Raw genomic sequence first — 57,671 nt, 5'->3', positions numbered from 1 at the left:
AGCAACGCGATGCTGGTGAGGGCAGCCCGCGTTCGCTGCAGTATTGGGGAGAAGCGATGCGTGGCGCGCCTGTGGAGTCGTCGTTTCCGCCGGACCGGCCTCGGCCGGTGCTGCTCGGCGCCGATGGAGATCGGATTGAGTTCGACCTCGACGCCGGCGTGCGAACCGGGATCTACACAGCAGCTCGCAGCACACGAAGCACGCCATTCGTAGTCCTGGCCGCGGCGGTGGCGGCACTGATCCACCGTTTGGCCGATCAGCAGGACATCGTCATCGGCACGCCGGTGTCTCGTCGTGACGACGAGTCGCTGGATCCGCTGATCGCCTGCCTTTCCGACGTCAAGCCGCTACGCACCCGGGTGAACGAGGACATGACGTTCCGAGCGCTCGTCACCGCCATGCGGGAAAGGGTGTGGGGCGCAGTGGACCATCGCGACATGCCATTCTCCCGGATGGTGCGCGATCGGCGGGTACCACGGTCCGCGAGCCGTTTTCCGCTCTTCCAGGTCGTCATCGGGCTCGACGACGCCCCGGCGCCGATGCTCGACCTCCCATCCCTGACCGCTGAGCGGCTTTATCCGCACTCCGGAACCACCAAGTACGACATCTTCCTCAACTTCGTTCCCACCCGGGATGGTTTCCGAGGGTTCCTGGAGTACTCGACGGACCTGTTCGAACGGGTGACCGCCCAGCGCCTCGCTGACCGATTCCAGACCCTGCTCACCGATGCTGTCCTCGACCTCGATCGCGAGGTGGGAAACCTTGCCATCATCTCTCCATCGGAACGTCGACTGCTCCTTGGCTCCTGGTCGCAACCGGCCGTCGCAGCGGCGCGCCCGTCGCTGGCACACGAAGCCTTCACCACCTGGTCTTCGCTGACCCCGCAAAGCCCAGCGGTAATTCACGGCAGCGCAGAGCTCACCTACGAACAACTAGCCAGCAAATCGGACGCCCTGGCCGCGCGGCTGGTCGCCGTGGGGGTGTCGGGCACGCCCGTTGGTGTCCTCGTTCAACGTGGCCTGAACCTGGCGGTAGCCGTGCTCGCGGTCCTCAAATCCGGCAGCGCCTGCCTTCCCCTCGACCCTGCCTACCCCGCCGATCGCATCCGTTCCATGGCCGCCGACAGCCGGGCCGAGGTCGTCGTTACCGATCCCGACCTTGTCGGATTGCTCCCGACCGGCCTCGCCGTGCTCGGTCCCGAGGCTTCTGACGATAGGGGTGTCCGTGCCCCGCTTCCCCAGGTGAAGCCCGCTGACCTCGCCTATCTGATCTATACCTCTGGCTCCACCGGGCGGCCCAAGGGCGTGGCCATGTCACACCGCGGCCTCGCGAACCTCCTGAGCTGGCAGTCGGTGAGCTCGATTGCCGGCCCCACCGTACGCACCCTCCAATTCGCTGCGCTCGGCTTCGATGTGGCGTTCCAAGAATTTTTCAGTACGTGGGCCACCGGCGGGACACTGGTCATGGTCGACGACGATGTCCGCCGCGACCCGGAGCGCCTGCTCGATCTGCTGTCCGCCCAACGGGTTGAACGCCTCTTCATCCCTTTCGTTGCCCTGCAACAGATAGCCGAATATGCGTGCGCCGCCGACCGCCGCGCCGGCAGCTTGCGCGAGGTGATCACCGCAGGCGAGCAACTACACGCCACCCCAGCCGTGCGTAAGTTCTTCGCACACCACGCGCCGGAGGCATCACTGGAGAATCAGTACGGACCATCGGAGACTCACGTCGTCACCCGGGAACGTCTGGGCGCCGATCCGGATCGCTGGCCTCGCCTTCCACCCATCGGCCGGCCGGTGCCGGGGGCCCGCGTGCACGTATTAGATCGCCGGAACCGGATCTGCCCGGCAGGCGTAACCGGTCAGATCCACATTGGCGGCCAAGCGCTGGCCGACGGCTACCTCGGGCAGCCAGAACTGACTGCCGAGCGATTCATCGAAGATCCATACAACCCCGGCGAACTGCTGTACCGCACCGGCGATGTCGGCAAGTACTTACCGGACGGAAGAATCCAATGGATCGGGCGAACCGACGACCAGGTGAAAATACGCGGACATCGGGTTGAGCCAGGAGAGGTCACCGCCGCAGTGCGAGCGGTAAAGGGCGTATCGCAGGCGGTCACGCTGACCGAGAAAATCGACGGCATCGGCACGCGTCTCGTCGTCTACTACACATGCCCCGGCGAGGACCAAATCCGCCCAGCAGCACTGCGGAAGCTCCTTTCCCGGCGGCTACCCGATTATCTGATCCCCGCTCTGTGCCTGCTCGTGCCGACCTTCCCCTTTACCCCGAGCGGCAAGCTGGACACAGCCGCCCTCGCCGGCCATCGAGGCCAGGCCGAGGCGGTCACCGTGCCGCCAGCCGAGCAGCTCACGCCGACCGAGCGAGTGATCGCGGGGCACTGGCAGCACATGCTGGGAGTCGCCTCCGTCGGTAACCAGGACGACTTCTTCGCGCTCGGCGGAAACTCACTGCTGGCCACCAGACTGGTCTTGCGCCTGCGAGAAGAGCTTCAGCGAGAAATCCCGCTGTCTGCGCTCAACGCCGACCCGACCGTCGCCGGGCTGGCCGCAACCATCGACAGCAGTCGGTCATCCGTCGGCCGGCAGACCGGCTTGCCGAACGACCTACCGGCAGAGACCACTTTGCCCAGAGACGTGACTGCAGCGGACTCCGTGGTTCACGTGGCCGTCTCCCCGGAGTCGGTCCTGCTTACCGGAGCCACGGGATTCCTGGGCGCGTTCATGCTTCGCGCACTTTTGAACCAGACCCCGGCAACGGTGTTCTGCCTGGTCCGTGGACCCAGCGCGGACCAGGCAGCCACCAGGCTGAGAGAAACTCTGACTCGCTACGGCTTGTGGAACGACGCAGCAGACAAGCGGGTCGAAGTTGTGGTCGGTGACCTTGCGTCGCCGCGTCTTGGCCTGCACGCCGACATATTCGATCACCTGGCACGGACCGTTGATGCGGTGTACCACGTGGGTGCGGCGGTGCACCTCGTTGCGTCCTACGAGACGCTCAAACCGGCCACGGTATCCGGCACTTCGGAGATTCTGCGCCTGGCTGCAAGGCATCGCAGCGTGCCTGTTCACCACATCTCCACGATCGGCGTCTACGCCGGCCCTGCCGACGGGCCTATCGGCCCGGACCGGCCGATAGGCCCGCTACAGCTGCTCGAACATGGCTACACTCGCAGCAAATGGGTCGCCGAAAAGCTTGTCGATTCGGCCCGCCACCGATCGCTGCCGGTCAATGTTTACCGGCCGTCGCGAATCGTCGGCCACACCGATACCGGTGCTTGCCAGACCGGCGACTATATGTGGCTGCTCATCAAAGGCTGCATCCAGGTGCAGGCTGCACCGGCTGTCAGTCAACTTTCCTTCGACTTGGTGCCCGTGGACTACGTCAGCAACGCCATCGTCGCCCTGTCGCAAATGGCTCGGGCGGCAGGCCGAACCTTCCACCTGGCCGCCGGAACGTTGCTGCGTTTAGAAACGGTACTCGACTGGGTGCGCTCTTGGGGATATACCGCGCCGACAGTGCCTGTGCCGCAATGGCTGGCCATGATCGAAGCGGACGGGGACAACGCTGCCTATCCCTTGTTGACGGTGTTTGCGGCCGAACTGTCCGATGAGGGCTCGGAGGGACGCCATCTGATCGACATCAGCGCCACCGAGGAGCTTTTGTCCTCGCAGGTACCGCTCGTCGCGGTCGACGAGGCTACGTTCGGCACCTACCTGCAGTACTTCGTCGACACCGGCTGGTTGCCTCCGCCCCTGGGCCAATAGATGGGCGAAGCGGTATCGCTGGACCGGGCAGAGCGTGGCGCGGCGGTCGATCGTGGCTGCCGGGCGTGAACGGGAACGCGTCGACGACTGCAACGTCTGCGTCGCCCATCCAGCCGGGAATGCGCCCAGCCCGCTCGGCACGTAGCGTTGCCGACTCGGCAGTCCGATTCGTCTAACGGTCTGTGGTCGGACGCCAGGATATGTGTCTGGTCATGCGGCGGAAGTGTGAGCAATGGCCCTCGGGCGACCTTGCCGGCCGTCACAATCATGGGTTCGGGCAGGAACTCTCGGATCGCCTCGGCCTCGACGTGGGTCGGATCGACCGGATCAGGGACTCTGGAGCACGGTCGACCAACGTGCGACAGATCTGACTGTCGTACAGGTGATAAGCACTACGAAACGCGTCACGACGGGGCAACTGACGCCGCTGCGCATTTGCTGACCGAGACCGATGCGACGTCGCCGGCAACCCGAAGAGACAGGGGGACTCGAGTAGCACGCGGTCCCAGGCCGTACGTGCTCGCTCAGCCAGATCAAGCTCCTAGCGGTCGTTACCGGAAGCCATGTGAGGTCCTTCTCGAACGAGGGTCCCGCTCAGGTTGCCGTCAACGACGACTCCTGGACGGACGTCGAGCACTCGGCGCTCGACGTGAACGGACTGCTTGGGGGAGGCGGCTGAGATCTGCGTTCCGGGGCGGGTACACGCGCCTCAGGCCATTGACGAACGGAAGTGCGGTGGTCTACGTGCGCTGGAGGAAATGTATAGGCAGGCCCAGCTCGGGGCCAACTATTGAGCCAATTATTCCCCGTTTTTGCATGCTTCCAGGAATCGTCCTTCCAGTGGCGAACGATAACTATCGACATTGATGGCTATACTATATGCCGCCTGGCCGTATCGTCAAACCTGATACGCAGAGTGACGATGCCGGGGTTCGATGGGCGGCTGACGGTCGGATTGATCAGGGATTCGGTTAACCACAGGAAAAACCAAGGTGCAGTCTGCGTCACTTTCAGTTCACAAAGAGGTATGGGTCGTCATCCTAAATCAGGTTTTTCCGACATTTCGCTCCGGCGAACGCTCCGCTTGTGACGCTTTCAACATATCGATCATCATGCTTGACTTGACACCACGTAAGGTCCTTAGGCTGTCTTCCCGACCTGATCGCAGCGCGGATTCTTCAACCTTGACTTTGTCGGCGGCGTTGGTGGCAAGCGAGTCAAAGGACTTCGTCGCCACCGGAAAGATGCTTCGAGCTGCGCACCTCTGGCAGTTCTCACCGAATGACAAATAGCGCCACGGGGGCCAATAACAGTGTCAAAATCGAACGCTCCATCGACCCCATCTGTCCACGGTCTTGCCATCCCGGATGCACTGCTCACGGACTCGGCCGTTGCCCTGTTACACACTGGCGCCGGGGACAACGACTGGCTCGGGCTAGGCCGTGTTGACCTGCTGGCTGTGCACGCGGTCAAGCCGATCTCAGACGGAACGCTCCGCCACTATGCCGACGGAGTCGTCTGGACATGCGAGCACCGTTCGACTGACGAGATCGAGGTGGCCGCTGAAGCGCTCACGTCCGCCGGTGACAGCGCTCAAGGACAGCTGAGTCTTCTCCGGCGGATTATTGACGCCAAGCCGCTGTCGGGGGAGAGCTGGCATCGGCGACTCGGCGAACATCTGCGGGGCTCGGCCTACCGGGATCTTGTGCGGGAGCACCATGTCCGGCGCGCCCGTACAGCCATCGAGAACACCAACATACTGCTCACTCGCGGCGATCCTCTCGGCGCAGCCATGAGTAGTCGCGCTGCGCTCAATGCCACCGTGGACGCGCTGCTCACCGGCGCTGGCTACGGTGTCCCGGCGGACCCTCGCCGCCGGGACACCGTTGCTCTTCTCGCGGAGTCCGGCCATCCGCTCGGCCGCCTGCTGTCCCCGCAGCGGTATCAGGACGTTCAGACGATGCGGGGTTTGTACGTCGACGACGCCGAGACGTGGGTCGGGTTTGTGCTGACGATCTGTCTGACGATCCTGCTCGCACTAGAAGCTCAGGATGCCCTACCCGACCTTGTAGAACATCTGGAGAGCATCTCTTGACCAGAACCACGCCGAACTCGGCGGCTCCCTACTTCAGTCCGGAGAGTGCACGGCTTGCCGATCGCACCGTGAGCCCTTCATACGGGGCAGTCGGCCCGCTCATCACGCCGGACAGCCGGGTGCTGCTCCAGTTACGTGACGACAAGCCCGAGATCCGCACCTGTAGCGCGCTCGACGAATTGTTATTCGGCGCGGGTCAGGCCATGCGTTTCACGGCCGTCGAGGAGGCGTTGCGGCTTGACCTGGTGCCGTTCGCGAGGCGTTTGATCGAAGCCCTACCGGATGCCGTACGAGCGTGATCAGCAGTCACTGTGGAAAGGCCTTCCCGGAGTTGTTTCCGGAGGGGCTGGTAGGCCTCGTGCCGGGCCGGCCGGATGGTTGCCCGCATCGCACATCGTGGCCCGAACGGCACCCGAGTCCGTGCCGCGCACGGTGGCGCTGCCGCATTCGGCATGAACACGCTCACCAGTCTGGCCGGGGATGATCGCCGGTTTACCCGCCACATGAGATCCCGGACCTGCCTCATTCGCCGCCCCGGCGCGGCCGCCCGCGACGCCGTCATTCATGCCCGAACAGCCAACCCTGGCCACCACACCTGCCACGGTGTCCACCCCACGCCACCTGTGATGCACACAGCTGGCAATCCGCGGAGGAGGCGATATGACTGCACCGAAGGGGAGGTTGCTCCCACTTAATACGGCACAGGCAAGGAATCTGCGTAACTTCACTGCGGAGGAACTGCCCCTCTGGCGGCTCACAATTCTCACCGAAGTTACCAGCCGTCTCACACCCGACCGGGCCAGGGCGGTGCTTGTTACCATCGTTGCCCGGCACGAGGCCTTACGCAGCCGTCTGGCCGTCGGTCCATCAGGGTGCCCGATGCAGGAAGTTCTCCCAGCCCGTGCGGCGGAATCTGTGATGCGTTGGCATCTGGTAGTTGAGAATGCTTTCGACAGCGCCGACAAGCGATTCTGGGAAGAAGCGGAGATCGATCCGTGGTTGCACGCGTTTCATGCGACCGCCTATGTAGTCGACAATGCTGTGGCTGCGGTCAAAGTGACGGTATCTCACGTGTTTGCCGACAGGATCGGTATTCAGGTCATCGAAAACGAGCTCTACGCCGTCTTCGCCAGGAGGGCACCATCGGCGCCCGATCCTCGGCAAGCAAGCTCCTATGCGCTGACCGGGACGGATCCTAAGGTCGCCCAAAATACCGCCTTTTGGCGAGAAGTGCTTTCTGAGGCGCCTCGGTCGTGCACCTATGCCCCGGTCCGTCGGGATGAGATGGAGACGGTACACGGTGTGGAAATCCAGCTGCCCGACGATCTCTTGAGACAGGTAGAAAAGGCTGCGAGCAGTTTGCGCACGACGCCCAGTTGCATATGGACCGCCGCCGTCAGCATCCTTGCCGAGGGGCTGTCCGGGCAGCACCGGCAAGTGTTCAAGACGTGGACAGCCAACCGAACAACCCCTCAGGATTTCACCGCGGTAGTGCATCTGGCGCAAGTAGTTTTCATGCCGCTACTGGGGAATCCTGACGATACCCTGCGCGCGAGAGTGGACTTGGCGACCGAAGTATCGTTCGAAATGTTCGAACGTGGGACCTACGACGCAAGCGCCATTCTTGACCATTTCAACACCGGCTCCGGGTTCGGCGGAATGTTTTTCCATCCAGCGTTCGAATGGCACTACATACCGACTATGCATCATGTGAGATGCACGCCGGGCGCCGCGCCGCGTATCTTCGAGGAGCAGGCTCGACCAAGACTTTCGAGCGCCATGTCGGACCTTCAGGTCTCGCTGTCGTATGAGCCGGGTCCTATTTTGCAGGTTCGGGCACGTCGTCCGATCAGCGAGGAGCGGTCGCCGGAATCGCTCTTGGTGGACCTGATCCGGACAGTCGAATTAATCTGCCGCTCGCCGGATGTGCCGACGCAGCGTGCCGGAATTTCTGCACTTCCTTCACGTGCTGACTTGGTGCCGGGTCATCACAGCGGTGCAGAAATAAGCCTGAGCTTTATCAAAGCGCTTGTTCTGGCAGTTCCGGGCATTGTCGAATGCTACGTGAAAATCGACGACACCGACGGGCAACTCCTCGCGGAACTGGAGCTGGCCGCCGGCTACGATCCCACAACTGTCAAGGCTGAGATCCGGTCTGTGCTGGTGCAAGCCCATGGCACCGCCGTACCTGACGCGTACCTTTTCAGCTTCGCTTGATTTCCCCTTCTTGGGGGCAGCTAATTCTTGGAGCAAGTACATGCGCATAATATCGACGGGACATGCGGGGTTGCTGGTGGAGACGCGCGAAGGCAGCGTGCTGTGCGATCCATGGTTCAATCCCGCCTACTATGGTTCCTGGTTTCCATTTCCTGATAACTCGGGACTGGATCCATCGGTTCTCGGCAAGGCGGATTATCTCTATATATCACATCTGCACCGGGACCATTTCGACCCCGAGTGGCTGCGCCGTCATATGTCGAAGCGCGCTACGGTACTGCTTCCTGACTACCCCGTGCCTGACCTTCGCGATGCCTTGGAAGAAATCGGCTTCCGGTCGTTCATCGTGACGCGGGACAACGAAATAACCGAACTCGACGGTGACTTGCGCGTCATGATCACCACAGTTGCGAGTCCTGCCGATGGCGAGATCGGCGACTCGGCCATAGCATTGGACGACGGCCAGGTTCGTATCTTCAACCAGAATGACGCGCGACCCATTGCGAGCCGGCCGATCGAGGCGTTCGGTCCGCTGAGCGGACATTTCCTGCAGTACTCTGGCGCGATCTGGTTTCCCATGGTTTACGAGTTCCCCGATCGGATGAAATCCACTCTCGGTCGGCGCAAGCGTAAAAATGGGATGAGTCGCGCGCTTCAGTACATCAACCAGTATGGCGCCGCGCAGGTTTTCCCCTTTGCTGGTCCGCCGTGTTTCCTGGACGATGACTTGTTCCACTTGAACGACTTCGCCAACAGCGACGACAACACCTTTCCCGATCAGATGGCGTTTCTGGACTTCTTGACGGAGCAGGGCGTTCAGAATGCTCATCTTTTCCTGCCCGGCACCGTGGTCGAGCTCGGACGGGACGGGAGTTTCGCCATTGAACAGGTGCCGCAGGACGTCATCGACGACATTTATCAGGACCGCACCCGGTACATGCGGGCATATCAGGCGCGGTCACGCCCCAAGCTGGACGCTGAGCGCGCCTCGTGGCCCAGCGACACCAGCGATCTTCTGGCCCAGCTCAAGGAGTGGATAGAGCCGTTGCTGGCCCACGCCGACCATATCTGCGCCGGGGTCAACGGCCGCGTCCTGTTCGATGTTCGTCCTGATGGTGCCGAACAGCAGCCTGAGCACATCGTCTTCGACTTCCTCGACCGGCGAGTGAAGCACTGGGCGGGTGAGGATTGCCGATACGCCTTCCGGGTGGCCCGTCCCCTCGTGGAGGATCTGGTCCGCACCCGCGAACAAGACTGGGTGAACCACCTTTTCTTGTCCTGCCGGTTCGCTGCGCAGCGCAAGGGCGCTTACAACGAGTACGTCTTCAGCTTCCTCCAGGCGATGTCCCCTCGTCGGCTGGAGTACGTGGAACGGTACTACGCGGAGCAGAACGAGGAGGCCGAGTTCGCAAGGGCTGGGGAATTCATAGTGCAGCGGCACTGCCCGCACCTCGGTGCCGACTTGGAGCGCTTCGGAGTGGTCAGCCGGGGTGTCCTCACCTGCCAGCTTCACGGCTGGCAGTTCGATCTGGCTACCGGGAACTGCCTGACGAGCGACGATCGCAAGCTTGTCGCCCGGTTCGAGCCGGCCTCAGGGAGGTGCGACCTGCCCTCGATCTCCGTACTCGACCAGCCGGCCACCGCCGGTCGCGGCGACGCGTGAGAGGCGAGCCGAGGCCGGAACCGGTCAAAGCCGGATTGACGACCGGCTTGAAGTTTCTGTACTTCCCCCAGCTGCCTCCGGATGGTGGGTGCCGGTAGCCCTACGGCGGCGGCCGCCTCGGCGATGTCCGAGGCGCAGAGCAGCCAGGGCGTGAGATGTCATCTTGCGCAGGACATTGAAAGCGAAACACCGGTCCGAGGGAGGAATACCCGGGTGCCCTGCCCATCGAAGCACTCCGAGGATGCACGTCGCAACGCGGTCGGGCTCGCGCCGCCTTCAGGCCGCACGCCGCGCAGCGAGCTGACCGAGCTCGAACACGGCGAGTTGCGCCGGCTCTTGAGCAAGCACGGCTGTCCCGCGGTGACGAAGGAGATCCTTCGGGACGGGGGTGGAACTTCACCTCGTTGTGGGCCCGGGGACTCCGCCACAGGTGCGTCCATCGACGCCGAGGACCGGCTCATGGCTGATTCATTGCCGGCGGATCTCGTCCTCGACGGGAAGGACTGACGCCGTCATGACCGATCTCGACATCGTCGACAGCATCGCCGATCTGGACCCGGTCACATTCGACGCCCTCGACCGGTCAGCCGGCGCCGCGGGCAGCTACCAGCGGATGCTGCAGATCGAAGAAGATCGTCGATGGCGTGTCCGATTCGCGCGGGCATGGCGTACAGGGCAACTGAACGCTGTGATACCGCTGTTCACCTGCCGGGGCCGAGCCTGGGTCGATCCGGTGTACGACCCTGGTACCTGGGGCATCCCGGGCGGCCCCTTTGACAGTTCGCCCGACCGCGTCATGCTCGTCGCGGGTTGTGCCGACCTTCGCACCGGGCTTCGCGTCGGCCCTGGTTCGGCGCCTGAGCAAGTCAAACAGTTGCTGGTGCGTATCGCCGCCCTTGCCGTGACCGAAGAGCGGTTTCTGGCTTTCCCCTATTTCTACGCGGATGCCCGTGCGGCGATCTCCGACGCGACCGCAGGCATGACCTCGTGGACGTACCTCGGGAAAGAGGCAAGGTTCAACGACACGCACCTATCAGATCGTGAGGGCCGGCTCCGCAGCCGGGTACGAGGAGTCCTTCGGCGAGATCGGCGGAACATCGCCAAATACGGCTTCCGGACCGGCGTCGAGCGCTGGGCGGAGTCGAGTGGTGAGGTACTCGACCTGATCGCGACGCACAACGTGACCAAGGGACAGAAGGACCACCCCGAGTTCGTTCGCATGCGACACGACCAGTGGAATCACTGCGACGGAGTGGAAGTCGTCACGTTCACTCTGGAATCCGCGACGACCCGCGGTGTATTGACCGCCCTCGTATGGTCGGGCGAGTTGGAGCTGTACGAAGTGGGTCTCTCCGGCCACGACGGACCCGAGCGCATGGCCGCGTACGCGAGCCTGCTGTTCCACCAGCCGCTCGCCTTCGCCGCCGAGCATGGGCTGCGCTGCGTGCGCGCTGGACTTGCTGCCGAGACTCCTAAGTCGTCACGCGGCGCCAGTTTCAGCGAACTCTCCGGTGGTGTACTCCTCCCCGACAAGACGAGGAGGCAGGCGGATGCCGTCCTTACCTAGGGTGGTGGTGCCAATCGCCGCAGATGGATCCCTGGCCCCCGTAGACATCGCAAAGTCCTCCGACGGCCTGCTGGAGCTCGTCTTCTTGATCAATTCGGAGGAGCCTGAAAGCGCCTCCCTCGCACCGATCGCTTCGGCGTTGGCACGTACGGAGTCAGCGCCGTTCAGTGACCTCGAAGCGTGCCGGCGCGCGATGGAGCGGTGCGGAGCCGGTTCCGCCCAGACGTTTGTCGACCGGTACTGCCGGCTGACCGCCTTGCTCAACGCGGTCGGCTCCGAGCGCGAAACGACGTGGGGCCGCAAGGATGTGCAGCGGCAGCTTTACCGGATGGCCGGCGTCTCACACACCCGTTCGCGGCGTCTGCACAGCGCGGAGTGTCTTCTTGGGTTCATCGCCGCCGAAGGGCTCCCGGTCGTGGTCAAGCCCGTCGACGGTGTTGCCAGCCGTGAACTGTGGATCCTGCGGAACGAGAACGATGTCCGGGAGATTCTTCAGTCTCGGAGCAGACCGGAGAATTTCGCGGGGATGTTCGCTGAGACCTTCATCATGGGGCAGCCGCCGCACGCACCCTACCTCGGGGATTATTACTCCGCCGAAGTGTTTCGCGACCGGTCCGGAAATCCTTTCATCTCCGTCCTGTCGGACCGTATCGCTCCAAGGGAACCGGCGAACAGGGAGGCCGGGGTAATCTTCCCCACCCATCTCGACAACACCGAAGCAGCCGTGCTTCTGCGTACAGCCGATGCCGCTGTCGATGCCCTTGGTGAACACCATGGGGCATTTCACGTGGAGGTGAAGCAGGGTGTGCCGCAGCCGGACGTGATCGAAGTCAACGGCCGGCTCGGGGGATTTGTACACCGGCTTGTGCTGGCCGGCACGGGCGTCGACATGGGCAGGATGGCGCTGCTTGCCGGCCTGGGACGGGCAGCGGATGTGCGTCTGGACTGGCGCCGCTGCGTGGCACTACTCATGTTCCAACCACCCGTCGACGCGTTGCGCATCGAAGCGGGACCGAACCGGCGCGAGTTGATGGATCTGCCGGGCGTCTTCTCGGTTGACCGGCTCGTCAGCCACGGTGCTGTCGTGGACGGGCGGGGCGAGAACGGCGGGGCTCTCGCGCGCGTGTGGCTGACGGCAGATGACCACGACATGCTGCACCGCCGCGTCGGGCGAGTCGTGGAGACGCTCGACGAGCGCTTTGTCCTCGTCGACCGGAACGGTCGACGAGTCTGCGACACCAGGTGGACCCAACAGATTTCACGACACCAGTACAAGGAGTGCGAATGACCGTCGAGAACGTGGCCGCCCTGATGGCCGAGCTTGTCAAGATGGACTACGTGGCGCCGGACGAGAGTTTCTTCGACGTAGGTGGAACCTCGTTTCTGTCGCTGACGCTGATCAGCAGGATCGAGTCGGACTTCGGCGTGAAGCTGTCCATGCTTGATGTCGTCCGTGCGGGCACTCCCGTGAACGTTGCCGAACTCATCGATGCGGGCCGCTAGGTGATGTCAGCCGTCGGCACGGTCTGGGAGCGCGTTCTCGAGCATGTAGACGCTGCGCCTGAGCACACCGCCCTGGAATCCGCGGCCGGGAAACTCTCTTACACCGAGTTCTCGGAGCAGGCGCGAGAGCTGGCCAAGGTTTTGGACGAGCGATCCACTGCCGGCTCGCTCGTGGCGTTCCAGATCCCAGATCTCGCGCGGGCATGTGTCGCGGTGGTAGCTGCCGCTTCGGCCCGTCGTGCCTTCATGCCGCTGGCGAGCGACAGCCCGCAGGCACATCGGGCAAAGGTCCTCCGGGACGCCGGACCGGAGCTCGTGATCAGCATTGAGAAGGACGGAACGTTCCGCTGTGAAGCCGTCGAAGAGACGCAGGTCGACAGCTACTCGTCGGGTATGGCGGACATAGCTTATGTCATGTATACGTCAGGCTCGACCGGGCAACCTAAGGGCGTGGTCGTGTCGCACCAGGCCCTTCTGGAGCGGCTGGCCGGGCTAGCGGCGATTCCGGGCCTGCGTCCTGGCGAATCCATGCTGGCGATGACCGCGCTCTCGTTCGACATATCCATGGCCGAGCTGCTTCTGCCCCTCTATGTTGGCGGCACCGTGGTGGCCGCACCCGAAGAGGCGCGACTGGATCCGTCGGTCTTCATGGACTGCGTGGCCCTGCACCGGCCGGACGTCCTACAGGCGACCCCGAGCTTCTGGCGTCTGGCTCTCGCCGTTGGTTGGCAGGGATCGCCCACCAGCCGGATCTGGTGCGGTGGTGAGGCGATGACGTCGACGCTCGCGCAGGTGCTGCTCAATCGGTGTGCCGCACTGTGGAACGTCTACGGCCCGACCGAGGCCACCATCTGGGCGACGGCCGATCTGGTGCACGATGCGGGTCGGATCTCCCTGGGCCAGCCGCTGCCAGGGAGCGGTCTGTTCATCGTGGACAGCGACGGCTCCGTGGTGTCCAAAGCCGGACGACCAGGTGAGCTCACTCTCCACGGCGCCGGCCTCGCGGACGGATATCTCAACCGGGGCGAACTGACTTCAGAGCGGTTCATCAGCCTGATCACCCCACAGGGCGAACGGACCTGTTACCGCACCGGTGACCGTGTCCAGTATCGCGACGATGCAACGATCGAGTTCCTCGGTCGAATGGATGACCAAGTCAAACTCCGAGGCCACCGCGTCGAACTGGGCGAGATCGAGTCCGTTCTCGAATCACATCCCGAAGTGTCGCAGTCGGTTGTCTTGCTACGCGACACCGACGCGCCCGAGCGGGCCAGTCTCGTGGCCTTCGTGGTCATCCCCCTCGGTGGGATCACCACTTCGGATTTGCGTCGGTGGCTGGCCAGTCGACTGCCACCGATCATGCGGCCGGCGCGATTCTTGCAGGTGGATGAGCTGCCGCGGACTATAGCTGGGAAGATCGACCGGGTCAGGCTCAAGCGGGAGATGTCGGGCATATGAAGCTTCCTGCCGGACTGGAGCTGCTTCGGGCGCCGGGGTTCCGTGCGTATCTGCTGGGAATGATCTGCGTCGAACTAGCCGTCACGACCGTGCAGGTCGCCCTCCCCTTCGCGATCTTCTCGCTGGGTGGTGGGCCGGGTGACGTCGGTGTCGCACTCGGCGTGGGCGTTATCCCCAGGATCGGTCTCGTGCTGTTCGGCGGTGTGGCCGGGGATCGTTTTTCGCGGCGCACAGTGCTCCTGGTGACCACACTTTTCTTGACCTGTTGCCAAGCTGTAGGCGGGGGGATCCTGCTCGGGGGCGGAGCAGGTGTCTGGACCCTGATCGTCCTGCAGACGGCCTACGGTGCCGCCCTTGCCTTCGTGCTGCCTACGCTCACGGGCATTGTGCTCGATGTCGCCCCGAAAGACTCGTTGCTACAGGCGAACTCGCTGGTGCGACTGGCGCGGAACTCCAGCGCGATTGCAGGTCCCTCGCTGGCCGGAATCGTAGTGGCGGTGGCGAATCCGGGGTGGGCATATGTCGTGAGTGGAATCGCATTCGCTTGCGCCCTCATCGTTCTGCGCCTGATGCCCAAGGTGACGCGACCTCAGCAGGCCGGCGGCGAATCCATGCGGCGTGAGCTCCTCGAAGGCTGGAGCGCCTTCTCAGGAACCCCCTGGATCTGGCTCATGGTCGCGAGTTTTGCCCTCTACCAAGCGACGATGATGCCAGCCATTATGGTGGGCGGTCCCACCGTGGCCGAGAGCACGGTGGGTGTGTCGGGCTGGGCGACAGTACTGACGGCGCGCAGCCTCGGCGCGATCATCGTCGGCTTCCTGCTGCTGCGCTGGAGGCCGGCCCGGCCGCTACTTCTGGCCACCTTGATCCTGCTACTGGACATCCCCTTCGTTCTGGCGCTTGTGTACAACGCGAGCCTCATCGTTTTGCTCGCAGCAGCAATACTCTCCGCGGCCGCGCTGAACGTCGGTGACACCTTATGGGAGACCACGCTGCAGGAGCGCGTTGACTCGCACATGCTGTCGCGCGTCAGTTCCTACGACTGGCTGGGGTCGCTTGCCTTCGCCCCCCTGGGGTTTCTGGTGCTCGGTCTGTGGATCCAACACGCAGGTATGCATAATGCGCTGCTTGCCGTCGCGGCCCTTCACGCGGCAGTCCACATAGGTATTGCGCTGCTGCCTCAGATCAGGCGAGCGCTCCTCCCAGGACCTGTTACGGAGGCTGTCTCGGACTCGACGGAACCGGGCTACGAGCCTCTCGAAAGTGAAAAACGAAATTCCTCAGGACCACTCCTGTCCGGCCCGCCTTAGGAACGAGCTGATCCGCATGCAGCAAACGACATGTCCGACGAACGTCAAAGGGATGCTATGAGCCACTCGCAGCGACTGAAGGCTGCCATTGCCGAGACCTCAACCACTCCGCTGATCGGGGTGTTCGACATGCTCTCCGCTTCACTGGCGGCTCTCCACTACGACGGCATGTTCGTATCCGGATTCGGCTTCGCCGCCTCGCACTATGGCCTGCCCGACATCGGATTCATCGCATGGCCGGACATCGTCGCGTTCGTGCAGCGGCTGCGCGTGGCCTTCCCGGACCAGCATCTTCTGGTCGACATCGATGACGGCTACGTGGATCCTGAGACGGCCTGCCATGTGGTTCGCCAGCTGGAGCTGTGCGGTGCCTCCGGGGTAGTTCTCGAGGATCAGAAGCGGCCCCGACGGTGCGGCCATGTCGAAGGCAAGCAGGTGCTGCCGCTCGCCGAGTACCTGGACAAGCTGCAGATGGTGCTTGATACGCGCTCGGACCTGGTGGTGGTGGCGCGCACCGACGCCACTGACGAGGCGGAGATCCTCCGGCGTGCCGAGGCGTTCGCTGCTACGGATGCCGACGTTATCCTCGTCGACGGAGTACGCAGCGTCGATTGGATCCGCAAGGTCAAAGGCGTAATAGGCGACAAGCCGCTGCTTTTCAACCAGATTGCCGGCGGAAAGTCTCCCCGGCTGTCGCTTTCGGAGCTTGATGAGCTGGGCGTCGACCTGGCCATCTATAGCACGCCTTGTTTGTTCGCCGCGCACGGAGCCATCGATGGCGCGCTCCGAGAGCTCAAGGCGGCTGACGGCAGGCTCCCCGAACTCGGCCCGGACAGTATCGGCGTCACGGAGTCCCTCAGACTGTTCGAGCGCAACATCAGCCGGCACCATCCTGTGCCCAAGTCTGCCTGAGCCGGTAGCCGAGGCTCGGTGCATAACGCGCTCGGTAGGGGAGACGCACTGCCGGACGGACTTCGTCGTGGGTTGGAATTCAGCAAGAGCCATCACCACGACGAGGTCTGCCGCCACTGGACGCCCTGTGTACCGCTATGCCCTGTGGTGAACCAAGCGATGATCCGAAGCGGCTCCTGGAGCAGATCTTCGACGTGCGGACGTGTCTGCTGCGACCGGCCCGCAATCGACCACGAATCGCTACGGAATACGACTGTGATTCGCTGGTGAGCCGCGCGGCGAACTCGATATATGACATGGAGGGCGGTGAATCGGTGGAGCGCAGCGTGGCTTAGCATCGCGGCCATGAGATTCGGACTGTTCGGTACCGGTCCCTGGGCGCAGCGGACGCAAGCCCCCGCCCTCCAGTCACATCCGGATGCGGAGTTCACCGGCGTGTGGGGCCGCCGTCCGGAGGCGGCCAAGGAGATTGCCGAGCGCTTCGGCACAAGGGCGTACGACGATGTCGACGCGTTGCTTGCCGATTGTGACGTCGTCGTGGTCGGGCTGCCGCCCGACATTCAAGCGCCGCTAGCGGTTCGGGCTGCGCAGGCGGGCCGCCACCTGCTGCTCGACAAGCCCGTCGCCACGACGGTCGAGGGGGCACGGGCGATGACCGAGGCGGTTGACCGGGCGGGCGTAGCATCGGTCGTTTTCTTCACGATGCACTTCTCCCAAGTTTCGGCCGACTGGCTGGCAGCACGGAGAGCTGAGGGCGGCTGGTTACTCGGCCGAGCCGATTGGCTCTTGTCGGTGTTTGCCGACTCCGACTCGCCGTTCGCGGCCTCGCCTTGGCGGCAGGAGAAGGGCGCGCTGTGGGACGTCGGCCCGCATGCGTTGTCGATGCTTCTGCCGATCCTCGGCGACGTGTCGGATGTCGGCGCCGTTCGCGGTCCAGGCGACACGGTTCACCTGACGCTGCGCCACACCTCCGGCGCAATGTCCACCTGCTCGCTCAGCCACACTGTCCCACCGCAGGCGTCCGAGCGCAGCGTTCAGCTGAATGGCCACGCCGGGAAGGTCGTGTCGCCGGACTGCTCTGATATCGCCATGGTGCCCGCATACCGGCGCGCTATAGACGAGTTGCTAGCGGCCGCCCACACGGGCGAGCGCCATGCAAGCGACGTGCACTTCGGCCGGCGAGTCACAGAAGTCCTCAGCATGGCGGAGTCCCGTCTCAGCGAGTGAGCTGAGCCTCTGGAGACGTTGCATCGTCGAGGCAGGTCGCCCCGGGCTCGGGCCCGTGCCCGGGAGGCGAGATCTCGCCTGCAGCGGCTCCACAGCGAACCGACGGCGCCGCAACCGACTCGGCATCCGTCCCGAGGCGCTACGAAGTTAGGCGAAGCAAGCGGAGAGACGCCGGCATTGCGGTTGCCGGGACGTCCGGTCGCGAACGGGCATCCCCGGGCGACTTCAGTTCCAGCCGTGGATCGTCGGATGAATGTTGAGTGGGACTGCGAGCGTGCGATACATCACAGCCGATGGGCAGAGCTGGTTTTCGCTCGGCAAGAGAGCCGTCTGCTAGGGCGTAACGGACGGATCATCGTGCTGGGTCGTTGTAGTGATGTGGCGCGCCGCTGACCGCTGCCGGCAACGCAGTCAGGTCGAACGCGGCTTCAGCCGGCGTACGCATTGGCGTGGCCGGCAACCCGATAGGACAAGCGAATCGACTCCTACCAGGAGCGTCGCCCCGGGACGCGATCGTCGCGCCCAACTCGCCCCGTCGACGGGCGCGACCGGGGACTGCTACGACAGCGGCATGATGAAGCCATTCCGGGTCTGTATGCAACCTAGCTGTTGAACCGTAAGAAGCGGAAGAACCGCATTGGGCCTGCCAACACGATCCTGAGCCATCCTGGACAACTCGTTCACGAGCGGGTAGAGCCTTTCCCGGCAGGTTCGCCTGCGACAGATACGCCGCTGCCCGCCGCAGGACCTCGTTCTCCTGCTCAAGGAGCGTGATCCGCTTGCGGGCCGCGCGCGGCTCGGAGACTCGCTGCGGCTCACGCCGGGGTCGGCGCCGAGGTCGATGTCGGCACGGCAACATCCTTCCAGCCCGCTGCTCCGCAAAGCCAGGGAGTCTCACACGTGGGCCTTGACACCCACCCCCAAGTGACCGCCGGACATCCAGCCAGGTGAATGGCACTTCAGTCCAGGGCCGACCGAAGTGGACTGTTGCGCGAGATTGCTTGATCGCATACGTTACGAGCAGATCCGGCAACAAACCATCGGGAAGCATGATCGCCAAAGCCTCATGGCTAGTGGCGCCATCCCCGAAGGTTGATCTACCTGTTGACGGCACCTGCGGACTGCCTGGCCGCCATGAGCGAAAGTATTCCCAAGGCATAACGATCCGTCATATCTCCGCTTCCTCAGGTACGAACGTACATTGGCAGCTGTCTGTGCGCGGAGATTGCCCAGCGAGGACACCCCGTGAGCGTCAGCGATTTAGATACTGCACCTATGACCAGGGCGCAGAAGTTCCAGTGGTTTCTGGAAGCAGGGTTCTCCGAGTCGTTGCGGCCGCTCCCGGTGGGCACCGAACTGGCCGCCGCACAGCGCATCGTCGACTGCCTGGAGAACAAGTTTCACGCTCTGCGGACGTCGATCGAGGTCATAGATGGCGAACTGCAGCAGCGGGTCCACCGCCGCGGATTACCAGTACGAGCTGCCGATGTAGCAGCCGACGAGACACCACAGCTTCACATGGCACGCATCGTGGAGCGGTTCAAGGCCGAGGTCCAGGGGCGGACCGGCCTCTACCTGGCTCAGTTTCATCTCCTGGAGCGGGGGGCGGAACGCTGGCTAGGATTCGTTGCAGACCATGTGGCCATGGATGCCGACTTCCGCCGGGTGGTGGAGAACGCGATAGGCGACGCGGTGGCTGATCCCGTCACCGGTCGCCAGCCCGATACCTCCGCTCAACTGTCTGGAATTCAGCCGACAGACATGGCCCGTCTCGAGTCCGGACCACAAGGCGAGGCCGAGCGCCAGCGGGCATCCGACCTCCTTCAGCAGCACTTCGCCACCGCACCACCGCGCATGCACCGATATCGTCCCTCGAGTGGAATCAGCGGCCGGTACTATCGGCGCACGCTCACCCTGCAGAGTGCCGACATCATCTTCGCTCAAGTTATGTCCACGGCTGGCCTGCTGCCGTCGGCGCTCATCCTGGCGGCCTTCACCCAGCTGCTGTGCTGGCGGGGCAAGCTGGACGCCTGCACGGTCAATGTCGCCAGGAACAACCGGCATAATGCCGATCTTCGCAATGTGCGGTGCACCACCGCCCAACGCTCGCCAGTCACTTTTCGGCGGCTGGACCAGGGAATGCGTGCGGCCGCTGCCGGCGCCCAGCGGGCGCTCGCGGAGGGCCACCCCACCTACGGCCGCTACGATCCCTTCGACCTGCTCCGAGAGCGAGTCCTGGCTCAGCACAGCCGGGGAATCAGCCTGTCGACCGATCTGGCCTACAACTTCATACCGCCCCCGCACGGGTGGCATGAAGTGCTCAAGTCCGGGGCAGGCCGGCCCGACCAGGCCCTCGAAGCCATCACATACGAGGTCACGGACGAGAGCTTCTACGAGTACGGAGCCAGCCTCTCGGTGCGCTGGTCCGACGCCCGTACGGTCCGCATATCCATTCATGGAGACTCGCAGGCGCTGGCGGCCGAGGATTGCGGCGCGCTACTTCGCGGCATCGAACTGGTCCTGAGCCGGGTCGCGGCGGGGCAGGACTGCGTGGCCGGCGACGTCGCAGCCCAGGTTGGTCTGGCAGTAATGACGCGCCACGCCGGAGAGCAACTGGTCAACGGGCACTGGGTCGACTTCCAGGCGCTCGAGGACAAGGTGCTCGCCATGGACTGGGCCGAAGAGGTGAAGCTTATCATCGATGCCGGGGAGGCCGGCAACACCAGGCTGACAATCCGGGTCACAGCGGCGGAGGGTAAGTCCCCTGCGCCGCATGATGTCAGGAATGCCCTGCTGCGCCACTTGGATACCGGCGAACTCTTGGCTGTGCCGGATCATTACGAGATCGTCGGAGGCGCCCCCGTGACTCTCGCGCGCGGTCCCGAGGGTTCCACGGAGTCCGCGGTACAGAGCATCATGGCCGCGACCGTAGGGGGCCGGATTCCCGACCTCGACGAGTGCTTCATACGTGCGGGCGGGCAGCTCGCGCGCTACCCCGAGTTCGCGGATCTGCTCCGGCGACGCGGCTATCTCCCCCCGAGCTTCGCCTGCATCAGTGGCATGACGACCCTGCGCACAGTTGCCGGCGGGCTGCGAAGGGCAGAGGCGTCGGCCGATTAGAGACTTCACGGATTGCCGACCGGTCCTCGGCAGTGCTCTTCAACCGCTCGGCAGCTCTGAAGGCAGTCCTGCCTTGGTGAAAGGAACTTCAGCACATGGACTCACCGCCCCAAGTTGAGACGGTCCTTGACCTGCTCGCCAAGAAGCGGACGAGCTCGACCACGACACTCCTCGGGCCGAACTCGTGTATGGCCGGGCTCGAGATCTATGCACTCACCCTCAACGTGAGCGCCGCCCTGGTCGAGAACGGAATCGGCGCCCGCAGCCGCATCGGCCTCGTTTGCGGCACTGGTATCGAGACCGCTGTCGCACTGCTGGCGATCACCACCGTTGGTGTCTGTGTGCCGATCAATCCGACAGTGCCCGTCGACGAGATCGGCCGGTACCTCGACAGTATGGGCGTCCACACCGTCGTGGTCACAGACGACACGGCCGGCAGCATCGACGAGTCCCTCGCACGCCTCGGTAAACGTTGCCTTCGAATCAGTGTGTCCCGAGAGAGCCGGGTCGACCCGGAAGCGGCGTTGGAGCTCATTGGCGGAGCACCCGAGCCGGATGACGTATGTCTGCTGCTGGCAACATCAGGAACCACATCCAAGCCGAAGATCGTGCCCCTCACGCATCGAAATCTGACCACCTCCGCTCGAAACATCTCACGGACACTCCTCCTGTCTCCGGAAGACAGAGGGTTGCTGGTCATGCCGCTGTTTCACATACATGGGCTGGTTGCTGGTTTGCTGGCACCGTTATATGCCGAAGGCAGTATCTATCTCCTGCCCAATCAGCAGCCTGCGGACATTCTGGCCGCACTGGAGAAGTCCGCCATCACCTGGTATTCAGCGGTCCCCACCATTCACTACGCTGTCGCCGACATGGCTGCCAGCCGGCCCGCACTGCGTCATGGCCTTCGCTTCGTCCGATCCTCGTCAGCTCCCTTGGCTCCCACGCTGATGGCACGGTTGGAAGAGTTCCTCGGCGTTCCTGTCATCGAGGCATATGGAATGACCGAGGCAAGCCACCAGATGGCCAGTAACGCTCTGACGGGCAGCCGCATCGCAGGCTCGGTGGGCAAGCCGGCCGGGGTAGAAATTCGTGTTGTGGATTCCGCCGGAGTTGCCAAGCCCGCCGGCGAAGTCGGTGAGATCGTCATTCGCGGAGACAGCGTCACGGCGGGCTACTTGGATAACGCCGAGGCCAACTCCTCGGCGTTCATCGAGTCTTGGCTCCGAACGGGAGACCAGGGCTTCTTTGACGAGGGGGGGTTCCTTCACCTGTCCGGGCGGACGAAAGAGATCATAAACCGTGGCGGTGAAAAGGTGTTTCCGCGAGAAGTTGACGACGTGCTGATGCGGCATCCCGCCGTCGCTCAGGCACTGACATTCTCCATCAGGCATCCGAGACTCGGCGAAGACGTCGGGGCAGCCATCGTGGTCAACCCCGGCGCCCATGTCAACACCGGGGAGCTCCAGATCTTTGTCTCGAACTACCTTGCACCCTTTAAGGTTCCGCGCCGGATCGTAGTTGTTCCTGAACTACCGAAAGGGCCGACGGGAAAGCCTCAGCGGGTCGGAATGGAGGACCGCGTCAATGGCTCTGCGGATGTGCGGCTGGCTCAGCGTGACGCGGGGAAGAATGAGCTCGAGGATTCCGTCATCGCGGAGTGGCGCCAGATACTCGACATTGCTGAGATTTCTCCCATGGATGACTTCTTTCATCTCGGCGGAGATTCCATCCAGGCGGTCCGTCTGATTGGCAAGGTCGAGGAACGATTCGGCGTAACTCTGCCCATAGCATCCATATTCACCTCCGCGTCGTTCCCTCGTGGCATGTCTCATGCCATTGCCGAGATGCAGCGGCCGGACATCGCAACTCCTGTCTTTTGAGAAGCGCCAGTTGAAGGCGCACCCGGATATTCCAGTCAAAACCGTTGACGTAATGTCGTTCAACATTCGGCACTGCGAGGGCCCCGGCGGCGTCCTCGATGTGGCGCGGATTGCCCGCGTGATCCGCGGCAGCGACGCCGAGATCATCGGACTTCAGGAAGTCGACCGGCACTTCGGGGACCGCAGCGACTGGGTCGACCAGGTGGCGGAGTTGAGGCGCCTGGTCGACTTCGACGCGTGCTACGGCGTGAACCAGGATCTGGGACCGCCCGCCCCGGGCCGACCGCGGGCCCAGTACGGGACCGCGATTCTCTCTCGCCATCCGATCAGACGCTGGCGAAACACCCATCTGTTCAAATCCCCACAGGGGGAACAGCGTGGCCTGCTCCACGCCGAGATAGACGTCGGCGGCACTCCGCTGCACATCTTCACCGTACATCTCGAATGGTTCGCACAGACCGACCGGCCGCAGCAGGTGAAAGAGGTAGTCGAGCTGATCGGATCGACGAGTCCGGCGATTTTGCTCGGCGACTTCAACGCTCCGCCCACCGCACCCGAGATCGACATGATCCGCGCCTCGTTCACCGACTGCTGGTCGCTGCTCAGAGACGGCGCGGCGCCGACCTATCCAGCCGATGCGCCAACAACGTGCATCGATTACATATTCGCAGGTCAAGGGGTGGCGCCGGAACGAGTCGGAGTGGTTATGGACGACCCGATGTCTTCAGATCATCTCCCAGTGCTCGCCCGGCTGGTATTGGCGGCCCCGCCCCGATCCATTCTGACGAATAGCGAATGGTGCGACCAGTGATCCTTACAGGTCCTGAAATTACAAAATCGATGGCGAACGGGAAGATTCGTATATCGCCCTTCAGCATTGAGCAGGTGAACCCAAACAGCTATAACGTCTGTCTGGGGGACACGCTGCTCACCTACTCCGACGCGGTCATCGACGCGTACCGGCCGAACCCTACGCGTCAAGTTAAAATCGATCAGAGTGGTTTCGTCCTGCAGCCTACCGAACTTTATCTAGGTCATACTGTCGAAGAAGTCGGCTCAGATTTCTACGTGCCCTTGCTGTTCGGGCGTTCTTCCGTCGGCCGTCTGGGCCTGTTCGTCGAGATCACCGCCCCCATCGGTGACATCGGGTTTCACGGCCAGTGGACGCTGATGCTGTCGCCGGTCAGACCACTGCGCGTATATCCAGGCATGAAGATCGGTCAGATCATGTTCTTCGACACCATGGGAGAGATTGATCTGTATTCGGGAAAATACCAAGGTGCCGCTGGCCCGCAGGAGTCACGCTACTGGCGGGACAAGGTAGGAAAGTCATGATCCTCACCGGTCCCGAGATCGCTAAGGCAATCGAGCGCGGCGACATAACAATTGATCCTTTTGACGACCGTAGACTCTCTCCGAACGCCTACGACTGGCGGCTCGGTGATACCATCCGCGTCTGCGACACCGATCTTGATGCCGCTCGCGACTCGAGCTTTCCCGAACATGCCCTGCCTGCCGAAGGCATGGTCTTGGACTCGGGAAAGCTCTACCTCGGCGTCACGCATGAGCGGACCTTCTCGGAACGCTACGCGCAGATGATTAATGGCGACCGAACCATCGGGACCCTGGGAGTGTGGGTGCACGTATCGGCGCCCCTGGGCCACGTTGGCCACGCTATTAGATGGACGTTGGAAATACGCGCGGCACGACCCGTCCGAATCTATCCAGGAATGACTTTCGGCAAGATTGTCTTCCTGGAAACCCGGGGCGAACTGGCGAGCTACCAGCGCATGGGTCGGAAGTACACGCGGAGCAATGGCATCGATGCCTCGCGGCTACATGAGGAGCTGACATCAAAATCCTGACTGGAATCGACCTGCCGTTCCCCAGCCCGGGCGGAAGCGTGGAACTCTTGCGGGATCTCTATCTGGGGCCTGCACCGCTGGTCGACGCGGACGTCTTCATGCTGGCGCCCGAGCGCAGTGGAGATGTGGATCTGACCTATTCCCCGGAACTGCTCGAAGTCGAGGGCAAGTCTCTGTCCGGCGGAGAGTTCTGGACGTACCTCGACAGGCTCAGTTCCGCCGTGCAGGACACGTTCGGCCAACGCGATTACGATGTGATTCACTTCCAGCATCTCACCTTCGGAGCGACCCCCGCTCTGCAGCGTGTATTTCCGAACCAACCGAAGGTCGCCCTCCTGCACGGCACTGACCTGCTGTTCGCGGCCGAGTACCCCACGCAAGCCGACGTGCTCAAGCAGGCCGCAGACGTCTCCGCTGCCGTCGTGGTGCCTACCAGGGCCATGGCAGATCTCCTGCGTCGGCTGACCGGAGAGGTGCGAGCGGTCCACATACCGTGGGGTGTGCCGGACCGGTTGCTGGCCAAGCCGCCGGCCTGGGCCGAGAAGCCCGTGGAGCTGCTCAGGGTTCTCTACGCCGGCCGTTTGACGGCGCAGAAGGCCACGGCCGAGATCCTCTCAGCGGTCTCCCAATTCGACGGTGTGGAGCTCGCGGTGGCGGGACCTACCGACGATTACGCCAGACTCGCTGAGCGTACCGATCTGTCCCGCGTGCGCTTTCTCGGCTGGCTGTCCCGCGAGCAGCTGTGGCGCGATTTCGCGGACCACGACCTGTTGATCGTGCCGTCCGTCAAGCTGGAGGCGTTTGGACTCGTCACGCTGGAAGCGCAGGCATGCGGTCTGCCCGTCGCCTATCAACCGCTGCCCGGCCTGGTTGAAGTGCTCGGCGATTCCGCTCTCGCCTGTGACTTCGGGAATCTCGGTGCGCTTGACGCACGTTTCAAAGAGTTTCGAACATCACCAAATCTGCTCGCAGAGGTAGCTGCGGCCGGATTGTCGAACAGCGCACGATTCCCGTTGTCGAAAACTGCCCGCGAATTGCGCGAGTTGTCCCAGGAAGTGGCGCAATGACAGCGCATGACAATCCGAGCTGCGTGTTCTGCCGAATAATTGCCAGGGAGCAGCCTGCCGCCCTCCTGTATGAAGACGAGCGCACCATCGCATTCCTCGACATCACGGCGGTTATGGAAGGTCATACGCTAGTGATTCCGAAGCGGCATGCCATGGACATATGGGATATCCCGCCTGAGGACGCGGCGGCTGTGATGCGCACCGCACAGCTTATGGCGGATCATATCAGAGACGTACTGGAGCCGGACGGTTTGACGCTGTTCCAAGCGAATCGGGTGGCGGGCTGGCAAGACGTTTTCCACCTGCATGTCCATCTAGTGCCCCGCAAGGATGGTGACCATCTTCACCGTCCTTGGGTGGCTGATCCTGTTCCTCTGGACAGCCTCGATGCAACTCGTGCGCGGCTCTCCCTGTTGTCCTCCGGGTAATCGGCAGCCTCTCGAGCTGTCCGGACGTCCCCTCAACACGTCAAGGAATTGGATCTAACTATGGGTGACAATGCGCAGGGCTTCGGAGTGGTGCGGCACGCTGAGACGACACCGCTCGTCGGACATGCAACACACCGCTCCATGCAGGACACTTTTGCTCAGATCTACGCGAGCGGCGTGTGGTCCCGGACACACGATTCCGGCCGGCAGGACGTGTCCCTGTCCGGTCCGGGATCAAATCTGCAGCAGACTGCTGCTCTCCGCGCCGAGCTGCCACGCGTCATCGCGGACCTCGGTATTCGAACCTTCCTCGACGCCCCATGTGGTGACTACTACTGGATGTCCAGAGTCGACCTGGGTGTGGAGAGCTACTTGGGCGTCGACGTCGTTCCGGAAATGATACAAAGAAATCGGGACCAGTTCGCCGGTGCGGGCTGCGACTTCCGGGTTCTCGACGTCATCAAGGACGAGATTCCGCCGGTCGATCTCATCTTCTCCAGAGACTGCCTGGTGCACTTCAGCGACGTCGACGTCAATCGGGCACTCGACAACTTCAAGCGGAGCGGCGCCAAGTATCTAGCGACCACTACATTCGTCGGCCGATCGGAAAATGCAGAAGACATCGTTGCTGGGGGCTGGCGACCGCTCAACCTCTCAGCCGCCCCTTTCTCGCTACCCCGGCCCATGCGCGTGATCGATGAGCAATGCACGGAAATCTACCGGTACAACGAACACGGCGTGAAAGTCACGAACGAGGACGAGGTCCGGGAAGAACGCCGATTCGAAGACAAAGCGATCGGCGTCTGGCGTATCGTCGACCTGTAGGAACGCGTCGTGCAGGCCGCAAGCCGATGTGACGACGAGGCAATTCGGGCTGTCCGCCCCTGCGTGTAAGGGTAAGCCTGTGGAATACGTTATCGCCCTGGACGTGGGGGGTACCAATATCAAAGCTGCATTGATAGGAAGAAATGGTTCGGTGCTGTGCAAGGCCCGTCGGCCCACCGCACTCGAGCACGGACCGCAAGCGGTGGTACGGATGATCCTTGACTTCGCCGAGGAACTCGCGGCCGACGGCCGACGACGGCTGGGCGAGGGCCCGGCCGCCATCGGCCTGGCGGTGCCCGGCACCGTGGACCAGGTAAACGGCGTCGCCGGCTATGCAGTCAATCTCGGCTGGCGCGACGTCCCATTCCGCGCGTTGCTAGGTGAGAGGCTCGGTGCCCATGAAGGAACGGTGCCCTTTCCGGTAGCGCTTGGCCACGACCTGCGGAGCGGTGGATTGGCGGAGCTTCGGCTGGGTGCGGCCCGTGGCGTCGACCGGTTCCTGTTCGTCGCCTTGGGCACGGGGATAGCTGCAGCCATCGGCCTCGAGGGACGAATCGAGCCCGGCGCCAGCGGATCAGCCGGCGAGATCGGCCACATCATCGTCCGGCCGGGCGGTCTTCGCTGCCCGTGCGGCCAACGTGGATGCCTGGAGCGTTACGCCTCGGCCTCGGCCGTAAGCCGAGCCTGGGCTGCCGCCAGCGGCATGAGCGGCGCCACAGCGGCCGACTGTGCCCAAGCCGTAGCGAATGGAGATGCAGGTGCCCTAGCGACGTGGCAGTACGCCGTCGACGCCCTCGCCGACGGGCTCACAACAGGCCTGACTCTGCTCGACCCGGCAGCCATCATAATCGGCGGCGGACTGGCCGAGGCCGGCGAAACGCTCCTGGCGCCACTCCGCAAGGCCGTGGCCGAGCGGATAGCCCTCCAGGCGCTTCCCGAGATCATCCGCGCCCAACTCGGTGATGAGGCCGCGTGCCTAGGCGCCGGACTCATAGCATGGGATCTCATCGTCTGATCACAGCGCGAAGATATCTAAGAGCGAACTGCTGCGATTCATGACGGTCGCTTCGCCGAAAAAATCTCGCAATAGGAGTCTGTGGCGCTCCGGAGCTACCCGAAAATACCCGAGGCGGTGTCGGCGAAGCCATTTGCCGGACACCTTGCCTTTACATCGATGCTATGGCATATTTGATCTCCAGCAGAAGCGTGCGCCAGGCAGTCGGAAGCGATTTGGCGTACCGTCCCAGTGACCGCAATTGCGATTTCCGAGAATGCTGAGAGCTGCAGCGTTCAACTCATTCCACGCTTAAGGCAGTCATCGCTGATTGCCCGTCAACCAACCTGCTTCGCTCACCGTGAAGGACGATCACATGGCCACAGTCACCGCCGTCCCCGAATCCGCTGAGTGTGTCATCGTGGGTGGTGGCATGGCCGGCCTCGAGCTCGCCGTTCAGATGGCGAGACGGGGAGGCCGACCTCCACTCGTCCTCGAGGCTGGACCCGACCGCGGTGCGGAGCACTACCGCTGGGCCTTGCACGGGGCCGCCGCCGACCAGTACTGGATCGATCCGTCACAGGACGAATCCTTCTACCGGCCGTACGAAGCAAACGACGGAAGCTTCGTCGGCCTCGCTGGCCTGCGCCGCAGACTCGGTGGGCGGTCTCTCTACTGGCACGCTGTCACACTGCCTGTTGAAGACTGGGCGCTCGACGAGCAGTGGCCCGAATCCGTTGTGCGTGACCTGACCAAGGAATGGCACGGCGGTGAGCCGCTCTACGCGAGAGTCGAACGGGAACTGGCCGAGTGGAGCGGCTCGAACCGTGCGACCACGCGGGCCGGCGACCGGCAGGTGACGCTTGGCGGTTACCTGTTCCAGGACGTACCTTCAGCCATTCGACATGGCGAGGACGGGCGATGGAAGGCATACTCCCCGCTGGAACACCTGACTGCGGAAGACGCGACAATACTGTGCGACAGCGAAGTGCTCGGCGTGCTGACCCAGAAAGGTGTAACCAGCGGCGTGCGGATCCGGCGCCGCGGCGTCGTCCACGACATCCGCGCCGAGAAGGTAGTCCTCGCCGCGGGAACCATCGAAAGCAGCCGGCTCGCCATTCAGGCGTTGTCCAACGAGGGCCTGCTCGACCGGCCCCAGCTCACGGGCTTGGTCGACAAAGTTGCCAACGGCTTCTCGGCGAGTTTGGCACCCGGCAGTCTGCCCGCCGAGATCGAGGAGGCCGCAGCTGCCAACGTCAAATTCCAAGCGCCGGCGCGAGACGGCCTCAGGTCGAACATCTTCCTGATGACCTCAGTAAATGAGCATGGGCTCATCGTATTGCGCACCTCCTTCATCGGCGAGCAGATCGCCGGTCCACTCGGAGTAGTCGAATGCGACGATCGCGGTGTCTGGCCGTGGCATACCTCGGTGCGATGCTCCATGTCGCCTGTCGATCGGCAGCTGGCGCGCGCGCAGCAGGCGGAAATCCAGCGCTTTTGGGGAGAAATCTGCCACCAGGCCGGGATGATCGAGGCGCCGGCACTGGAGTTCGACACAGAAACCGGTTCACCTGACGTGCAACAGCGCCTTGTGGCCTCCCGATCCTTCCTCGCGCCCGGGGCAGTCTGCACCTATTCCTTCCCGCTCGGTACCGAGAACCACGAGGCCGGCACCCTACCTCTCGGCTCGATCCTCGATGACGACCACCAGTTCCGCGGCCTCGCCGGCCTCTACGCGGTCGGTCCAGCCGTCTTCCCGCGCGCCGGGGCGGCCAACCCTGCCCTCACCATCCTGGCGCTCGCCAGGCGTCTTGCAGGCATCTTGGCGCCGCGTACCGCATGAACGCACCGGTAAGCTCTAGCTCAGTAGGGTCACCGATACAAACAGCGAGTCACGTACGCGACTGCCGCCTGTCAGACAAGTAGCAGGGACTGGCAGGGTGGCCTCGGGCTCCCTGCCGGTCCGGCCAGGTATCGGCGGTCTCGCCCCCGCAATGGCATCTCATCTACCAGCGGAAGATCCGTTTTAGGGCTCGGTGAGGGCTTGCCGTTCGTAATGGCGTCGGCCGTGTAGAAGTGGCCGCTGCGGCGAGGAAGGCGTGGGCGGCGATCACGAGGATGGTCCAGCGGTGCCAGGGCGTCCAGCGACGGTGCTGGTGTTGATCGAGGCCGAGTTCGGTTTTGGCGGCCTGAATGACTCGATGGGTCTGGTGGCGAACCCGATCTCGTCGGGAGCACCGGTTGCAGCCAGCCGTCCGTGGTTGCCGGTCCATGATTTGGGCAGGTAGCGCGGAGTCGAGCAGGATGTACCCGTGGGCTGAAGCGTAGGATAGGCACAGCGACGGCTGACAATTCTTGATCTCTCCGGCGGTGCCGGAGTATTGCTGCTGGACGCCGACGGTGTGACGGTCGTCTTCGGATCGCCGGTTTCGTCGATAACGAGAAGGGCATTCGGATGCCCGAGCCGATGGGCGACGAAGTCCCGCACATCGGCCCGCACGAGGGCGTCGCCCCAGCTCGCCCGGCTGATCAGGCTCGCATCCTCCAAGGCTGTCGTCGCCGGCGTCTTCGGCGATCGTCCAGCAGTTCTTCGCTGACAGTGGGGCGGCAGACCTTGCACGAAGCCCCGGACCCGGCGTCGGGGTTCCGGCCGGGCGAACCGTGTCTCGATCGGTTCATCAACTCGTCGAACAGCTCAGGCCATCGCTGAGCGTCTACTCTGTAGGTGGCAGCCATCGCCACTCGCGACATGAGCCAACTGCGGAGAAGCTACTCGACGACGTTGCGCGGCGAGACGGCGAACCCATTCGCCGGCCTTCCAGGTCAGGCCCGGCGAAGGCGATCGTCTGGCGATCGTTCAGGATTACCTGGTGCAGATGTCGATCGTGATCGCCCAACTCCCAGCCGTATGGAATGTGGATGCCAATCTCACCGCAGTGCGCGAGGCCATCGGTAACACCCGCGCGGGTGACGTCGTCGTTCTGCCTGAAGGGATGCTATCGGGCTATGGAGATGACCTCACGCCGCTGGCCGCACTACCGCCAGACGCCATCCACCACGCAGTGGACCAGGTGACCAAGCTCGCCCACCGGCATCAAGTAAATATATTCTGCGGTTCACTGCTGCCAGTTCAGGACGGATGGTGCAACGCTGGCCTCTTTTTCCCCGCCGAGGGCGCTTATCAAGTATACCGAAAAATCAACCTCGCGATGAACGAACGTGGCCGCCTGCAGGCCGGTGATCATTTACCGACCATAGACGTCATTCGGCAGAACGGTAAAGTCACCATCGGTATGCAGCTCTGCCGCGAGATCCGTTTTCCGGAACAGTGGCAATACCTCGCGGCGGCTGGCGCGCGAGTATTTTTCTATCTCACTAACGCTGCCAATCCTCGCGAGGTCGACGGAGTTTGGCGAAGCCACCTGATCAGCCGCGCCGCCGAGAATCAGCGATTCCTTGCGGCCGCCAATATCGCCCACCCGGACCAGCACTGCCCCAGCATGGTGATCTCACCACGAGGCGAAATACTCGCGGAGCTCCCTCTTGGACGCCCCGGCCTACTTCGGCAAACCATTGATACGGATGAGGCCGCCAACTGGTACCTCGAGCAACGCCGTCAGGACGTCGTCTCATTGGCTTATCAAGCAGACAAGCCTTCCACGGCACAAACCATGCGGCCATAAGCCGAACCTTTGTGCTGATCCATGATCTTCTCGCACTGACGGCCGTGCTCGACGCTGACCTCGGGGCGCGGGCCAAGCCGGGCTGCCAAGGCGTGGTCCGCCGTCCACAAACTCACCAACCGGGCCGATCAGGTAAACGCCTGTGGTGTCTGCGGTGTGGTCGAGCTGGCCACCATGCATGACGAGGAGATGGGGGCGCCGCTCGACCGGCATTCGGGCGCGGTGATCACGTACGCCGGGGCCCAGGGCCGGCTCCGGCGCAGCGAGGAAGACGCGAGCCAGGAGAGGGTCGACCAGGCGCACCAGGAGCTGGTCGAGGCGTACGACGCGGTCGAGGAGCTGTGGCACAAGATGCTCCGCGTCCGGAACCGGGTCCGCCTGGTGAACCGCGAGGCGCCGTTCTGGGGCCGGGTGGAGCGGGTGACGTGGGATTTCAGCAAGGTGCTCGGCGATTTGAGTCCGCATTCATCGCCGTATCGGCAGCTTCTGGACTTCGACGGCCAGCACGCGGCGACCTCCCGCTTGGCGGAGCTTCACGATGATGTCGGCGAGGTGATCCAAGGATCAGTGACACGATGCGCCCCCGCCGACGTACCCGTGGCGCCGCTGGTGGATCTTGGCCAAGTGGCACGCACGCCGCCTGACCGGCACACTGAGCCCGCCGGACCCGTACGACATGGAGGCCGCCCTGGCGAAGATGCGGGGGGAGTCGGAGACGCGACGGGTCGCGGCCGGCGAGCTGCAGGGGCCAGCGGAGCGGGAAAGGCCAACGGCAACTGATCGAACAGGCGTTCGATAGCCTCGATGGATGGGATTGGCGGCGCCGATGGTCCTACGAGCTGTGCTGGTGGCCCGGCCACCGAGGCCAGCGAGTCCACTCCCGGGCAGTGGACACGGTCGCGCAGCTCCGCGCCGTGGTTGAATGGGCACGCCGGAATCCGAACGTCCTGCGGTTCAGCTTCAATCCGACGGACCACCTGGTCGGCGACTAGGTCATGGTCTGCCCCGTCGGTCACTCCTGGAGCACCGTATCTTGCAAAGCAGTACCGGATGATCAAGCAGATGCGCATGGTGCGGTGCGCAACCGTCCGAGCCCCGATCGGACGGTCGGCTTTGGAACTCTGTAGCCGGTTCTTCCCTGACGAGGAGATTTCCTCTAGATCAAAGGCGATGCTCGAGGATTTGTTCGCCTCGCAATGACGAAACGGCTCCTTCGGTCATTATCAGATTCGAGGCGAGATCTCAGCAGCATATATGTACGCTCTCGCCAGGACATGATGAGCATCCGACGAGGCAGATGCGGTACCTGCCCGGTCGGATGGATCGCTGAGAGAGTTACGCTGAGGCAAGCGAGTTGGGAAAGCCGCAGGTCAGGCACGATGATGGCGGGGATCAGACGGGCGATAGCGTTGGACCCCTTTACTCGGCTGAGTATACTTTCGAGTGACCTGGCAAAACGTTAGTTAGCACGTCGCTGGGCCCTTCATATTCTGGGGGTCAAGGGGTCGCAGGTTCAAGTCTCGACGGCCGCAGGGGCCTGACTGATGTTCTGTTGGTTAGCGATTCGGGCGTTCGATGCCTCCGAGGTACGCTCGCTGCGACGGGTTGTCGAAGTACTGCCGGAGCGCACGGTAGGCGGGCACAGCGTTCGATCCCAACCAGTGCGCATGAATGATCATGAAGGGCAGGCATTGAGCACCGGGGCCGAGCCGACCGATGTGGCTTCGCTGCCTCGTGGTCGGAGTGGGTAACGCTTTGACGGTGATCCACGGAGTTCGGCCTTCGCGGGCGAGAATGTCGGCCACCGCATCCCAGGGGACGAAGTGCTCGAGCGCCAGCCCGCGGTGGTAGATGCCGCTCGGGGTCAGGATCACCACGCCGGGCGCGAGGCGGAAGATCACCGTTAGGAACCAGCCCAGGAACAGCGCGAACGCGGTGAAGATCGCCGTCAGCGCCAAGCCGGTCACCGTGCCCTGCGCCGCGAAGGCGATGGCGAACCCGGCGGCGGCGAGCACGACGCTGATGAGAACGGCGCCGAGCCAATAATACGGCGATCGTGAGTAGGCGAATGCCAGCCCGCGCTCGCCGTCGTCGATGGTGCCGGTGACCGGCGGGCGGGTGGACGCGGCGGGCCGGTGCATCATGCTCGCCGCCAGACCGGCCAGGTGAGCAAACATCAACGTTGCCACCGCCCAAATCAGTGCTTGAACGGCATCGCCGGCCATAACGTCGGCGACCACGACGGCTGCGGCGATCAGTGCGAGGAGGGCGAAGCCGACCACGGAGAGTACCCGTGCGGCCGAGCGCTGCGGCCTCGGCCATCTGGCCGGTGGGTCCTGGGTGGGCGTCATGTTTCGTCCGTCTCTACGGGGTCGCTCAGAAGATGGAGTTCCAAACCTTCTTGGCCGAGTCACCGACCGCGTCGCCGGCATCCTCCAGGCCGGGACCGACCGCGGTGAAACCGTCCTCGATAGCGTCGCGGGTGCCTTGCGGCAGAGAATCGTACGCGGCGTCCAAAGCGCCACTGGTAGCCATGCCGAAGACCAGTCCGCCGACGGCGCCGGCGACTGTGCCTACCACGGGCACTGGAATAGCGGAACCGATCATCGCGCCGGCGGTCTGGCCGGCTCAGGCCTGCGCTGCGGTGGCGCCTGAGTCCGGCAGTGCTCGGCGTGGGGGAGTCGGCCCGGCGCCGCGAACTGCGCCAAGCTCACGGGAAGCTGTGCTGGCGTCCGGCGCTGGCTGGTCATCGTGCTAGGGCCTGATGCCGTGCCAGCTGGTAAGGATGCTTCACCGCCGGGCTGCTCGACGGTTGCCGGGCGTATTGCCTGTTGGCTAAGGCGGCGCATGACGCCACCACCGGGCAGGTTCGCTCCACGTGCGCGCGTCCCGCGAGTCTCATGAGCCTTTGGCTACGGTTCGGGCCGGAAGGGCGACGCTGCGGCCGGTGAGCTCAGTCGTGCTGCAGGGACCAGTCGGCGTCGCCGTCGGTGACGGTGGCGTCGCTGTATTGGCCGGTGTTGGAGACGGGCCAGACGCCGTTGGGGAAGCTGGTCGGGTCGACGGCGTCGCCGTGCAGCGTGATCATGGCGGTCACCTGGGCGCCGAGGAAGGCGGCCAGGGTGGAGACGGCGGTGACGATGACGGCGGTGCTGACGCCGGCCTCTTCGAGGAACAGCGCGATGCCCGGGGCGGTGAAGATGCCCGAGCTCATCCCGGCGATGGACACGGCCAGGGCGGCGATCAGCTTGGCCAGCACCCCGGCCAGCACGATGTAGAACGCCAGGCCGGCGCCCGCGCACGCCAGCAGGTTGAGCGAGCTGCTGCCGGCGATCGAACCTACGCGTGCAGCGGCGGTGGACTGGGCGCCCGCCGCGGCCAGGTAGGCGTCGCGGGCCTTCCCCGACCAGTCGGAGTCGTCGACCACCAGGTTCTGGCCGGTCAGGTCGGTGGAGATGCCGTTGGCCCGGCCTTTGATGTCCATCCACTGCCAGGAGTCGATGAACATGAAGATGGGGGCGGCGGCGCCCTTGAGCAGGTCGAGGAACCACTCGAGGATGGCGGCGCCGACCTCGACGGTCTTCTCGGCTATCCACTGGAAGCCCTGGGCGACCGGCGGCGGGACGTACCAGTGGCTGGTGGCGCTGTTCGCCGCGGGGATGACCTGGTTCAGCTGACCTTGAAAGGTCTTGAGCCCGGTCTCGATCTCGCGGATGACGGCCTCGTACTGGGCCTGAGAGAACACGACTTCTTCCCGTCAGTAGACGTTGCGGATGCGATGCTCGGAGGCTTTGTCCTCGGCGTCGTAGGTGCCCGCCACATTGCGCAGGGTCGCGGCGATCTCCGTCATGGCGGCTGAGCCCTCGCGGGTGCGCGCCGCCATCGCCTGGATCACGTCGTTGTAGGGCCCGACCATCAGCTGGAACAAGCCGGCTTCGAGCCGGCCGAACTCCATCGCCGCCACCTTCGTGCTCAACTCGGCGAGCTTGCCGGCCTGGCCGTCCCACTCGCCGGCCTCGGTGCGCAGGGCGTTGGTCGCGACGGCCACCTGCTCGCCGCTGGGAGGTTGAGTCACCGGATGCGGCTTGGTCGTGAGGGGTCGCCTTTAGGGCTTTCAGGGTGGCGAGGGCGTCGCCGATCAGCGTGTCCGACCCGGCGCTCGCTGGCGGTGACGCCGCAAGCTGCGCCACCGCCTGCCGGAGCGCGGCGGACAATGCTGCGCTGATCGAGGCGCCGTCGTGTCTTGCGGCCCAGTCTGGCGTGATGGTGCAAGCCGTCAGGCCACCCGCCTCGATCTGGATCGTGACGCGCTGCCCGTCGTCCTGCCCCCGTACCGGGCCCGGGGCCGGCGGGCGGGTCTGCGCAGCTTGCAGCTCGAGCAGGACGGCCTCGGCCAGGTCGTTCTCGTCGCGCGGCCGGCCGGTGAGCGGTTGCGAGTCCGGGTCCGGCCGGGCGGGCGGTGTCTCGCCGTCCTCGGCCCGTGCCCGGCGCTGCCACCAGCCGTCGTCGTCGGCCCGGTCCGTCCACACCCGCTCGGCCCGCCGCAGCGCGTCGGCGTTGGCGTCGAGGACCGCGCCGGCGAGCCGCTTGGGCTCCAGCCGTTGCCACCAGTCCGCCCGGATCTGGATCTGGGTAGGCACCCCGTCACCGCCGAGCACGACGCTGACCCTGCCGGTCGGGTCGCTGCCCTCGACGTGCTCCGGAACTGCGGCGGCCAGGTCGCGGGCAAGCCGGCCCAATTGTGCCGCCTGCTGCTGCAGTCGCCGTATCCCATCCGGTTCCATCGCGTTCAACTTTCCGAGGTGCGTGGCGCCGCCTGCAGCACCGCGCGTCCGATCATCGCGACCGAGACGGCGGTCAGCGCCAGCAGAACCGCCAGGATGATCGGCGAGCCGCCCGCGACGACGAAGAACAGGGCCATCAGCGCGACGACACCCACCGCGGCGAACACCGCAGTCACGACGCTCACCCGAACCGCGGTGCTCGCGCCGCGCCAGGCCACGAACGCCCCGGCAGCGGCCACCACGGCGACGGCCGCGGCCACGGTCGCGGTGCCGGGCCGCCCGAACGGGGACGCCTGAGCGACCTCGTCGAACCCCGCACTCGCCAACGCCACGACGAACAGCTCGATCAACGCCGTGACAAGCAAAAGCGCTACCGCGAACCCGCTGATCCGAGACGTCCCGGACGTCGGCTTCCCCACTTCTGCACCCCCGGCTACTTAGGGTGATCAGAGTGTCCTATTCGTCCGGGGCTGCGCAACCCTGTGGCAGGGCGAAGTCACGTCATCGGCAGCCCGAGATGGCGGGCTTAACCGTTGCGTGTTTCGTGGTCTTGGCAACGGTCTGCTCGGGCGTCGCAATGCCGGAAGGCGGCGGTAATTTCGCCTGAAGTGAAGGTCTTACTCAGCAATCGGGTGGCCGCGTGCATGGCAGCCACTGATGCGAGGCTGCGTACGCGAAGCACCCAGCGGTGAACGGTTTCGAGCCCGACCTCAACGGTTTGCGTCGCGGAGACTCAGATCTGCAGGCGATGCTGCAGCAGACCGCCGATCAGATGCAGCGCTTTGACGCGCAGCTGGCCGCTGCCGGCGAGCCGTGGGGCCGCGACGATCTCGGGTCAATGATCAGCGAGATCTAGAAGGGCGCGTATGCGATGGCCACGAACTGCCTGAACTCGACCATGGACGGCTACGTCGAACGGCTGTCGCTGACCGCTGATGCCCACCAGAGTGCTGATGAGGCGGCGGCGCAGCGGTTACGGGCACCGGGGGCGCTGACGTGCCGCGGTAGGACACATCGACTCACGGGGGAGACAAGATGGGATTGCAGCTGCCTGGCGAGCTCGTCGAGGTGATAAGCGTGCTGGGGTTCACCTGGCCGGAAGCGGACGAGGAGAAGCTGTTCGAACTCGGCCAGTCCTGGATGGACTTCGCCGGGGCGATCGAGTCGCGGGTCGAGAACGCGGACGCCGCCGCAGCCACGGTGTGGCAGCTCAACCAGTCCGAGTCGATCGCGGCGTTCCAGGCGGCGTGGCAGGCAGCGGACAGCCCGTCGCAGCGGCTGGCGATGGCGGCGACCGGTGCGCAGATCATCGGCGCCGATCTGCTGGTGTGCGCCGGCATCGTTCTCGCCCTGAAGATCAACGTGATCGCGCAGCTGACGATCCTGGCCATCCAGATCGCTCAGGCGATCGCCACCGCCGTGGTCAGCTTCGGCGCGTCGTTGCTGGAGATCCGGTTTTCCGGGCGTTGACGAAGCTGGTCCTGGACCAGCTGCTCGACTTCGCCGTCAAGTCGGTCATCAATGGCCAGGCGACGGGGCACCGGCAGACCCCGAGTCGGCGGTGCGGCGGCGCGGGGCGTGATGAGAGCGCTGGAGAACGTGCTCGAGGACGGCAAGGTCCACGACTATGCGGCGCAGGCGGTGGCGCGCAACTCCCGAGGTCGGCCGATCCCGGCGGATGTCAAGCGCCTGCCCAGCGGCAAACTGCCGTCGAACCGGCAGTTCGCGGGCAAGAAGTTCGACGACCCGAAACGGTGGACGCCGAAGCTGCAGGAAAAGTACCCAGACGGGGTGCGGTTCTCCGACGACGGTTTTCCCGACTTTTCGCCGCACGTGACACACACCGTTAAGTTTGATCCGCCCGGTTTCGCAGGCAACCACTCGACAGACTTCACCGAGGCCAACCGTCTGGCCGGGTTGCCGGAGACCCCGGACGGCTACACGGGGCACCACCACCAAGACACCAATACGATGCAGCTGATTCCCAGCGATCTTCACAATGCGGTCCGGCACGCCGCTGGCGTAGCGTTCACGAAAGGCAGAAGCTGAGCATGACGGTCGGATATCGCCGCCAACCGCCGGCAGCGCCTGGCGCCGACATCGAACGCCTCGAGCAGCGCATCGCCAGCCGTTTGCCCAGGATGTACCGCGACTATCTCGCCGGGCAGGACGGCGGCCGTCTGGAGAGCAACACCCGCGCGGCCAAGGAAGTGTTCGGTGTCCGCGATGACGCCCCCGATTGGGCGAACATGTGGGACATGCTCGACACCTATGACGGCCGGGTGCCGTCGTGGCTGCAGCCTGTCGCACAGGACGAGTACGGCAACCTGTTCGCGATCTCCCTGCGCGCCCAGGACGAGGGCAGTGTCTGGTTCTGGGATCACGAGGAAGAAGCAGACGGAGCGAGCCGGCGGAGGACAACATCGAACGCGTCGCGGACGACTGGAAACAGTTCCTGCAGCAGCTGCAGCCCGTCTGAGCACGCTCCACGCTGAAGTAGTGCTGCTAGAGATCACCATCCCGATCGGCAACGCCACCTCCGGCGTATACGTCGCGGCGGCGTCCGCAGGTTGCGACAAGGAGCCTCATCGGCCGTGCTGGCAGGCCTGAACGTGATCGCCAGGCCCGCCGGTAAGTGGGCGTGACGGGAACTCGCATGCTCTCTGTTCGCCGGTGGGCTCGGTCGGATGGCGGCCTTCTCGCCGGCGGGCCCGGCGGCGGCCGTCCCTCACGGACAGTCTTCCATTTGGCTCGGGATGTTTCCGGCCGTCGGCGTGTCTATCGTTGCGACGTCCAGTACGGGCGGGATCGCAGTCTTCAGGCACGAATTGGCACTGCGCTATGACGCGACGGCAGCCGGCCGTCACACGACAGCTGCCTCTGAAGGAGCTTTAGCAATAGACAGAGCGTCGCGGACGTCGAGCTGGCCGATGAAGAGTCGGAGTCAATGGCGAGATGGCTTCACGCCCATTCGCCGAACGGTCACCATCGTTGCGTCAGTCCAAGAATGTGCGGCGTGGGCCGTGTTGATCGTCGACCGCAGGTGCTGCCCGTCATGTGGTACGGGCGCGAGCAGCGAGAACTCCCGGTGAGCGCTGCCCGATCGCCCGTCGTTGCAGCACCGGGATTGCAGCCAATCTTAAGGTTAAAGTCCGACGGCGACTGCAGCGCGAATTCATTCTCAAGGGTTGATGGATTGTGGAAGCCTAAATCCATGATCATGAGACGCTGTAGTTAGCCACCAAGGCCTCACAGACGCTGGTGGCGGTCTCGAGCAGCAGCCAGACGGCCAGCACTGCGCAATATTGGCCAGCAGCAGGTGTAGGTATGCAGACGCCTATGCAGTGGCGGGCTGGTTTGTTGCAGTGCTCGATCTGCAGGTGGTAGCTAGGGCGGTGAGTCGGCTCGTAGGCAACGGTGAAAGCTGGAGTACCAGGCCCGGCGCCTCTGGCAATCAGGTCGTCGGCGTCTCGGTGGGTCGAGTTCGCCGGGATGCCGTGAGAAGTAGCCACGCCAGAGCGCTGAGCGCACCGCACAACAGCAACGTCGACCGGTAGCCGATGATCTGCGCCGCCGACCCGGCCAACACTCCCGAGACGAGCGAACCCGCTGCTGCCGAGTTCGCGAACATGGTTGTCGCCCGCCCGGTGGCGTGCGGCATCAGGTCCTGAAAGTAAGTGATGCCCAAGGCGCCGACGACGGCGATAGCGACGCCCCGGGCGATCTGGGCGAGCAGCAGGACCGTCATGTTCGATGAGATAGCGATGATGACGAAGTAGAGCAGGAGCAGCGCCATCCCGATCAGGATCAGCCGCTTCTTGTTGGCCCGCGCGGGCACCAGCAATAGGGCGAGCGCGGCAGGGATCTCCACGGCCGCGCCCACGCTGAACAGAAAACCGACGTCGCTCTCAGACTGACCGAGTACATCGGTGACATACAGCGGCAGGACGACCGAGCCGGCGAACATGGCGGTGTGGAAAAGCGCGAAGCTGGCTACCAGAACAGCGACCGACCGGCCGCTGGGTGACGCCTCGGCCGGCGCGGACGACGCGGACGCCTCCGGTTGCGGTGGCGGACCTGCTAACAGCACAGGGACGGCGACCGCGGCGAAGCCGACGGCGGTCACGACGAAGAGACCGGTGAAGCCGTACCAAGGCAGTAGCGCCGCACCCACCATTGGCCCGATGGCCCAGGCCAGCGACCAGACCGAGCGCAGCAGGGCGGTGCCCCGTGTCGAGTTTTGCGACGCGGTGCTCTGCAGGTGGCTGCGCGCCAGGACGAACAGCTGGGCGAAAGCGGCTGTGCCGGTGCCCAGAAAGGTGGCGGCGATGATCAGCAACAGGGCGTAGGAGGTGGTGGTCGTCAGCAGTAGGTAGCCGACCGCGGACGCTATTACAGCCAGCAATGCCGGCCAGCGGGCGGGTGACCGATCGTAGCGGCGGCCGAGCAGTGTGCTGACCGCGATGCCGCTGACCGAGACCAGCGAGACGAACACCCCGATGGCGAAAGGCGACAGGTTTGCGCGGTCGGAACCGAACAGAACGAGATACGGGCCGGTCATCGATTCAGCGACGCCGAGCAGGAGCACTCCGCCGACCAGCAGAGGCAGCAACCGCTTGCGAGGCGCAGCACCAGGTGAGTGGGCCGCCGAAGCCGGGCCAGCAGGGGTCTCTTGGTGCGCCGTCACCGTACCTCCGATATCCCGAACCGCGTGTTGAACGCATTGTTTCAATCGGCGTCACTCACTCGGCAAGCGGGATGGCGCGAGTCGGCCACAGCTCAGGCGCCTACCAACGCGGTGACACAAGCCGTGGCCATTGGAGCCTGTCTATCCCGCGTAGCGGTTGGCTTCAACCTCGTGCAGGACGAGGAGGGTTTGCACGATCGCGGTGGCACGGCGTGGGCAGCAGCGCAGCTTGGCCAGGACTCTCCAGTTCTTCAGCGTGGCGATGGCCCGCTCACCTCGGGCGCGGACCTTCGCGTGCGTCATGTTCATGGTCTTCTGCCAACGTGACAGCTTCGGCCGGAATCGGCGCCGTTTGAACGGCGTGCGAACGCTACCGCGGGCGCCTTGATAGCCCTTGTCGGCGAAGGTCATCACATCAGCATTGGTTAGCGCCGCGATGATTTCGTGAATGCGAGCCGCTGTCAGGTCATGGGCCGCGCCCGGCAGCGCCGCCGAAGCCCACACCAACCGGCCCGCTGCGTCGGCGATAACCTGGACGTTCACGCCGTGGCGCTTGTGCTTTCCGGAATAGTAGGGCTTCTGATCGGCGACACGGTCGATCGGGATCAGCGTGCCGTCCAGTATCGCGTACGCCAGTTTGCGGATCCGCCGCATGGCGGTGGCCAAATCCGCGGCGGTCGCTGCGAGCAGAGCGATCGCTTCCTGGACGTACCGCCAGGCGGTAGCGACGCCGATTCCGAACCCGGCAGCAAGACGGGTGTAGGTGTCGCCGTTACGCAGGTGGGCCAACGCAAGCAGGGCTTGCTGTCCCGGGTCGAGGCGTCGCCACCGCGATCGATGCTGCTTGCGGTGGATGCGGATACGGTCGGCCAGGTGATTAAGGGTCCGGCCAGACAAGCTAATCGTGGACGGGTAAGACAGCACTGGCCAGGCTCCCGGTTTGGGCATCGGTCACGATCGGACTGCTGTCTTATCAAGAGCCTCTCGTTCACCGACACTCGCCCCTTCTCCTCCCTTGACCAGCGCCGCCAGGTTGGAAAGGCTCACTGTCGCTTCCCAGCCGAAGTGGCGAGCCAACGATCTGCGGTGGCGACGAACTGGCGAGTTCTCATTGAATGTGGCGAACGAGGTAGGGACCCCCGGCGCTTCGACGGCGAACCGCAGGCGCCGAGGGTGATCACTAGGGTGTGGCGCTGTGGACGATGTGACTACTGGCCCTGGGAACCTCGCTGGTACGGGCGTTTACGCTGCGCGTGACTTCGAAGCTGGCGAGGTCGTGGTGTCTTACGAGCTCACGCCACTCGATGAGGCTGCTTACTTGGCCTTGCCTGCTGGCGAGGACCTCTTCGTGCACAGCTACGGAGGCCGTCGCTACCTCTACCCCGCGCCAGCACGCTTCGTGAACCACTCTGACAATCCGTCTTGCTACCAGGACTTCGACCGAGGGTGCGACATCGCTTTGCGGTCCATCACGCAGGGCGAGCCGATCACCATCGACGCCACCGACGAAACAGCTCGCGAACTAGACACCTTCCTCGACTCCTACCAGCATGCACTCCGTGAAGGGGCAGGTAAACTCCTCGCTGGGTTGATCGACCGCGATGCCAGTCTGTGGCTGGCGGGACGCGCGGTCCGTGGCAGAGGGGCGTTCGTCGCTACGGTGTTCGAGGCTGGATTGGTCTCATTGTCGGAGGTCGAGTGGCTCGTCGGAACCGGACGCTGGGAAGCGCTGTGCTCTGCCGAAGCCGATACTGTGCGTGGTCGCCAGCACCAGACCATGCTGCTTAAGGTCATCGCCGGCAACTGGCAGATCGTCTACCAGCATGCCGGGTGAGCGCCCCCTGCCGATCAAGGCCACCACCGCGATGCAGCCAGGCAAGTGCTGACGCCGTCAGCCCACGAGAAAGGCGGGGTCGAGGGGCAGATCCGGCTGGTTCCGCCGCAACCATCTGGTCCCAATTCCCGAGGTTGACTCGTTCGAGCAGCTCAACGCCATGGTCGAGCGCACGCCTGACCGGGCGAAGCTAAACCACGCCGCCGCCGCGGAGAAGCTGATGCAGCGCAGCGAACCCAACGACGATCTCCTGCCAAGACTCTAGAAGTCTGCGAGGAATACTTGGCCAACGCTAGCCAGCCACCCGCCGCGAGCTCGATGCACTCCTACGCACCGGGAAGATCGCCGGCGGGCCCAGATGGCTGATCGACTTGCTCGCTCTCACCCGCCAGCGCCTGCATGGTGGGTCCCAAGATCAAGCACAATGATTATCACGAGACGCTCAGCGCGGGCCTAAGAGAGCCGCGCGATCGGGACCCGTTCTTACGACCGAAGCCACTTGCGACTGCCACGCCATCGACGCACGTTTCGCCGAGTGGTACGGGCTTGTCGTGGACGGCGTCAACTTCACGGACATGAGCGTGCGGGCCGCCACATCGGATACAGCGGTGGGCTGCCTGCGGCGGTGACCGGCGAACGGTAGTCGGTGAACCCGTGGCGCAGGCAAAGGGCCCGGCTGCGCGGGCTGCCGGCCTCGAGGTAGACGGGTAGTCCGGTCGCACTGACGCAAGTTTCGTGATCGCGCATGAGCCGGCCGCCGATGCCGCGGTTCTGGTGATGCGGGCTGACGGCGAGGCAGGCGAGGTGCTGATAGCGGCCAGTCGGCCGCTGCCGGCAGGCCGCTTGGTCCAGCTGGGTGAGGCGCTGTGCCGCGGCGGTCAGGCGGACGACGGCGGCCAGTTCGCGCAGGTCTGGGCCGTCACCGGGCCGGCTGGTGTGGATAGCGGCGGCGACGATGCGGCCGCCGAGCTGGGCGACGCGGACATGGCAGGAGTTTTGCAGCAGGGCGGTGACGTAGGGCTGGAGCAGCGGCTGGCGCTCGTGCGGGTCGGGTTCGGCCCAGGTGACGGCCGGGCAGCAGGCAAGGGCGTCGGTGAGCACGCGAGCGGTGGCGTCGCGGTCCTGCGGCTGGGCGTCGCGGATGGTGATCGGGTAGGTCACGGTTGCTGACGTCCTTGCCGGCCCGGCTGCGGGTGGGCACTGCCGGCGGTAATGCCGGCTGCCGGCCGGGGAGCAGGAACGGCCTCGGCCCCCGGGAGTGTGGGCAGGTGCTCGACGCTGGGCTGTTGTTGCTGGCGCCGGATCCAGAGCGCGCCGCTCACCCCGGCGGCGAGGTACACCAGTGCGGGCGCCCAGGTCTTGACCGGGTCGGTGGTGCGGACCAGGTCACCGAAGTAGAGGGTGCTCAGCGCGGTGATGACGATGAGCAGAAAGGTGGCGGTGATGGGTGCGAGCCGGCGCCGTCGCCACTTTTCGCCGTGCGGGTGCCGGTGCAGGTGGGCGACGACGGCGACGGCTGCCAGTGTCATGCAGGTCAGCACGCCGAGGCCGCCGGCGGTGGTGCCGTAGAAGAACAGGTCTTTGGCCGGGTCGGCGCCGGCGGTGACGCAGACGGCGAGGGCGAGCAGGGTCAGGGCGGATTGGGTGATGCCGGCGGTGACGGGCACTTCGTCGTGGCGGGTGATGGCCAGCCATGGCGGCAGCTTCCCGTCGCGGGCCAGGGTGAGGGTGTAGCGGCCGATGGTGGTGGCGAACGCGAGCATGGCGGCGAACAGGCTGGTGGCGAACAGCCACACGCCGAGCTGGATGACCCAGGCCGGGACGTGCGGTGCGGCCAGGACGAAGTACAGGTCGGTGGGGTGCTGCTGGGCCAGGGCGATGATGCGGCCGGGCCCGGCGGTGATGGTCATGATCAGTCCGGTGCTGGCGTAGAGCAGGCCGGTGGTGGCCAGGATGGTGCGGATGGCGCGCCGCACGGTGGTGGTGCGGTGCACGGCGATCAGCGCGAAGGCAAGGGGTACTTCGAAGCCGATGAGCCCGGTGATGGCGCCCATGAGTGATCCCATGCCGGTGGGGCTGAGCAGCGGGGCCGGGTTGATGGCTTCGAGCGGGTATCCGTCGGCGGGGTGTGCCAGCAGGACGACATTCAGCGCGAGGACGTAGCTGATTTCGGCGGTGACCAGGATGGTGAGCAGCAGCATGTTGGTGCGTGCTTTGAGCTGGGTGAGCACGGCGATCATCGCCCAGGCGAGCACGGCCCACAGTGCCCACCAGGCGTGGTCGGTGGCGGCGGGGCGCAGTGCCCGGTCGGCGGCGGGGCCGAAGGCGCCGAACAGGCCGACGAGGATGGTGCTGTAGGCGATCAGGGCGATGATCGCGGCGGCGCCGGCTGCTGGTGCGCCGAGTCCGGCGGCGACGTAGGAGTGCAGGGCGCCGGCGTGGGGCAGGTGCGCGGCGACGGTGGACAGGCCGGTGGCGAAGATGCCGAGGATTGCTGCGGCGAGCAGGTAGCCGGCGGGGGTGGCGATCTGGTGGAGCTGGCCGAAGCCGAGGGGGACGGCGCCGATGATGATGGTCAGCGGGGTGACGGCGCCGAGGCCGTGGAAGGTGAGCCGGGTGGTGCTCAGGCGGTGGCGGGTGGCGTGCTGGCGCAGTGAGGCTGGGTGTGGGCGCATGGCGGGGGTGGGTTTCCGTTTCGGGGGCAGGGGTGGGTGCGCCGCGGGCGCGACGGTTGGGTCCCGGGCGGGGTAGCGGTGTGGTCAGCGGGCCAGGGCCAGGTCGTGCAGCAGGTCGGTGGCGGCCTCGAGTAGTGGCTGGTAGGCCGGTCCGACGCCGGCGGCGGGGCCGATGGCCCGGGTGATGGTGGTTTGGCGCAGGTGGCCGAGGGCGATGGTGCCGAGGCTGCTGGCGTTGATCAGGTGCAGTAGGAAACGGTCGCGGGCCTCTGGTGGCCGTCCGCTGTAGAGGGCGGCGACGGGTGCGATGGTGATCGTCCGGTCGGGGTCGGCGGCGATGGCGGTGATCTGCCGTGCCCACAGCAGCCGTCGCCGCCGTGGGCGGGCGGTGCCGGCGCGGATCATGCGGGCGGTGACGCGGCGCCGGATGTCGACGGCCAGCCCGTCGATGACCTCGTGGGTGCTCAGATCTGGTTCGTGCCGGATCTGGTGCAGGATGCGGGTGCCCAGCGCATCGACGGGTGGCTGCGGCGTTGTTGCCACGTTGCCGAATCGGGCCGGGGCGCGGCGCGTGACGGTGATGTGGCCGGCGGACGGCTGGAGGGCGCGGGCGTGGGTGAGGTCGCCGAGTGCGGCGGCGGCCACGACGATGCCGGCGGCGCGCGGGGAGGTCAGCAGGCGCCCGGTCCACGGGTCCTGGCTGGCCCAGACGGCGTCGTCGGCGAGCCAGCGGGGGTAGGGCGTGGTGTCGTTCACGATGGTGTCCGGTCCTTCGGTGCTGCGGGCTGGGGGTGTGGCCGGTTCGGCCGGTTCAGGGTTTGCGGGCGGCGCCGCCGTAGATGCCGACGGCGGTGTCGGGGGCGATGTCGCCGCGGGTGCGGGCACGCCAGCGCTGGACGGGGACCAGGCCCGGAGGGGCAAGTTCGAGGCCGGTGAAGAAGTCGCCGATCTCGTCGCGGCTGCGCAGGGTGGTCGGCACACCGGATTTGGCGATGACGCCGGCGGCGGCTGCGGCGACCTTGGGGACGAGCAGGTCCTGGCTGCCGTGGGAGATGACCAGCCATGATCCGGGTGCGAGCGCGTCGAGTAGCTGCCGGACGAGCGCGTGCGGGTGGTCGTTGTCGTCGAGGAAGTGCAGCACGGCGACCAGGAGCAGCCCGACCGGTTCCTGCAGGTTGAAGGTTGCTTGCAGCCGCTTGTTGTCGAGGATGGCTGCCGGCTGGCGCAGGTCGGCTTCGACGAAGGTGGTGATGGCGCTCGGGTGGGGTCGTTCGAGCAGGGCGCGGCCGTGCACGGCGACCAGCGGGTCGTTGTCGACGTACACGGTCCGGGCGCCGGGAGTGAAACGTTGCGCGATCTGGTGGGTGTTCTCGTCGGTGGGCAGTCCGCAACCGATGTCGAGGAATTGGGTGATGCCCTGCTGGCTGGCCAGGAAGGTGGTGGCGCGGCGCAGGAACTCCCGGTTGGCGATGGCGGCGTACCGGATGGTGGGGAGCGTTTCGGCGATCAGGTCGCCGGAGGCGCGGTCGGCGGCGAAGTGGTCTTTGCCGCCGAGCCAGTAGGCGTAGCGGCGCGCCGGGTTCGGCTCGGTGGGGTCCAGCGGCGGGTGATCGGTCATGCCGGGACCTGGCCGGTGTGCGGGTGGCCGATCGGTGGGCGACGTTCGGTGCTGCGGTGTCGGCTGGCGCGTCGCTGCGCCAGGTGTGGCGTGGCGGTGCTGTAGTCCTGGCTCATCGCGGCACCTCGCGCGGTGCCGTGTGGGGTCCGGGACGCTCGTCGCGGCAGATGTGGGTGGCGTGGTGCCGGCCGAGCCGGCTGGTCAGGTAGTCCGGCTGCGGCTGGCCGGCGGGGCACAGGTAACCGCCGGGGACCGGCGTCCACGCGGAAGGTCCGGCCGGGTCGGTGCCGGTGCGGCAGCTGTCAGCCATCGCTGTCTGGGCGTGGCGCAGCATCACCAGCACGGCGCTGCCGGCGGGTGCGGCGCGGACGAGGTCGTCGAGGGCGGCGCGGCCGCGCAGGCATGCCTGATGCTGGAAGACCGCGACCGCGTGCAACGCCTGCGCACACACCAGCCGGGCCGGGTCGTCGGCGTCGCCGGCGAGGTCGCGGTACATGCTGCACACCTCGGCGGCGTCGTCCTGCCCGGTCCAGCAGTTCAGGTCGGCCAGCACCGCGCACGCCGGTAGGGCTTGCGCGAGTGCGGTGCCGGGCAGGCTGGCGGCGTGCACGGCGTGGCCCAGCGCCCGTTCCGGGTTGCCGTCGAGCAGGTGGGCTTCGGCGAGCAGGGTGTGGGTGACCGCGGCCGGCCAGGGCAGGGTGCCGGCGTGCGCGTTCAGGTAGGCCACGGCGTGCTGCGGGTCGGCCAGGATGGTGTGGCGGATCTGCTCGAGCGGGTCGGCCGGTCCGCGCGGCGCGGGTGGCAGGCCGGTCATGACGCCATCCTCGGCTCGGCGTGTGCTGCGCCCGGCCGGGCGGCGGCAGGGAGGGTTTCCAGGGTGGCTAGCCACTGGCGCTGCTGCTGCTCGAGCGTTCCGGAGGCCGGGGGAGCGGGCGGTGTGGCGCCGCAGCGGTGCGGGTGAGTGATGGTGACGGTGGCCAGCCAGCCGGCGGCCGCATGCCGGCAGGCCGGGTCGAGATCGGCCAGGTGGGCGGCGTCGTCGGTCAGCACCCGGGCGGCGGCGCGGTGCTGCCCGCAGCCGGCCCGCACGGCGGCGGCCGTCAGCAGCACGACGGCGGCGTGGCCGTAGTAGCCGTGCGGGCTGGCCTGCCACTGCCGCAGGCCGATCCGGGACTGCTGCTCGGCTTGCTCGCACTGCCCGTCGCGGTGCAGGGCGACGGCGAGTTCGCACCCGCTGGTCAGGGCCCGGCCCACGTCGGTGCCGGGTTCGCAGGCGGCCAGCCGCTGCTCACACACCCGCACGGCGTCGAAGCTCAAATCCTGGGCGGCCAGGACCTGCTCGTAGACACGGCCGATGCCGATGGTCGCGGGACACGCGCCGCCCCAGAGCCGCTGGGCGGCCCGGTAGGCGTAGCGGCCCCACAGCAGCCGGGTTTCCGCGTCGGTGTCGCTGCGGCGTGCGGTCAAGGTGGCGGCCACGATGGTCTCCGGGTCGTCCGGCGCGGTGATGGGGTCGAGTCCGGCCACCAGCGGCGGCCAGGCGGCGCCCGCACCGCCCGGCCGGGCGAGGTCGCCGGACGCCGGCGGCGCCGGCCGGGCCATGCGAGCCATCGTGTGCAGCCAGGTCAGGGTGCTCATCGCGCACCTGCCTGGGGTGATGCCGGACGAGGTGCTGCTGTGCGGGGTGCTGCTGCGCGGTCGCGGGCGACACGCGACCGCGCAGCAGCGGGGCGGGCCGGGTACGCAGCGCTTCGACCCCTCGCGCGATGCTGCGTACCCGGCCGGTCAGGACCCTCGGCTGGGGAACCAAGAAGGATCCTGACCCGTCCCGGCTGCGGCCGCGTGGCATCGGCGGCAGGCCCGGGGAATCTGCGGTGGATCAAGCTCAGGGCGACGACGGTCATGACAGGCATCCCTGTTCGCCGCTGGTGTTGCCGGCGGGCCGGGGCATCGGCACCACGGTGCGGGCGAGCGCGGCGGCGCGCAGGTCGTCGAGGAACTCGCCGACCCAGGCCGCCTCGAGCCCGGGCATGCAGATGATCCGGCCGGTGTGCTGGTCGCCGCCGAGCACCCACGGCCGGGCCAGCCGCCCGGCCGGCTGGGTCAGGGTGACGGTGAACGCGGGCGGCTGCCAGCGGGCACGCCAGCCGATGCGGCGCAGCCGTTCGTAGGTGTCCGCGGCCAGCCGGCGGGCCGCGTCGGCGCGGGCCCGGTGCTTGTCCAGCCCGCCGGCCGTGGTCAGTGACCACCACAGCAGCAGCGGGGTGTGCCCGTTGCGGGAACCGGCGATGGTGGTGTCGGCCGCCCCGATGTAGGACACCGGCGTCCCGGCGGTGACCGGGCGGCGCGGGTACAGCAGCACCGCGCACGGCATCAGCGTGGACAGGAACTTGTGGCCGCTGACCACGACGCTGGTGGCGCCCGCGGCGAAGCCGAACGGCGGCTGTTGGTGTGCGGGCAGCAGCGCGCGGGGGACACCGGCCAGGGCGGCGTCGACGTGGATGCGGCGCCGGGTGACACCCAGGTGGTCGCACAGCCCGGCGATGCCGGCGACGTCGTCGGCTGCCTCGGTCTCGGTGGTGCCGACCGTGGCGACGATCGCCGCCGGGCGGTCGCGGAACCGCATCAGCTGCATGCGCAGCGCGTCCAGGCGCATCCGGCCGTGAGCGTCGGCCGGGACCGCCACCAGCGGGGCCCGCACCAGGCGAGCGGCTTTGGCGACCGAGTAGTGCGCGGCGGTGGACGCGTACACGACCAGGCCGGGCAGGGCGGTCGCGGCCTCGTCAACGGCGTGGACGGTGCCTTCGGTCGCCCCCGACGCGACATACCCCCACACCTGCTCGCGGTGGCCGCCGAACAGGACACCCAGCCGGCGGACCACGTCGATCTCGTAGTCCTTGGTGTGGTTGCGGCCGTGGCCGGGCTCGAACGGGTCACCGACGTTGTTGAGCAGCTGCGAGCTGAGCACGGCGGCCAGGTCCGGGTAGGTCAGGTCGGTGGCGCCGGGGAAGGCCAGATGGTGACGGCGGTCGGCGGCCAGCACGGCCTGCAGCTGCGCCGCCCGGGTGGTCAGCGGCGGCGCCGGGTCACTGGCCGGCAAGGTCACCTCGGACAGGGTCATGGCCGCCCCCGGCGCGCCCGCGGGCCGTTCTGCATGGCCCGGCGTTCGGCGTCGGCTTGGCGCAGCGTGAAGTCCAGCAGCCGCATCCCTTCCAGCAGTGGCCCGCGCACCGGGTCGCCGTACAGGGCGTGCAGGCCGGCCTCGGCGAACGGGTACGGCGCGCTCAGCCGGTACAGGCTCAGCGCCCGGTAGGAGTGGATGGTGGTGGCGTTGAAGGTGCCGGCGCCGTGCCGTTCGGCCGCGATGATCTGCTGATCCTCTGGCTCGGCGGAGCCGGTGGCCACGTACAGGATGCTGCCGCCGACCTCGAGTTCGGTGCTGGCCGTCTGGCACACCTGGGCGAACCTGCCGGCCGCCGTGTCCAGGCTCGACAGGCCCAGCCCGAGGTAGACGGCGTGCTCGCCCATCGCCGTGTCGCAGCGGTTCGCCAGGTGCTCGCGCAGATCCCACACGCTGCGCGGGTCGCGTTCGCGGGCCTGCCGGGTCAGTTCGGCCAGCAGCGGGCCGGCGTGGCGTGACTCCGGCCCGGCCAGCCACAGCCGGGTTGCCGCGACCACCTCGCTGCGCCGCCCGCCGGCCCGCTCGGCCGTGGCGGGCTGGACGAACAGGAACGCCAGGGCGTGCGCGGACAGCGGTGTCCGGTAGCGCAGCCGGTAACCCTTCTGCGCGTGGTTGACGCTGAGCAGCCGCAGCCGGTGGAACACCTGCCACTGCTGGTCGTGGACGCTGTACTGGTCGTCCTCGAGCGCGTCGTGCGCGTCGCGCTGCTGCTGCGCCACCACCCCGGGCAGCAGATGCCCGCCGGGCACGCTGGTGGCGGAGTACGGGTCAGGGGGATAGGTCACCGGTTCACACCTCGATGTCGTTGAGCTGGGGGTCGAGCACCCGGGCCGGTTGCGGCACCCCGCGCCCGAGCTGCGTGTAGGTGTCAGGGTGGTGCCGTCGCAGCCACGCCCCGCCGGTCAAGCCGGTCAGCACGGCGGCGGCGATCGGCACCGCGATCAGCCACGGCCGGGCCGACCCGGTCGGCACGTCGAGGATCAGCCGCAAGTTCGAAGCCATGAACGTCAGCGCGAACACCCCGGCCACCCCGCCGGCCAGCGGGAACACCCGGCGCACCAGCGGCGGCTCGGCCCGGCCGTGGCCGCGCGCGAAGAACACCAGCGCCGACCAGGCCGCCGCGGTGAGCAATAGCAGCACGCACAACGCCCCCAGCGCCGACAGCCACGGGAAGATCACCGTCATCGGGTCAGCCCCGGCCACACCGAACACGGCCAGCACCGCCGCGGCGGTGACCGCCTGCACCCGGCTGCCGCCCAGCGGGGCGCCGCCCCCGGCGCCGGAGCTGACCGTCGCCCACGAGCGGGGCAGCACCTGCTCGCGGGCCAGGGCGAACACGTAGCGGGCCACCGTCGCGTGGAACGAGATCATCGCCGCCAGCACGCTGGTCACCAGGAATGCTGTTGCCAGCACCGTGATCCCGCTGCCGAACATCGCCTCGAGAAGATCCAGCGGCTGACGGTCCGGATCGGCCGCGCCGGCCTGCAGCTGATCCAGGCCCAGCCAGCTGGCGTACGCCCACGATGCCGCGCAGTACAGCACCCCGCACACCCCGACCGCCGCCGCCAGCGCCGCGGCGACCGCCCGTGCGGAGGTTGCCTCCTCCCCGTAGGCCAGCACCGACTCGACCCCGGCGAACGCCGCCATCGCGAACACCAGCACTGGTGCCGCCGCCCCCAGCACGAACAGGCTCGACGGCATCAGCACATCGGCAGACACTGCTCCGCCGGCGGGGCTGGAGAACCCGGCCAGGACGAAGAACCCGATCACCGCGATCTCCAGCGCCAGCAGCACCCCTAGCACCTGGGCGTTCACCGCACCCGGATGGCGGCCCAGCAGAAGCACCACCAGCCAGGCACCCCCAGCCCACACCCACCACGGCCCTGTGCCGGCCAGCCCGGCCATCGTCACCCCGAGCAGCGGGTACAGCGAAATCTGCAGCGCGTTGTAGCCGACGAACGCCACCCCGGCCGCTGCCAGACCTGCAGCTGGGCTGACGTGCGCCAGCTGCGCGTAGAACGGGGCGCCATGCCGCACGTGTCGGCCCACGGAAATCTTGGCGACCATCAGGACACCAAGCACAACCATGACCAGCAAGAACGACAACGGCACCCCGGCCACGCCCGTACGGGCATACGTCGTCGGGATACCACCGGCCAGCACGGTCAACGGCGAACTGGCCACCACCGCCGCGATGAACAGCAGTCCGCCGGTCATCGAATAGCGAGCGAGCGTTGGAGCGTGGTTCATGAAGCCACCGCCGAGAAAGCCATGAGGCTGGCTGGTGACTTGTTACCGGTTCTACAGTGCGCTTTCAGTCGCTTGACTCGCGATCTGATGTTCGCGCTGAGCAAGGCCGGTAGCCGAGTACGGCGCCGTACTCGGCAGAACCGGTTTACCGGCGGCTCAAGTGATGATCGAATGCTGGCGACCGTTGTCGGAAGATGACGCCCGCCATCTGACGAGCTTCGCCGAATTTCCCACCAGCCACCGAAAGTTATCCGCGCCAAGCGTCGGCCAGAGCTAGCACTCGGTCGCCTGCCCAGGACATGGTGACTCGTCAGGGGGCAACGGAGCTCCAACCTCATCACAGACTCCAATAGACTTAGAGCCGCCATGGCGCGAGCCCAAGTGCATGGCCGGACACGCGTTCCCTAAGCGGCAATCAAGGACGAAGGCGCTACTCGTTCACGATCTCTAGACGTCTGATCAGAAGGAATGCCGGACCCGTGTCCGTTGTAGTGTCCCGTTCTCGTGTCCGTTTACCGCTTGACCAGGCAATGGATGGCTCATGAGCAACGCTCGGTTGAGCCCGCCGTGTGGTCGGGAACGCATCCAGATGGTTGAGAGGCAGCCAACCCGTTTGCCGGCTGCTTCATCGAGCCCGTTGGATAACGCAGGGCACGCGGCACTGGTCTGCCGTTGCACGACCTAGCGTTCGTGTTGCAAAAGCGGCCCAGAACTCGGCAAGATCCGGTACTCACCCAGACGGTGGCTCGCTTGAGATGCTGCGCCTACGCTGGTGTACTGGGACAATCGCCGGGAGGTGTCAGTGCTGTCTCAAGCCGCAGGCGGGGCAGCCCGCGAACCGAACAGACTGCTGATTGCGGCTCGCCTTCAGCGTCGATCGCTGAGCGGGCCCGGCAGGCCAGGCTCACGTGCAGAGATGGCAGATGCCGTCAACGCGGCTCTCGATATCCTATATGCCGAGTATAAGAACCGGGCGCATCTGTACGTTACCGAGCGCTGGATCGGGAGTCTTGAGCGCGGCGAACGTCGTTGGAGTAGCGCCGAGCGTCGGGCTGCTCTGCGATATGTCACTGGCGCTCTCTCCGACCTCGAAATAGGCCTGCACCGACCAGTACGCCCTGAGCGCGGCGTAGCCGCCGAGCTCGCAAGCGAGAGCGCGATCGGCCATCCAGGCTTCAGCCAATCCGAAGAGGTCGGTGCAGCCAGCGTCTTAATCGGTCGCGAAGGTGAGCGTCTTGGGGCAAGCCACCCCGGCACCAGAGGTTCCGTCCTCCCTGCCTCGGGCGATTCGACAAGGGCTGGCGCGCGTGTGCGAGAGGCTGAGACATACGTGCCGTTTCTGCCGGCAGCACTGGACAGGCCAGCGAAGGACTGGTTACAGGGCAAATTTCATCGACCCGTGCGCGCTGCGGCTGGCTCTCGTGTAGTGCAACCAGAGGAAGTGTTGAAGGCAGAGGATCAGCTCGCCGCTCTGCGCGAACTCGATCACAGGACTGGTGCGGGCGTTGCCGGTCCGAAGCTGTCCGCCTTTGTCAGCGGCCCCGTCAGATTGCTCCTCGGTCGGGCATGTGACGATCCCGTCGTTCGATCCGATGTACTCCGCATTGCCGTCAGCGCCCGAGAGCTTGCCGGCTATCAAGCCGTGGACTCTGCGGCTGACGGAATCGCCCAACGTCACTATCTCCATGCATTAAGCTTGGTGGAGGATCGAGTCTTCGGTGCGTACTTGCTGGGCGTGAGTCTCGGACACCTGGCGTTGCACTGTGGCTATCCTGGTTACGGGCTTCGGATGGCGCAGATTGCAATCTCCGGTGCACCACCGTGGACACCGCCATCGGTACAGGCAGCTCTATGGGCTGTTATCGCACGCACCTATGCGCGATCAGGTGACGAGCCAGCGTGTACGGCAGCGCTACGCACGGCAGAAACCAATCTGCATGCTAGTGCGGCGTCGACAACACCCAGCTGGATCAGCTACTTCACACCCGCGTATCTTGCGGATGAGGTTGCTCACTGCATGTTTGACCTGGACCATCATGACTCCGCTCAACGCGAGTTGGCGCAAGCTGTTGACGGCGTCGGGGCGGGCCGAGTGAGGCGTTTGGCGATCGACACCGCCTTAATGGCGTCTTCGCTTGCCCTTGCTGGGCATGTGGAGGAGGCGTGCATGCGTGGGCGTGAGGCGGTTGACTTAGCTGCACGTACGGAGTCTGCTCGGGCCGTCCAACGAGTAGCCCAGGTCCGAGCGGATCTGATTGCTCATGAACACACCGCTCTAGTGATGAATCTAGTGGAATACATTCAGGCGGTCTTGCCCGCCGCCGGAAGCTATCCGTCGGCGAGAAGTCGCCGGTAGAAGTTCAATTCAGCTTCAAGTGCACTTGCCAGCGCATGCTGTGCCGACAGCTCATGTCGAGCGTCGAGGACGATCAGTTGGCTGGGCAAACCACGCGCTGACATCCCTCGGCTGAGCGCCTCGACGTCCTCTAAGGGCGCTACGTGGTCGTCGGTGCCATGGATCAGAAGGACGGGTTTTCGAATCCGCTGAGCCCGAACAGTGCCGGCGGGCCCGGCGAGAGCGGCTGCATGGGGTTGCTGCCATCGGGGCGCTGTGTGACGCCACCGTTGAGGATCGATGATCGCAGAACGCGCTACGGCCCCAGCAAACACCGACGGTTGTGAAATGGCCTGCAGAGCCGTGTATCCACCCGCACTTGCGCCTGTTATGAAAATCTTTCTCCGATGGGCTCGATTTACTTCAATTAGATATTCGGCTACTGCACTGCAGTCTTCTACATCGGCTGTGCCCCAACGCCCGTACAGGCTACGCCGGAAATCGCGACCGTAGCCAGAGCTGCCGCGATAATCGACGTCGACGACCGCGAATCCGTGACCAGTGAAGTACTGCAAGGACCAATCGAGCCGACTGGTCATCGCGGAGGTAGGTCCTGGGTGAACTCGAACGATGAGAGGCGGCGGGTTCCCGGTCGGCTCAACTGTGGGCGGATAAAACAACGCGTACATGGTGCCACCGGAGAATCCATGAAATTCTAATGGTTCAGGCGTAGAAATGGTTGATATATCCAGCGACGCATGGGTCCGCGGAGCACTTGCTTGTGGGTTGTCCGGATCGATCTTGGCGACTTGGGGTGTTTGAGTCGGAGATCCCGCGACCGCGAAAAGGCTCCGGCCATGTGAAACTAAATAGGGCTTGAAAGAAGTGAAGTTTGTTGAAACAACTTCAAGGCTATTTCCTCTCATTATCCGGAGTCTCTGCTGCAGTCCGCCATGAGTAATCAGGGCGATCGAGTTGTCGGCGCGGACGGCATATCCGTGGTATCCGGCTTCCCACTCGGGTGGAGCTAAATCAGCAGGCATGGGTGCCATCGGCGTTGAGGCTTTGCTGACGCCGTTCCAACGGTAGAGGTTCCACCAACCGCTTTTGTCTGAGATGAACCATAGGCGTCCGTCCGGGCCCCAAGAAGGCTGGGTCACCGATTCGTATCTGCTGCCCGATATGGTCGTCGCATCGATGAGTGCGCCATCGTTAAGAGTTCCTGTATTCAGTTTACTGCCATCCCACGGCATCTGGTCGGCGTCCCAGTTCAACCATACCAACTGGGTGCCTCTCTCTCGGGGAGATCCTAGGAAGCTATCGGATGTCAGGATCGATTTCGAGGTTCCGTCTGGGAATACTTCGACGAGATCGTTGCGATCTGCCCTTTCGCGAATGCATAGTAGTCTTCCGCCCGCTGCAGTCAGATCCCCGAGGTTTTCGTCCGCGCGACGCTGCATGACGATGCGGGCTCGGCCTTCCTCAAGAAGCCAAAGGTTTCCGTGTGCGCGGTCGACATACCAGACCAGATTGCCATCGGTCGCATATGCGGCTCCGCCGTAGCCGTGAAGGTCGCTCCCAATGTCAGCTCCCGGATGGCTGAACTCGGCTCCCTCCCCGCCGAGCGGCGCCCGCATTAGGACCACCCTGCCCTGTTCCATTGGACGCGACTCAAGCCACCACAGGGCGCCGGCGTCGACCCGGAGCTCATCGATGGAGAGAGATGATCCAGCGGCATCGAATGCCGAAGGAGCGTTCGGGCCAGTGCGCATCACTCCAGATCTTACTTGCGGTCTGTGCCGCATCAAGGTTCTCCAACGAGGCAGGACGGAGCCAGATCGGCAGCTCCTTGAGCGCTCGTGGCGTTACTAGCGGACCTGGCTGCCTCCTCGACGTGCTGGGTGCTCTCGCCGTCCGCCTGGCGGTAGTCGCCGGCGGTGTCGGCGAGATGGGTAGATAGCGCCGATAGCAGAGCAACGGCGTCCTGATACTGGTCGGCGGCGAAGCGGGCAAACATCTGGGCGGCACGGTCCACGTCGCCGTGGGCGTTCGGGTCGGCGGTTGCTCGAGCTGGCAAGCTCGGGCTGGCCGGCATGGAACAAGCCTGCCAACTCGAGCAACCTGTCGGCGCCTCCGTCGAGTTCTGAGCTTCGCCGCACAGCAGCCGGTGGTGCTCACCTCATTGCGTGAGGCGCTGCTGCTTAGCCCAGAGCTTGTCGGAGTCGAGACCAACGCCCTTGACGCAGACGTCGATGAAGGGGCGGGTCTCCGTGACGAACTCCCGGGCGTTGGTCAGGCAGATGTACAGATCGACGGCTTTCTGACGGCCGCCGGTCTGAGCGGCGGCCAGGAACAACGATGAGCTCAGGTTGTAGTTGAAGCTGCGCCGGCCTGGGTCGTTGCTGTAGAAGTCGTCACTGCCCGGGAACAGCGTGTTCTTTGGCTGGTATTCGCTTTTTCCGTTGCGGACGGTGCGCATCGCGTTGACGGCTCGGCCGGGGTTGTCGAGAGACTCGACCCAGCGGGCGAAGCCTTCGATGGGCCAGATGGCTTGGGTGCTGGTTCCTGGCGGGCCGAGTTCGGCGCGCTTGGCTTCGATGAGGTGCGGGGCGATGCCGTGCCCGAATTCGTGTGTCAGCACGCTCTGGACGTCTTGACCGTTGATGGGCTCGTTCATGTTCAGCACTATCCGGGAACCGGCC

At 65.3% G+C, this 57,671-nt stretch carries 49 protein-coding genes and 1 pseudogene (2 of these 50 cut by a window edge); 30 read left to right on the top strand and 20 right to left on the bottom strand.

Features of this window, described 5'->3' with window-relative positions:
- Nucleotides 1–3,788, top strand: the 3' portion of a protein-coding gene (locus OWR29_RS39370) for a non-ribosomal peptide synthetase (RefSeq protein ID WP_267568648.1). 541 nt of this gene lie to the left of the window's left edge; only the last 3,788 of its 4,329 coding nucleotides appear in the window; its start codon lies off the left edge, out of view; its stop codon occupies nt 3,786–3,788.
- A gap of 1,045 nt (nt 3,789–4,833) precedes the next feature.
- Here the strand turns inward: OWR29_RS39370 and OWR29_RS39365 are convergent.
- Nucleotides 4,834–5,025, bottom strand: a complete 192-nt coding sequence (locus OWR29_RS39365) for a hypothetical protein (protein ID WP_267568647.1) — start codon at nt 5,023–5,025, stop codon at nt 4,834–4,836.
- Between the two features lie 222 nt (nt 5,026–5,247).
- Here OWR29_RS39365 and OWR29_RS39360 point away from each other — a divergent pair, with 222 nt between their 5' ends.
- The 23 genes from OWR29_RS39360 (at nt 5,248) to OWR29_RS39250 (ending at nt 32,385) form a co-directional block, all read left to right on the top strand.
- Complete coding sequence (locus OWR29_RS39360; protein WP_267568646.1) at nt 5,248–5,883, top strand: hypothetical protein; 636 nt, start codon at nt 5,248–5,250, stop codon at nt 5,881–5,883.
- Complete coding sequence (locus tag OWR29_RS39355) at nt 5,880–6,182, top strand: hypothetical protein (RefSeq protein WP_267568645.1); 303 nt, start codon at nt 5,880–5,882, stop codon at nt 6,180–6,182. Before OWR29_RS39360 ends, OWR29_RS39355 begins: the two co-directional genes overlap by 4 nt.
- A gap of 361 nt (nt 6,183–6,543) precedes the next feature.
- The gene (locus OWR29_RS39350) at nt 6,544–8,100 is read left to right on the top strand and encodes a condensation domain-containing protein (RefSeq protein WP_267568644.1); all 1,557 of its coding nucleotides are present in this window, start codon (nt 6,544–6,546) and stop codon (nt 8,098–8,100) included.
- Between the two features lie 76 nt (nt 8,101–8,176).
- Nucleotides 8,177–9,763 carry a Rieske 2Fe-2S domain-containing protein gene (locus OWR29_RS39345; protein ID WP_324291301.1) on the top strand — a complete coding sequence of 529 codons (1,587 nt, stop codon included), beginning with the start codon at nt 8,177–8,179 and terminating at the stop codon, nt 9,761–9,763.
- 514 nt (nt 9,764–10,277) lie between these two features.
- A complete protein-coding gene (locus OWR29_RS39340; protein ID WP_267568642.1) occupies nt 10,278–11,330 on the top strand; it encodes a hypothetical protein in 1,053 nt (350 codons plus the stop codon).
- Between the two features lie 4 nt (nt 11,331–11,334).
- Nucleotides 11,335–12,618: an ATP-grasp domain-containing protein gene (locus OWR29_RS39335; RefSeq protein ID WP_267568641.1), complete on the top strand. Its 1,284-nt coding sequence runs from the start codon at nt 11,335–11,337 to the stop codon at nt 12,616–12,618.
- Nucleotides 12,615–12,833 carry a phosphopantetheine-binding protein gene (locus tag OWR29_RS39330; protein ID WP_267568640.1) on the top strand — a complete coding sequence of 73 codons (219 nt, stop codon included), beginning with the start codon at nt 12,615–12,617 and terminating at the stop codon, nt 12,831–12,833. Before OWR29_RS39335 ends, OWR29_RS39330 begins: the two co-directional genes overlap by 4 nt.
- A 3-nt stretch (nt 12,834–12,836) precedes the next feature.
- Nucleotides 12,837–14,291, top strand: coding sequence for an amino acid adenylation domain-containing protein (locus OWR29_RS39325; RefSeq protein ID WP_267568729.1), 1,455 nt, complete (start codon nt 12,837–12,839; stop codon nt 14,289–14,291).
- On the top strand, nt 14,288–15,601 hold the full coding sequence (locus tag OWR29_RS39320; RefSeq protein WP_267568639.1) for an MFS transporter: 1,314 nt from the start codon (nt 14,288–14,290) through the stop codon (nt 15,599–15,601). The genes OWR29_RS39325 and OWR29_RS39320 overlap by 4 nt, the downstream gene beginning before the upstream one ends.
- 30 nt (nt 15,602–15,631) lie before the next feature.
- A complete protein-coding gene (locus OWR29_RS39315; RefSeq protein ID WP_267568638.1) occupies nt 15,632–16,513 on the top strand; it encodes an isocitrate lyase/PEP mutase family protein in 882 nt (293 codons plus the stop codon).
- A 345-nt stretch (nt 16,514–16,858) separates the two neighbouring features.
- Nucleotides 16,859–17,740: a Gfo/Idh/MocA family protein gene (locus OWR29_RS39310; RefSeq protein WP_267568637.1), complete on the top strand. Its 882-nt coding sequence runs from the start codon at nt 16,859–16,861 to the stop codon at nt 17,738–17,740.
- 1,275 nt (nt 17,741–19,015) lie between these two features.
- A complete protein-coding gene (locus tag OWR29_RS39305) occupies nt 19,016–20,860 on the top strand; it encodes a hypothetical protein (RefSeq protein ID WP_267568636.1) in 1,845 nt (614 codons plus the stop codon).
- 95 nt (nt 20,861–20,955) lie between these two features.
- Nucleotides 20,956–22,743, top strand: coding sequence for a non-ribosomal peptide synthetase (locus OWR29_RS39300; RefSeq protein WP_267568635.1), 1,788 nt, complete (start codon nt 20,956–20,958; stop codon nt 22,741–22,743).
- A gap of 52 nt (nt 22,744–22,795) precedes the next feature.
- Nucleotides 22,796–23,554, top strand: coding sequence for an endonuclease/exonuclease/phosphatase family protein (locus OWR29_RS39295; RefSeq protein WP_267568634.1), 759 nt, complete (start codon nt 22,796–22,798; stop codon nt 23,552–23,554).
- Complete coding sequence (gene dcd, locus OWR29_RS39290) at nt 23,551–24,078, top strand: dCTP deaminase (protein WP_267568633.1); 528 nt, start codon at nt 23,551–23,553, stop codon at nt 24,076–24,078. Before OWR29_RS39295 ends, dcd begins: the two co-directional genes overlap by 4 nt.
- Nucleotides 24,075–24,608, top strand: a complete 534-nt coding sequence (locus tag OWR29_RS39285) for a dCTP deaminase (RefSeq protein WP_267568632.1) — start codon at nt 24,075–24,077, stop codon at nt 24,606–24,608. Before dcd ends, OWR29_RS39285 begins: the two co-directional genes overlap by 4 nt.
- Before the next feature lie 47 nt (nt 24,609–24,655).
- Nucleotides 24,656–25,675 carry a glycosyltransferase family 4 protein gene (locus tag OWR29_RS39280; protein ID WP_267568631.1) on the top strand — a complete coding sequence of 340 codons (1,020 nt, stop codon included), beginning with the start codon at nt 24,656–24,658 and terminating at the stop codon, nt 25,673–25,675.
- Nucleotides 25,672–26,103 (top strand): HIT family protein, encoded by a 432-nt coding sequence (locus tag OWR29_RS39275; protein WP_267568630.1) that lies wholly within the window; start codon nt 25,672–25,674, stop codon nt 26,101–26,103. The genes OWR29_RS39280 and OWR29_RS39275 overlap by 4 nt, the downstream gene beginning before the upstream one ends.
- Before the next feature lie 60 nt (nt 26,104–26,163).
- Nucleotides 26,164–26,928 carry a class I SAM-dependent methyltransferase gene (locus OWR29_RS39270; RefSeq protein WP_267568629.1) on the top strand — a complete coding sequence of 255 codons (765 nt, stop codon included), beginning with the start codon at nt 26,164–26,166 and terminating at the stop codon, nt 26,926–26,928.
- A gap of 79 nt (nt 26,929–27,007) precedes the next feature.
- Nucleotides 27,008–27,943 carry an ROK family protein gene (locus OWR29_RS39265; protein WP_267568628.1) on the top strand — a complete coding sequence of 312 codons (936 nt, stop codon included), beginning with the start codon at nt 27,008–27,010 and terminating at the stop codon, nt 27,941–27,943.
- 355 nt (nt 27,944–28,298) lie between these two features.
- The gene (locus tag OWR29_RS39260) at nt 28,299–29,765 is read left to right on the top strand and encodes a GMC oxidoreductase (protein ID WP_267568627.1); all 1,467 of its coding nucleotides are present in this window, start codon (nt 28,299–28,301) and stop codon (nt 29,763–29,765) included.
- 1,033 nt (nt 29,766–30,798) lie between these two features.
- The gene (locus OWR29_RS39255) at nt 30,799–31,605 is read left to right on the top strand and encodes a carbon-nitrogen hydrolase family protein (RefSeq protein ID WP_267568728.1); all 807 of its coding nucleotides are present in this window, start codon (nt 30,799–30,801) and stop codon (nt 31,603–31,605) included.
- Nucleotides 31,606–31,761: 156 nt separating this feature from the next.
- Nucleotides 31,762–32,385: a hypothetical protein gene (locus OWR29_RS39250; RefSeq protein WP_267568626.1), complete on the top strand. Its 624-nt coding sequence runs from the start codon at nt 31,762–31,764 to the stop codon at nt 32,383–32,385.
- Between the two features lie 776 nt (nt 32,386–33,161).
- On the opposite strand, the gene OWR29_RS39245 is transcribed toward OWR29_RS39250, so the two are convergent.
- The 6 genes and pseudogenes from OWR29_RS39245 to OWR29_RS39225 form a co-directional block, all read right to left on the bottom strand.
- The gene (locus OWR29_RS39245; protein ID WP_267568625.1) at nt 33,162–33,887 is read right to left on the bottom strand and encodes a hypothetical protein; all 726 of its coding nucleotides are present in this window, start codon (nt 33,885–33,887) and stop codon (nt 33,162–33,164) included.
- A 94-nt stretch (nt 33,888–33,981) separates the two neighbouring features.
- Entirely contained in the window at nt 33,982–34,185 is a 204-nt protein-coding gene (locus OWR29_RS39240; protein WP_267568624.1) for a hypothetical protein, read from the bottom strand.
- A gap of 373 nt (nt 34,186–34,558) precedes the next feature.
- Entirely contained in the window at nt 34,559–35,350 is a 792-nt protein-coding gene (locus OWR29_RS39235) for a hypothetical protein (protein ID WP_267568623.1), read from the bottom strand.
- 12 nt (nt 35,351–35,362) lie between these two features.
- Complete coding sequence (locus OWR29_RS39230) at nt 35,363–35,680, bottom strand: hypothetical protein (protein ID WP_267568622.1); 318 nt, start codon at nt 35,678–35,680, stop codon at nt 35,363–35,365.
- Nucleotides 35,681–36,146: 466 nt separating this feature from the next.
- A pseudogene (locus OWR29_RS48415) lies at nt 36,147–36,389 on the bottom strand (YbaB/EbfC family nucleoid-associated protein); the annotation flags it as partial.
- A 5-nt stretch (nt 36,390–36,394) separates the two neighbouring features.
- Nucleotides 36,395–36,808, bottom strand: coding sequence for a hypothetical protein (locus OWR29_RS39225; RefSeq protein ID WP_267568621.1), 414 nt, complete (start codon nt 36,806–36,808; stop codon nt 36,395–36,397).
- A 269-nt stretch (nt 36,809–37,077) separates the two neighbouring features.
- Between OWR29_RS39225 and OWR29_RS39220 the strand changes: the two genes are divergently transcribed.
- The 4 genes from OWR29_RS39220 to OWR29_RS39205 all read left to right on the top strand — a co-directional run bounded on the left by OWR29_RS39220 (nt 37,078) and on the right by OWR29_RS39205 (nt 38,884).
- Nucleotides 37,078–37,245, top strand: a complete 168-nt coding sequence (locus OWR29_RS39220) for a hypothetical protein (protein WP_267568620.1) — start codon at nt 37,078–37,080, stop codon at nt 37,243–37,245.
- A gap of 179 nt (nt 37,246–37,424) precedes the next feature.
- On the top strand, nt 37,425–37,859 hold the full coding sequence (locus tag OWR29_RS39215) for a WXG100-like domain-containing protein (protein WP_267568619.1): 435 nt from the start codon (nt 37,425–37,427) through the stop codon (nt 37,857–37,859).
- A 111-nt stretch (nt 37,860–37,970) separates the two neighbouring features.
- The gene (locus OWR29_RS39210; protein WP_267568618.1) at nt 37,971–38,438 is read left to right on the top strand and encodes an HNH endonuclease; all 468 of its coding nucleotides are present in this window, start codon (nt 37,971–37,973) and stop codon (nt 38,436–38,438) included.
- A 2-nt stretch (nt 38,439–38,440) separates the two neighbouring features.
- Nucleotides 38,441–38,884, top strand: a complete 444-nt coding sequence (locus OWR29_RS39205) for an SMI1/KNR4 family protein (RefSeq protein ID WP_267568617.1) — start codon at nt 38,441–38,443, stop codon at nt 38,882–38,884.
- Nucleotides 38,885–39,843: 959 nt separating this feature from the next.
- Here OWR29_RS39205 and OWR29_RS39200 read toward each other — a convergent pair.
- Together OWR29_RS39200 and OWR29_RS39195 are read right to left on the bottom strand one after the other, a co-directional pair.
- Nucleotides 39,844–40,977 carry a sugar efflux transporter gene (locus OWR29_RS39200; protein ID WP_267568616.1) on the bottom strand — a complete coding sequence of 378 codons (1,134 nt, stop codon included), beginning with the start codon at nt 40,975–40,977 and terminating at the stop codon, nt 39,844–39,846.
- A gap of 240 nt (nt 40,978–41,217) precedes the next feature.
- Nucleotides 41,218–42,000 carry a transposase family protein gene (locus OWR29_RS39195; RefSeq protein ID WP_267568727.1) on the bottom strand — a complete coding sequence of 261 codons (783 nt, stop codon included), beginning with the start codon at nt 41,998–42,000 and terminating at the stop codon, nt 41,218–41,220.
- A 271-nt stretch (nt 42,001–42,271) separates the two neighbouring features.
- On the opposite strand from OWR29_RS39195, the gene OWR29_RS39190 reads away from it, so the two are divergent.
- A complete protein-coding gene (locus tag OWR29_RS39190; RefSeq protein WP_267568615.1) occupies nt 42,272–42,910 on the top strand; it encodes an SET domain-containing protein-lysine N-methyltransferase in 639 nt (212 codons plus the stop codon).
- Nucleotides 42,911–43,477: 567 nt separating this feature from the next.
- On the opposite strand, the gene OWR29_RS39185 is transcribed toward OWR29_RS39190, so the two are convergent.
- The 9 genes from OWR29_RS39185 to OWR29_RS39145 form a co-directional block, all read right to left on the bottom strand.
- On the bottom strand, nt 43,478–44,071 hold the full coding sequence (locus OWR29_RS39185) for a GNAT family N-acetyltransferase (RefSeq protein WP_267568614.1): 594 nt from the start codon (nt 44,069–44,071) through the stop codon (nt 43,478–43,480).
- A complete protein-coding gene (locus OWR29_RS39180) occupies nt 44,068–45,585 on the bottom strand; it encodes an APC family permease (protein WP_267568613.1) in 1,518 nt (505 codons plus the stop codon). The genes OWR29_RS39185 and OWR29_RS39180 overlap by 4 nt, the downstream gene beginning before the upstream one ends.
- A gap of 84 nt (nt 45,586–45,669) precedes the next feature.
- Nucleotides 45,670–46,341 carry a GPP34 family phosphoprotein gene (locus OWR29_RS39175; protein ID WP_267568612.1) on the bottom strand — a complete coding sequence of 224 codons (672 nt, stop codon included), beginning with the start codon at nt 46,339–46,341 and terminating at the stop codon, nt 45,670–45,672.
- A 55-nt stretch (nt 46,342–46,396) separates the two neighbouring features.
- Nucleotides 46,397–47,203 carry an SAM-dependent methyltransferase gene (locus OWR29_RS39170; RefSeq protein WP_267568611.1) on the bottom strand — a complete coding sequence of 269 codons (807 nt, stop codon included), beginning with the start codon at nt 47,201–47,203 and terminating at the stop codon, nt 46,397–46,399.
- A gap of 112 nt (nt 47,204–47,315) precedes the next feature.
- Nucleotides 47,316–48,017, bottom strand: coding sequence for a hypothetical protein (locus OWR29_RS39165; RefSeq protein WP_267568610.1), 702 nt, complete (start codon nt 48,015–48,017; stop codon nt 47,316–47,318).
- Complete coding sequence (locus OWR29_RS39160; protein WP_267568609.1) at nt 48,014–48,841, bottom strand: hypothetical protein; 828 nt, start codon at nt 48,839–48,841, stop codon at nt 48,014–48,016. The genes OWR29_RS39165 and OWR29_RS39160 overlap by 4 nt, the downstream gene beginning before the upstream one ends.
- A 262-nt stretch (nt 48,842–49,103) precedes the next feature.
- Nucleotides 49,104–50,324 (bottom strand): pyridoxal-dependent decarboxylase, encoded by a 1,221-nt coding sequence (locus OWR29_RS39155; RefSeq protein ID WP_267568608.1) that lies wholly within the window; start codon nt 50,322–50,324, stop codon nt 49,104–49,106.
- Nucleotides 50,321–51,169: a hypothetical protein gene (locus tag OWR29_RS39150; protein ID WP_267568607.1), complete on the bottom strand. Its 849-nt coding sequence runs from the start codon at nt 51,167–51,169 to the stop codon at nt 50,321–50,323. The genes OWR29_RS39155 and OWR29_RS39150 overlap by 4 nt, the downstream gene beginning before the upstream one ends.
- A 4-nt stretch (nt 51,170–51,173) precedes the next feature.
- Entirely contained in the window at nt 51,174–52,634 is a 1,461-nt protein-coding gene (locus tag OWR29_RS39145; protein WP_267568606.1) for an APC family permease, read from the bottom strand.
- Nucleotides 52,635–53,550: 916 nt separating this feature from the next.
- Here OWR29_RS39145 and OWR29_RS48410 point away from each other — a divergent pair.
- Nucleotides 53,551–54,990, top strand: coding sequence for an NsdA family TPR-like regulatory protein (locus OWR29_RS48410; protein ID WP_498371640.1), 1,440 nt, complete (start codon nt 53,551–53,553; stop codon nt 54,988–54,990).
- Here the strand turns inward: OWR29_RS48410 and OWR29_RS39135 are convergent.
- A complete protein-coding gene (locus tag OWR29_RS39135; RefSeq protein ID WP_267568604.1) occupies nt 54,963–56,606 on the bottom strand; it encodes a S9 family peptidase in 1,644 nt (547 codons plus the stop codon). The two genes, OWR29_RS48410 and OWR29_RS39135, sit on opposite strands and share 28 nt — an antisense overlap.
- Nucleotides 56,607–57,148: 542 nt before the next feature.
- On the bottom strand, nt 57,149–57,671 hold the final stretch of the coding sequence (locus OWR29_RS39130; RefSeq protein ID WP_267568603.1) for a hypothetical protein. It continues 857 nt past the right edge of the window; only the last 523 of its 1,380 coding nucleotides appear in the window; its start codon lies beyond the right edge, outside the window; the stop codon is at nt 57,149–57,151.

It is taken from the genome of Paractinoplanes pyxinae (assembly GCF_026626335.1).
Taxonomy (GTDB): Bacteria; Actinomycetota; Actinomycetes; order Mycobacteriales; family Micromonosporaceae; genus Actinoplanes; species Actinoplanes pyxinae.
The sequence above is the reverse complement of the archived record's forward strand: the minus strand, read 5'-3'. Positions and strand labels throughout refer to the sequence as shown.

Excerpts from the sequence above, each read along its gene's own strand:
- OWR29_RS39350 (WP_267568644.1), top strand. The coding sequence starts at position 6,544 with ATGACTGCACCGAAGGGGAGGTTGCTCCCACTTAATACGGCACAGGCA.
- OWR29_RS39210 (WP_267568618.1), top strand. The coding sequence starts at position 37,971 with ATGAGAGCGCTGGAGAACGTGCTCGAGGACGGCAAGGTCCACGACTAT.
- OWR29_RS48410 (WP_498371640.1), top strand. The coding sequence starts at position 53,551 with ATGGCAGATGCCGTCAACGCGGCTCTCGATATCCTATATGCCGAGTAT.
- OWR29_RS39205 (WP_267568617.1), top strand. The coding sequence starts at position 38,441 with ATGACGGTCGGATATCGCCGCCAACCGCCGGCAGCGCCTGGCGCCGAC.
- OWR29_RS39315 (WP_267568638.1), top strand. The coding sequence starts at position 15,632 with ATGTCCGACGAACGTCAAAGGGATGCTATGAGCCACTCGCAGCGACTG.
- OWR29_RS39170 (WP_267568611.1), bottom strand. The coding sequence starts at position 47,203 with ATGACCGATCACCCGCCGCTGGACCCCACCGAGCCGAACCCGGCGCGC.
- OWR29_RS39305 (WP_267568636.1), top strand. The coding sequence starts at position 19,016 with ATGACCAGGGCGCAGAAGTTCCAGTGGTTTCTGGAAGCAGGGTTCTCC.
- OWR29_RS39255 (WP_267568728.1), top strand. The coding sequence starts at position 30,799 with ATGTCGATCGTGATCGCCCAACTCCCAGCCGTATGGAATGTGGATGCC.
- OWR29_RS39325 (WP_267568729.1), top strand. The coding sequence starts at position 12,837 with ATGTCAGCCGTCGGCACGGTCTGGGAGCGCGTTCTCGAGCATGTAGAC.
- OWR29_RS39310 (WP_267568637.1), top strand. The coding sequence starts at position 16,859 with ATGAGATTCGGACTGTTCGGTACCGGTCCCTGGGCGCAGCGGACGCAA.
- OWR29_RS39275 (WP_267568630.1), top strand. The coding sequence starts at position 25,672 with ATGACAGCGCATGACAATCCGAGCTGCGTGTTCTGCCGAATAATTGCC.
- OWR29_RS39180 (WP_267568613.1), bottom strand. The coding sequence starts at position 45,585 with ATGCGCCCACACCCAGCCTCACTGCGCCAGCACGCCACCCGCCACCGC.
- OWR29_RS39285 (WP_267568632.1), top strand. The coding sequence starts at position 24,075 with ATGATCCTCACCGGTCCCGAGATCGCTAAGGCAATCGAGCGCGGCGAC.
- OWR29_RS39160 (WP_267568609.1), bottom strand. The coding sequence starts at position 48,841 with ATGAGCACCCTGACCTGGCTGCACACGATGGCTCGCATGGCCCGGCCG.
- OWR29_RS39145 (WP_267568606.1), bottom strand. The coding sequence starts at position 52,634 with ATGAACCACGCTCCAACGCTCGCTCGCTATTCGATGACCGGCGGACTG.
- OWR29_RS39215 (WP_267568619.1), top strand. The coding sequence starts at position 37,425 with ATGGGATTGCAGCTGCCTGGCGAGCTCGTCGAGGTGATAAGCGTGCTG.
- OWR29_RS39300 (WP_267568635.1), top strand. The coding sequence starts at position 20,956 with ATGGACTCACCGCCCCAAGTTGAGACGGTCCTTGACCTGCTCGCCAAG.
- OWR29_RS39340 (WP_267568642.1), top strand. The coding sequence starts at position 10,278 with ATGACCGATCTCGACATCGTCGACAGCATCGCCGATCTGGACCCGGTC.
- OWR29_RS39155 (WP_267568608.1), bottom strand. The coding sequence starts at position 50,324 with ATGACCCTGTCCGAGGTGACCTTGCCGGCCAGTGACCCGGCGCCGCCG.
- OWR29_RS39320 (WP_267568639.1), top strand. The coding sequence starts at position 14,288 with ATGAAGCTTCCTGCCGGACTGGAGCTGCTTCGGGCGCCGGGGTTCCGT.
- OWR29_RS39260 (WP_267568627.1), top strand. The coding sequence starts at position 28,299 with ATGGCCACAGTCACCGCCGTCCCCGAATCCGCTGAGTGTGTCATCGTG.
- OWR29_RS39295 (WP_267568634.1), top strand. The coding sequence starts at position 22,796 with ATGTCGTTCAACATTCGGCACTGCGAGGGCCCCGGCGGCGTCCTCGAT.
- OWR29_RS39270 (WP_267568629.1), top strand. The coding sequence starts at position 26,164 with ATGGGTGACAATGCGCAGGGCTTCGGAGTGGTGCGGCACGCTGAGACG.
- OWR29_RS39135 (WP_267568604.1), bottom strand. The coding sequence starts at position 56,606 with ATGCGGGCGCCGCTCGGCGGGGAGGGAGCCGAGTTCAGCCATCCGGGA.
- OWR29_RS39165 (WP_267568610.1), bottom strand. The coding sequence starts at position 48,017 with ATGACCGGCCTGCCACCCGCGCCGCGCGGACCGGCCGACCCGCTCGAG.
- OWR29_RS39330 (WP_267568640.1), top strand. The coding sequence starts at position 12,615 with ATGACCGTCGAGAACGTGGCCGCCCTGATGGCCGAGCTTGTCAAGATG.